52 protein-coding genes, 1 tRNA gene and 1 pseudogene (1 of these 54 running past the window's edge) are annotated in these 57,671 nt (G+C 63.9%); 29 read left to right on the top strand and 25 right to left on the bottom strand.

Annotated elements, in window-relative coordinates; translation table 11 throughout:
* Positions 1-173 precede the first annotated feature (173 nt).
* Positions 174-770: a histidine phosphatase family protein gene (locus tag JGU71_RS26680; protein ID WP_199708030.1), complete on the top strand. Its 597-nt coding sequence runs from the start codon at positions 174-176 to the stop codon at positions 768-770.
* Positions 771-790: 20 nt separating this feature from the next.
* On the opposite strand, the gene JGU71_RS26685 is transcribed toward JGU71_RS26680, so the two are convergent.
* Positions 791-2,128, bottom strand: coding sequence for a DUF2252 domain-containing protein (locus JGU71_RS26685; protein WP_199708032.1), 1,338 nt, complete (start codon positions 2,126-2,128; stop codon positions 791-793).
* Positions 2,129-2,216: 88 nt separating this feature from the next.
* Here JGU71_RS26685 and JGU71_RS26690 point away from each other — a divergent pair, with 88 nt between their 5' ends.
* Together JGU71_RS26690 and JGU71_RS26695 are read left to right on the top strand one after the other, a co-directional pair.
* On the top strand, positions 2,217-3,092 hold the full coding sequence (locus JGU71_RS26690) for an alpha/beta fold hydrolase (protein WP_199708034.1): 876 nt from the start codon (positions 2,217-2,219) through the stop codon (positions 3,090-3,092).
* 214 nt (positions 3,093-3,306) lie between these two features.
* A complete protein-coding gene (locus JGU71_RS26695) occupies positions 3,307-4,362 on the top strand; it encodes an Rv1355c family protein (protein WP_307829906.1) in 1,056 nt (351 codons plus the stop codon).
* Here the strand turns inward: JGU71_RS26695 and JGU71_RS26700 are convergent.
* On the bottom strand, positions 4,359-6,251 hold the full coding sequence (locus JGU71_RS26700; RefSeq protein ID WP_233530162.1) for a putative bifunctional diguanylate cyclase/phosphodiesterase: 1,893 nt from the start codon (positions 6,249-6,251) through the stop codon (positions 4,359-4,361). The genes JGU71_RS26695 and JGU71_RS26700 overlap by 4 nt on opposite strands.
* Before the next feature lie 62 nt (positions 6,252-6,313).
* Between JGU71_RS26700 and JGU71_RS26705 the strand changes: the two genes are divergently transcribed.
* Positions 6,314-7,006 (top strand): hypothetical protein, encoded by a 693-nt coding sequence (locus JGU71_RS26705; RefSeq protein WP_199708035.1) that lies wholly within the window; start codon positions 6,314-6,316, stop codon positions 7,004-7,006.
* A gap of 956 nt (positions 7,007-7,962) precedes the next feature.
* On the opposite strand, the gene JGU71_RS26710 is transcribed toward JGU71_RS26705, so the two are convergent.
* Positions 7,963-8,661, bottom strand: a complete 699-nt coding sequence (locus JGU71_RS26710; RefSeq protein WP_199708037.1) for a helix-turn-helix domain-containing protein — start codon at positions 8,659-8,661, stop codon at positions 7,963-7,965.
* Between the two features lie 329 nt (positions 8,662-8,990).
* Here JGU71_RS26710 and JGU71_RS26715 point away from each other — a divergent pair, with 329 nt between their 5' ends.
* A complete protein-coding gene (locus JGU71_RS26715; protein WP_199708039.1) occupies positions 8,991-9,218 on the top strand; it encodes a hypothetical protein in 228 nt (75 codons plus the stop codon).
* Positions 9,219-9,224: 6 nt separating this feature from the next.
* On the opposite strand, the gene JGU71_RS26720 is transcribed toward JGU71_RS26715, so the two are convergent.
* On the bottom strand, positions 9,225-10,061 hold the full coding sequence (locus tag JGU71_RS26720) for an alpha/beta fold hydrolase (RefSeq protein WP_199708042.1): 837 nt from the start codon (positions 10,059-10,061) through the stop codon (positions 9,225-9,227).
* Between the two features lie 77 nt (positions 10,062-10,138).
* On the opposite strand from JGU71_RS26720, the gene JGU71_RS26725 reads away from it, so the two are divergent.
* Both JGU71_RS26725 and JGU71_RS26730 read left to right on the top strand, forming a co-directional pair.
* On the top strand, positions 10,139-10,753 hold the full coding sequence (locus tag JGU71_RS26725; protein WP_199708045.1) for a TetR/AcrR family transcriptional regulator: 615 nt from the start codon (positions 10,139-10,141) through the stop codon (positions 10,751-10,753).
* A 68-nt stretch (positions 10,754-10,821) separates the two neighbouring features.
* Positions 10,822-11,922, top strand: a complete 1,101-nt coding sequence (locus tag JGU71_RS26730; RefSeq protein WP_199708047.1) for a magnesium and cobalt transport protein CorA — start codon at positions 10,822-10,824, stop codon at positions 11,920-11,922.
* On the opposite strand, the gene JGU71_RS26735 is transcribed toward JGU71_RS26730, so the two are convergent.
* The 9 genes from JGU71_RS26735 to JGU71_RS26775 form a co-directional block, all read right to left on the bottom strand.
* A complete protein-coding gene (locus JGU71_RS26735) occupies positions 11,821-12,186 on the bottom strand; it encodes a VOC family protein (RefSeq protein WP_199708050.1) in 366 nt (121 codons plus the stop codon). The two genes, JGU71_RS26730 and JGU71_RS26735, sit on opposite strands and share 102 nt — an antisense overlap.
* A 54-nt stretch (positions 12,187-12,240) precedes the next feature.
* A complete protein-coding gene (locus tag JGU71_RS26740; protein ID WP_199708053.1) occupies positions 12,241-12,456 on the bottom strand; it encodes a hypothetical protein in 216 nt (71 codons plus the stop codon).
* Between the two features lie 12 nt (positions 12,457-12,468).
* Positions 12,469-13,275, bottom strand: coding sequence for an OmpA family protein (locus JGU71_RS26745; protein ID WP_199708055.1), 807 nt, complete (start codon positions 13,273-13,275; stop codon positions 12,469-12,471).
* Positions 13,276-13,414: 139 nt separating this feature from the next.
* On the bottom strand, positions 13,415-14,308 hold the full coding sequence (locus JGU71_RS26750) for an SCO6745 family protein (RefSeq protein ID WP_199708058.1): 894 nt from the start codon (positions 14,306-14,308) through the stop codon (positions 13,415-13,417).
* A 26-nt stretch (positions 14,309-14,334) separates the two neighbouring features.
* A complete protein-coding gene (locus tag JGU71_RS26755) occupies positions 14,335-15,246 on the bottom strand; it encodes a cutinase family protein (RefSeq protein WP_199708062.1) in 912 nt (303 codons plus the stop codon).
* Positions 15,247-15,383: 137 nt separating this feature from the next.
* Positions 15,384-15,854, bottom strand: a complete 471-nt coding sequence (locus tag JGU71_RS26760) for a hypothetical protein (protein WP_199708065.1) — start codon at positions 15,852-15,854, stop codon at positions 15,384-15,386.
* Positions 15,855-15,958: 104 nt separating this feature from the next.
* Positions 15,959-17,425: a glutamate synthase subunit beta gene (locus JGU71_RS26765; RefSeq protein WP_199708068.1), complete on the bottom strand. Its 1,467-nt coding sequence runs from the start codon at positions 17,423-17,425 to the stop codon at positions 15,959-15,961.
* The gene (gene gltB / locus JGU71_RS26770) at positions 17,418-22,013 is read right to left on the bottom strand and encodes a glutamate synthase large subunit (protein WP_199708070.1); all 4,596 of its coding nucleotides are present in this window, start codon (positions 22,011-22,013) and stop codon (positions 17,418-17,420) included. Before gltB ends, JGU71_RS26765 begins: the two co-directional genes overlap by 8 nt.
* A 311-nt stretch (positions 22,014-22,324) precedes the next feature.
* On the bottom strand, positions 22,325-22,885 hold the full coding sequence (locus JGU71_RS26775) for a TetR/AcrR family transcriptional regulator (RefSeq protein ID WP_199708073.1): 561 nt from the start codon (positions 22,883-22,885) through the stop codon (positions 22,325-22,327).
* Between the two features lie 71 nt (positions 22,886-22,956).
* On the opposite strand from JGU71_RS26775, the gene JGU71_RS26780 reads away from it, so the two are divergent.
* The 3 genes from JGU71_RS26780 to JGU71_RS26790 all read left to right on the top strand — a co-directional run bounded on the left by JGU71_RS26780 (position 22,957) and on the right by JGU71_RS26790 (position 27,707).
* Positions 22,957-24,594 carry a CHASE domain-containing protein gene (locus tag JGU71_RS26780; RefSeq protein ID WP_199708085.1) on the top strand — a complete coding sequence of 546 codons (1,638 nt, stop codon included), beginning with the start codon at positions 22,957-22,959 and terminating at the stop codon, positions 24,592-24,594.
* Positions 24,595-24,660: 66 nt separating this feature from the next.
* Entirely contained in the window at positions 24,661-25,689 is a 1,029-nt protein-coding gene (locus JGU71_RS26785; protein WP_199708088.1) for an FAD-dependent oxidoreductase, read from the top strand.
* A gap of 164 nt (positions 25,690-25,853) precedes the next feature.
* Positions 25,854-27,707: a DUF4407 domain-containing protein gene (locus tag JGU71_RS26790; protein ID WP_199708091.1), complete on the top strand. Its 1,854-nt coding sequence runs from the start codon at positions 25,854-25,856 to the stop codon at positions 27,705-27,707.
* Positions 27,708-27,963: 256 nt separating this feature from the next.
* Here JGU71_RS26790 and JGU71_RS26795 read toward each other — a convergent pair whose 3' ends face one another.
* Positions 27,964-28,824: an exodeoxyribonuclease III gene (locus JGU71_RS26795; protein WP_199708094.1), complete on the bottom strand. Its 861-nt coding sequence runs from the start codon at positions 28,822-28,824 to the stop codon at positions 27,964-27,966.
* A 110-nt stretch (positions 28,825-28,934) separates the two neighbouring features.
* Here JGU71_RS26795 and JGU71_RS26800 point away from each other — a divergent pair, with 110 nt between their 5' ends.
* From JGU71_RS26800 to JGU71_RS26815, 4 genes are read left to right on the top strand one after another with little or no spacing between them, the layout of a single operon-like run.
* On the top strand, positions 28,935-29,762 hold the full coding sequence (locus JGU71_RS26800; RefSeq protein WP_199708096.1) for an SGNH/GDSL hydrolase family protein: 828 nt from the start codon (positions 28,935-28,937) through the stop codon (positions 29,760-29,762).
* A gap of 45 nt (positions 29,763-29,807) precedes the next feature.
* Complete coding sequence (locus tag JGU71_RS26805) at positions 29,808-30,488, top strand: TetR/AcrR family transcriptional regulator (protein ID WP_199708098.1); 681 nt, start codon at positions 29,808-29,810, stop codon at positions 30,486-30,488.
* The gene (locus JGU71_RS26810; protein WP_199708100.1) at positions 30,415-32,064 is read left to right on the top strand and encodes an acyl-CoA dehydrogenase family protein; all 1,650 of its coding nucleotides are present in this window, start codon (positions 30,415-30,417) and stop codon (positions 32,062-32,064) included. Before JGU71_RS26805 ends, JGU71_RS26810 begins: the two co-directional genes overlap by 74 nt.
* 41 nt (positions 32,065-32,105) lie before the next feature.
* Positions 32,106-33,476, top strand: coding sequence for a SagB family peptide dehydrogenase (locus JGU71_RS26815; protein ID WP_307829909.1), 1,371 nt, complete (start codon positions 32,106-32,108; stop codon positions 33,474-33,476).
* Here JGU71_RS26815 and JGU71_RS26820 read toward each other — a convergent pair.
* The gene (locus JGU71_RS26820; protein WP_233530163.1) at positions 33,473-34,237 is read right to left on the bottom strand and encodes an esterase/lipase family protein; all 765 of its coding nucleotides are present in this window, start codon (positions 34,235-34,237) and stop codon (positions 33,473-33,475) included. The two genes, JGU71_RS26815 and JGU71_RS26820, sit on opposite strands and share 4 nt — an antisense overlap.
* Positions 34,238-34,398: 161 nt before the next feature.
* Here JGU71_RS26820 and JGU71_RS26825 point away from each other — a divergent pair, with 161 nt between their 5' ends.
* Together JGU71_RS26825 and JGU71_RS26830 are read left to right on the top strand one after the other, a co-directional pair.
* A complete protein-coding gene (locus tag JGU71_RS26825; protein ID WP_199708102.1) occupies positions 34,399-34,797 on the top strand; it encodes a hypothetical protein in 399 nt (132 codons plus the stop codon).
* An 83-nt stretch (positions 34,798-34,880) separates the two neighbouring features.
* Entirely contained in the window at positions 34,881-35,498 is a 618-nt protein-coding gene (locus tag JGU71_RS26830) for a GNAT family N-acetyltransferase (RefSeq protein ID WP_199708103.1), read from the top strand.
* A 51-nt stretch (positions 35,499-35,549) separates the two neighbouring features.
* On the opposite strand, the gene JGU71_RS26835 is transcribed toward JGU71_RS26830, so the two are convergent.
* A complete protein-coding gene (locus JGU71_RS26835; RefSeq protein ID WP_199708105.1) occupies positions 35,550-37,133 on the bottom strand; it encodes a molybdopterin-dependent oxidoreductase in 1,584 nt (527 codons plus the stop codon).
* A 237-nt stretch (positions 37,134-37,370) separates the two neighbouring features.
* Between JGU71_RS26835 and JGU71_RS26840 the strand changes: the two genes are divergently transcribed.
* Positions 37,371-38,030 (top strand): fasciclin domain-containing protein, encoded by a 660-nt coding sequence (locus JGU71_RS26840; RefSeq protein ID WP_199708107.1) that lies wholly within the window; start codon positions 37,371-37,373, stop codon positions 38,028-38,030.
* A 118-nt stretch (positions 38,031-38,148) separates the two neighbouring features.
* On the opposite strand, the gene JGU71_RS26845 is transcribed toward JGU71_RS26840, so the two are convergent.
* From JGU71_RS26845 to JGU71_RS26855, 3 genes are all read right to left on the bottom strand, one after another.
* Positions 38,149-38,712, bottom strand: coding sequence for a hypothetical protein (locus JGU71_RS26845; protein ID WP_199708109.1), 564 nt, complete (start codon positions 38,710-38,712; stop codon positions 38,149-38,151).
* 127 nt (positions 38,713-38,839) lie between these two features.
* Entirely contained in the window at positions 38,840-39,124 is a 285-nt protein-coding gene (locus JGU71_RS26850; RefSeq protein ID WP_199708112.1) for a hypothetical protein, read from the bottom strand.
* A gap of 13 nt (positions 39,125-39,137) precedes the next feature.
* Complete coding sequence (locus JGU71_RS26855; RefSeq protein ID WP_199708115.1) at positions 39,138-39,845, bottom strand: cutinase family protein; 708 nt, start codon at positions 39,843-39,845, stop codon at positions 39,138-39,140.
* Positions 39,846-39,976: 131 nt separating this feature from the next.
* Here JGU71_RS26855 and JGU71_RS26860 point away from each other — a divergent pair.
* Positions 39,977-40,531 (top strand): annotated as a pseudogene (locus JGU71_RS26860) (DUF6226 family protein); the annotation flags it as partial.
* Between the two features lie 72 nt (positions 40,532-40,603).
* Here JGU71_RS26860 and JGU71_RS26865 read toward each other — a convergent pair.
* Positions 40,604-40,686, bottom strand: a tRNA-Leu gene (locus JGU71_RS26865).
* 176 nt (positions 40,687-40,862) lie between these two features.
* Here JGU71_RS26865 and JGU71_RS30275 point away from each other — a divergent pair.
* The 7 genes from JGU71_RS30275 to pknB all read left to right on the top strand — a co-directional run bounded on the left by JGU71_RS30275 (position 40,863) and on the right by pknB (position 50,618).
* Positions 40,863-42,155 carry an FHA domain-containing protein gene (locus JGU71_RS30275; RefSeq protein WP_199708118.1) on the top strand — a complete coding sequence of 431 codons (1,293 nt, stop codon included), beginning with the start codon at positions 40,863-40,865 and terminating at the stop codon, positions 42,153-42,155.
* A gap of 214 nt (positions 42,156-42,369) precedes the next feature.
* Positions 42,370-42,834, top strand: coding sequence for an FHA domain-containing protein FhaB/FipA (locus JGU71_RS26875; protein WP_199708120.1), 465 nt, complete (start codon positions 42,370-42,372; stop codon positions 42,832-42,834).
* Positions 42,831-44,276 (top strand): PP2C family protein-serine/threonine phosphatase, encoded by a 1,446-nt coding sequence (locus tag JGU71_RS26880; RefSeq protein WP_199708121.1) that lies wholly within the window; start codon positions 42,831-42,833, stop codon positions 44,274-44,276. Before JGU71_RS26875 ends, JGU71_RS26880 begins: the two co-directional genes overlap by 4 nt.
* Positions 44,277-44,279: 3 nt before the next feature.
* Complete coding sequence (locus JGU71_RS26885; protein ID WP_199708123.1) at positions 44,280-45,746, top strand: FtsW/RodA/SpoVE family cell cycle protein; 1,467 nt, start codon at positions 44,280-44,282, stop codon at positions 45,744-45,746.
* Positions 45,743-47,209 carry a peptidoglycan D,D-transpeptidase FtsI family protein gene (locus JGU71_RS26890; RefSeq protein ID WP_199708125.1) on the top strand — a complete coding sequence of 489 codons (1,467 nt, stop codon included), beginning with the start codon at positions 45,743-45,745 and terminating at the stop codon, positions 47,207-47,209. Before JGU71_RS26885 ends, JGU71_RS26890 begins: the two co-directional genes overlap by 4 nt.
* Complete coding sequence (locus JGU71_RS26895; protein WP_199708127.1) at positions 47,209-48,690, top strand: serine/threonine-protein kinase; 1,482 nt, start codon at positions 47,209-47,211, stop codon at positions 48,688-48,690. Before JGU71_RS26890 ends, JGU71_RS26895 begins: the two co-directional genes overlap by 1 nt.
* Positions 48,687-50,618, top strand: a complete 1,932-nt coding sequence (gene pknB, locus JGU71_RS26900) for a Stk1 family PASTA domain-containing Ser/Thr kinase (protein WP_199708130.1) — start codon at positions 48,687-48,689, stop codon at positions 50,616-50,618. Before JGU71_RS26895 ends, pknB begins: the two co-directional genes overlap by 4 nt.
* 49 nt (positions 50,619-50,667) lie before the next feature.
* Here the strand turns inward: pknB and JGU71_RS26905 are convergent, their stop codons facing one another.
* Complete coding sequence (locus JGU71_RS26905; protein WP_199708133.1) at positions 50,668-51,315, bottom strand: aminodeoxychorismate/anthranilate synthase component II; 648 nt, start codon at positions 51,313-51,315, stop codon at positions 50,668-50,670.
* A 68-nt stretch (positions 51,316-51,383) separates the two neighbouring features.
* Positions 51,384-52,118, bottom strand: a complete 735-nt coding sequence (locus JGU71_RS26910; RefSeq protein ID WP_307829911.1) for a DUF881 domain-containing protein — start codon at positions 52,116-52,118, stop codon at positions 51,384-51,386.
* Positions 52,119-52,191: 73 nt separating this feature from the next.
* On the opposite strand from JGU71_RS26910, the gene crgA reads away from it, so the two are divergent.
* Entirely contained in the window at positions 52,192-52,455 is a 264-nt protein-coding gene (crgA, locus tag JGU71_RS26915; RefSeq protein WP_199708139.1) for a cell division protein CrgA, read from the top strand.
* A gap of 69 nt (positions 52,456-52,524) precedes the next feature.
* Positions 52,525-52,965 carry a PH domain-containing protein gene (locus JGU71_RS26920; protein ID WP_307829912.1) on the top strand — a complete coding sequence of 147 codons (441 nt, stop codon included), beginning with the start codon at positions 52,525-52,527 and terminating at the stop codon, positions 52,963-52,965.
* On the opposite strand, the gene JGU71_RS26925 is transcribed toward JGU71_RS26920, so the two are convergent.
* Positions 52,962-53,915 carry a rhomboid family intramembrane serine protease gene (locus tag JGU71_RS26925; protein ID WP_199708142.1) on the bottom strand — a complete coding sequence of 318 codons (954 nt, stop codon included), beginning with the start codon at positions 53,913-53,915 and terminating at the stop codon, positions 52,962-52,964. The two genes, JGU71_RS26920 and JGU71_RS26925, sit on opposite strands and share 4 nt — an antisense overlap.
* Positions 53,916-53,928: 13 nt before the next feature.
* Complete coding sequence (locus JGU71_RS26930) at positions 53,929-54,456, bottom strand: peptidylprolyl isomerase (RefSeq protein ID WP_307829913.1); 528 nt, start codon at positions 54,454-54,456, stop codon at positions 53,929-53,931.
* A 15-nt stretch (positions 54,457-54,471) separates the two neighbouring features.
* Between JGU71_RS26930 and JGU71_RS30070 the strand changes: the two genes are divergently transcribed.
* Positions 54,472-55,026 (top strand): hypothetical protein, encoded by a 555-nt coding sequence (locus tag JGU71_RS30070; RefSeq protein ID WP_233530205.1) that lies wholly within the window; start codon positions 54,472-54,474, stop codon positions 55,024-55,026.
* Between the two features lie 35 nt (positions 55,027-55,061).
* On the opposite strand, the gene JGU71_RS26940 is transcribed toward JGU71_RS30070, so the two are convergent.
* Positions 55,062-57,302, bottom strand: a complete 2,241-nt coding sequence (locus JGU71_RS26940; protein ID WP_199708145.1) for an MMPL family transporter — start codon at positions 57,300-57,302, stop codon at positions 55,062-55,064.
* A 113-nt stretch (positions 57,303-57,415) separates the two neighbouring features.
* On the opposite strand from JGU71_RS26940, the gene JGU71_RS26945 reads away from it, so the two are divergent.
* Positions 57,416-57,671: the beginning of an arylamine N-acetyltransferase family protein gene (locus JGU71_RS26945; RefSeq protein ID WP_199708147.1), read on the top strand. Its footprint extends 581 nt past the window's final position; the window shows 256 of its 837 coding nt (coding positions 1-256); it begins with the start codon at positions 57,416-57,418; the stop codon falls past the right edge of the window.

Here is a 57,671-nt window from a genome sequence, read left to right on the forward strand (position 1 = left end):
CTCGGTCATCTGACGCTCGACCTCACCAAGCGATACCAAGGCAAACTGCACGACGCAGCCTAAAATGTGTCTCGCATGTATCTAGACACATCTGTGCCACATGTATCTAGACAGCACAGAGGTGCGGCCCTCCGAAAGGACTCACGAGCCGCTTGCGGCCTACTGTGACCCCCGTGCAACTGTTGATGATTCGCCACGGACTCCCGCTGCGGTCGGTCGAGAACGCGGACCCACCCCTCGCCGACCTCGGCGTCGAGCAAGCCCTGCGAGTTCCGGCTGCCATTGCCCGGCACAAGATCGTCCGTGTCGTCAGCAGCCCGCAGCAGCGGGCGCGACTCACGGCAGCGCCGACGGCCGAAAGGCTCGGCCTCGCGGTCGACATCGTCGACGAACTCGCCGAATACGACCACACAATCGGCGCCTACATCCCGATCGAGGACGCCAAGGTCGAGTTTCGTGAGGCCTACGAACGCATCAAAGCCGGCGAGCTGCCCGAGTTCGTCGACCCCGTAGCGTTCAAGAAGCGGGTGATCGATGCGGTGAACGGGATCGTCGCTGCAGCCGAGCACACCGATACCGTCGTCGCGTTCGCGCACGGCGGCGTCATCAATTCCTACCTGCAGAACGTGCTCGGCAACGCGAAGACGTTGGCCTTTCCGATCGAATACTGTTCGGTCACCCGCATCCTCTTCTCGCGCGACGGGAAGCGCACGGTCTCGGCCGTCAACGAGACCGAACATGTCTGGGATCTATTGCCGCGCAACCAGTAGCGCTGCGCGACGAGCACCTGCTACAAGCCGGGGATCCGCCCGTTCCTGAACAGGTCGACGAAGATCTGGTGATCCTCACGCGCGCGAGCACCGTAGGCATGGGCGAAATCGACGAGCATGTCGGGGAACGCATCCTCGTCGACCGCGATCACGTCGTCTATCGCCACCTCGGTGGAGAACGGCACCAGCGAATGCCCGCTCGACGACTCGTCGGCCGCGGCGTGCATGGTCGCCGTCGCGCGGCCGAGGCATTCGACGACCGCATGGAGGTCGGCGGACTCGTTGAGGTCGGTCCAGTCGAGATCGCTTGCGTAGGGGGACACTTCGGCGACGAGCTGACCATGCCCCCGCAACATGGCGTAGCCGAGCCAGGGATCGCTGTGTGCCTGCAGTGCACGTTGCGAGATGACCGTGCGCTGACCTTCGTGTTCGAAGTAGCCGCGGATGTCCGCGTCGGTGACATGCGCCGATACAGCGGGCGTCTGCCCCTGCTTCATGTAGATGACGACGTCGTTTTCGAGTGCGTCGGTCGGACCTTCCAGCAGCAGGTTGTACGACGGCAGTCCGGCGCTGCCGATCCCGATACCGCGCCGACCGACGACGTCCTTGACGCGCAGTGCGCCCGGCCGCGCGCTGTTCGACTCCGGGAGGGTCGGCAGGTACTCCTCGAAGGCTGTGAGCACGTCGCGTCGGGTGTCGTCGTCGAGGAGAAACGCACCGCCGCCGTCACGAAAACGCCGATCGAAATCGGCGATCACGGTTTGGCTGTCCAGCAACGCAACTCGGGTCTGCAGGCGTGCGCTGTGCAAGGTGTCCAAGATCGGGCCCGATGCCGTGTCGAGGGTGAACTCGGCTGCAGCGCCGTCGTGTGCGATTGCCGCGATCTGCTTGCGGTAGGCCTCACCGAGGGTCCGGACGAGCCCGGTGATGGTGCTGTCGGACAACGCTTTCGCGTATCCGATCAGCGCGACGCTCGCCGCCAGCCGCTGTACGTCCCAGGCGAACGCGCCGACATAGGCTTCGTCGAAGTCGTTGACGTTGAAGACGAGTCGGCCTTCGGCGTTGAGATAGGTGCCGAAATTCTCGGCGTGTAGGTCGCCGTGAATCCAGACCCGACTCGTTCGGTCGTTCAGGAACGGAGTGCCGTAGGAGTCGTAGGGCGCGGCTGTCAGGTCGGCATAGAACAGTCCTGCGGTCCCGCGATAGAACGCAAACGGCGTCGCCGCCATCTTTCGGAACTTGACGCGAAATGCTGCGGCATCCGCGGCTAGCAACTCGGCGAACGCGGCATCGAATACCCGCAGGATCTGCTCTGCCCGTTCGGGTTCGCGATCGGCGGCGACAAGCTTCTCGGCCATCTTTCGGACGTTACGCATTTCTGGACAAGAGCGAGGTCGTATGGCATTGTTCACAGTGTCCACAAGTTGATCGGGGAGCAGAGGCGACATGGCATCGAACGAGCAGATCATTCACATCAACGGCGTCGACCTCTGTGTCGAAACCTTCGGTCTTTCCACCGATCCCGCGATCGTTCTGCTCGGCGGCGCGGGTAGCTGCATGCTCTCCTGGCACGAAGATTTCTGCGCAATGCTGGCCGCAGGCGGACGTTTCGTCGTTCGCTACGACAATCGCGATCACGGACGCTCGACCCACTACGAGGTCGGCAACCCGACCTACGACATCGGCGACGTCGTCGACGACGTCATCGGCCTGCTCGATGCCCTGCACATCGAACGCGCGCATGTGGTCGGCGTCTCCGGCGGCGGTGCCGTCGCCCAATTGCTCGCCATCGAGCACGCTGACCGCCTCGCCACAGTCACGCTGTCCTCGACCACCCCTGGCGGCCCAGGTCACGAAACACCCGACCTGCCGCCGATGTCCGAGGCGCTGCGCGCATCCTTCGAAACCGAACAACCCGAACAGGACTGGTCGAACCGCGACGAGACCGTCGCGAGCCTCGTCGACTTCGAACGAATCTTCGGCGCTCAGTCCGTGCCGTTCGACAAGGCTGCGGCCCAACAGTTCTGGGAGCGTGTCTACGACCGATCCGACAGCATCGGCGCCCAGCTGACCAACCCGTTCATGGTCGGTGCAGGCGATCCGTGGCGTGACCGGCTCGCCGACATCACGACCCCGACCCTCGTGCTGCACGGCACGGAAGATCCGATGTTCCCACACGAACACGGGGAGGCTTTGGCGAAGGAAATCCCAGGGGCGCAGTTACTCTCGATGGAGACCGTTGGTCACGAAAACCCGCCGCGGCGGGTATGGGGCGTGGTCGTGCCTGCGATCCTCGAGCACACCGCACATACTCGGAGTTGATCCCGCACGCATACGACGTTCCCGACGCGCGTAGTCGCCGACGAGGGAGTCCTGTTCGGATCCACGATCCTGGCCAGCGGCACCGGCCGAGCAGGTCGAGATCTCGACGACCGGCGACGTTGCGCTGTTCACAGCTCGGATTCCCAGTCGGCAGCTACGATCACAGCATGGTCACACCAGCCTCCTTTAGATCCGCGCGGCCGAAAGGTCCACTGTGACAGTGCAATACCGAGCCCAGCTGCTCGACGAAGCGGTCGCCGAGGACATGGCCGAGTTGACGCGCCTACGCGCGAAGCCCGACATCACCTTCCTCGACACTTTGGATACGCAGCGTGCCGGTCTGGGAAAGCTGATCCCAGCAGCCAGCGCCGAGATTCTCGAGGAGAACCCCCGCTGGGCGTACTACCCCTGGCGCGCAACGGCTGTCGCGATTCTTGGGCCCAAAGGCTTCGAACGTTTGCGACTGGACCGCAACCGCAACAAGATCACGGTGGAAGAGCAGCAGCACTTCCGGACGCTGACGATCGGGGTGATCGGACTCAGCGTCGGTCACGCGATTGCACACACGTTGGCACTCGAGGGACTGTGCGGTGAATTGCGACTGACGGATTTCGACGAGATCGAACTGTCGAACCTCAACCGCATACCCGCGACGTTGCTCGACCTCGACCTCAACAAAGCCGTCGTCGTCGCCCGGCGGATCGCTGAACTCGATCCCTACCTTTCCCTCGTGGTCCACACGGCCGGCGCGACACCAGACAACATCGACGAGTTCAGCGACGGCCTCGACATCATGGTCGAGGAATGCGACTCGCTCGACATCAAAGTGCTTGCGCGACGTGCGGCGTCGAAACGCGGCATACCAATCCTGATGGAGACGTCCGACCGCGGAATACTCGACGTCGAACGCTACGATCTCGATCCCGATCTGCCCTTTTTCAACGGGCTGCTCGGCGACGATTTCGATTTCGGCGCGTTCGCTGACATGCCGACCGCTGAAAAAGTGCCGCACGTCTTACGGATCCTGCCACCATCGCAGTTGTCCTCACGCATGGTTGCGTCGATGCACGAGGTGGGTAAGACGATTTCGACCTGGCCTCAGCTCGGCAGTGACGTCCAACTCGGCGGTGCCACTGTCGCTGCCGCGGTGCGACGGATCGGCCGCGGTGAACCCCTGGAATCAGGGCGGACCAGCGTCGACCTGCACACCGCCCTCGATCGAATTGCCGACCCCCGTCTCGGCGAAGAACATACGCTCGAAGGTGCCTAACTCGGGCTCGGGCCGATCACGCGCTTTTCCAACACCCGCGTCACTTCCTCCGCGGGTGTCGGCGGCGCCAACAGGCGTCCTTGTGCGCGAGTGCAACCCACACTCAGCAGCGTTTCCAACCCGATCTGGGTCTCGACGCCCTCCGCGACAACCGACATGTCGAACGATTCGGCGAGGTCGACGATGGACGTCACGATCGCTAGATCGTCGGGACTGCGACCGAGCTTCTGAATGAAGCTCTTGTCGATTTTCAGCTGGTCGACTTCGAGTTGCTTCAGATGGGTGAACGAGCTGTAACCGGTGCCGAAGTCGTCGATCGCGGTCTGCAGGCCGAGGTGTTTGAGGGCTTCCAAAGTGACTCGAGCCCGGTCGAGGTCCTGCACCAACACATGTTCGGTGATCTCGATACAGAGCGCCTTCGGATCGATCCCGACGTCGTGCACGATCGTCGCCACATCGTCGACAAAATTTACGCTGACGAGCTGGACCGGGGAGACGTTGACCCGCATCCCGAAGTCGTCGTCGATGATGCCGGCGTCGCGCCAGAGCACCCACTGCTCCGCCGCACGGCGCACGACCCACCGGTTGAGGGCGCCCGCGAGATTCGCTGATTCGGCTGTTCCGACGAACGACTCGGGTAACAGCAATCCTCGCGATGGGTGCTGCCATCGAACGAGAGCTTCGACACCGAGAATCCGGCCGGACCTGAGGTCTACTTCCGGCTGGTAGTGCAGTGTGAGGGCGTCGTTCTGTATCGCGGACCCAAGATGGAACTCGACGTCGTCGCGCAATGCGTGCAGCTTGCGCATCTCGTCGGTGAACATGGCAACTTCGTTGCCGCCTGCCGCCTTTGCGGCGAGCATGGCCTGATCAGCGCGCCGCAAGATGTCGCTTGCGGTGTCTCCCGGTTCGGCCACGGTCACACCGATGCTGACGGTCCGGCTCACGGGTTCTGCTCCGATGGAAACGCGTGCACTGACGAGCCTACGCAAGCGTTCGGCTTGCTTAGACGCAATTTCGAATGACATCGCCTGTGCGGGAACAACAATGAACTCGTCGCCGCCGAGTCGCGCGATCATGTCTCGCGGCTCGCTGTGATCCTTGAGGCGTTTCGCGATGACGCGGATGAACCGATCTCCCGCGTCGTGACCGAGAAAGTCGTTGATTGTCTTGAGCCGGTCGACGTCGAGAAAAAATGCGACAGTGCCGGGCCCCGCCTGCAAACGCTCCTCTAGATGACCGATCAGGGCTCTCCGATTGGAGAGATTGGTCAGGTCGTCGTGCAACGTTGAATAGATCAACGATTCTTCGGCTTCTATGCGACTTTTCAGCTGGGTCAGCATCGAGGCAATTGCGTTCATGGCCTCCAGCTCGTCGGCCGTGAAGACCATATCTCCGAACTTGGTGAGCGAAACGAATCCCACAGGCCGGGGTCCAACAACCAACGGCGTGGCCAGGACGGAGGCTCCGGTAAGGGCCGCGACGGCTTCCTCACCCCAGGCAAGGCGCGCGACCTCACGGACCTGTTCCTGGTAGCGCTTCGCGGAGCCGTCGCCGGGGCGCACCGCGAACGGTACGACGGAGTGCTCGGTTTGCGCGAAGACTTCGTCCGCACCCTCGAAATAGACGCAAGCCATAGGGTCCGGGTCCGGGACGATATCGCGAACCGGGCTCTCGGCGACCATCAGCGACGCACGGATCGTGTGGTCGGTGTAGCGCAGACAGGTGTGGTCGACGCCGAAGAATTCACGCAGGTCGTGCAGGATTTCCAAGATTACCGAGATGGCCGTATTGGCCTGAGCGGCCAGCAGACGCTGGCCAATCGAAATTACCAGCTCGCTGAGCTCGGCCGCCGAGGATCGGTCGGCCTCCTGCGCGTGCATCTGCATGGTCGAACTCTTCCATCCGCCAGTGGCTGGGTCAGGCTGTACCTGGCCCTTACTATCATGCCGTGCCCGAAAGCCTAGCGTCGTACGACCTCACGCCACAGACTCGGTTTATCACCACAACTCCGACGGCGTCACCAGCACTCTGGAGTGAATACCTCGCTGGCGCGCTCGAGGGGTACAGACGATTCAACGTCGAATCTGCGCTGAATCTCGAGGAGATCCGTGACGGGACCACGACCGTCCGCTTCTGTGCCGTCGTCGACTTGTCCGGCGCAGTCGTCGGCGGCGCTCGCTACGTGTTGTACGAGACTGCCGAATCGGCTCCAGCGGTACAGATGTGGGAAGGATACGAGGGCTTCGACGATCTCAGAGGGCTTGTCGAGTCGCGGCTCAGCGAAGGAATCGTCGAGTCCAAAGGGGCCTTCGTGCATCCGGATGCGCCCGACAAACGGGATATCGCGAAGGCGATCTCGCGCGCAGTGGTTTTGGTACCGATGGTGACCACGCAGGCCCGTTGGGCTCTCGGTGTTGCCGGCGAGGATCATGCCATCGCCCATTGGCAGAGCACCGGCAGCATCAAGGAACCAACCGACCTTCCCGGCGCTCCTTATCCGGACGCCCGGTATCACGCGACCCCGCTCTGGTGGGACCGGCGAACCTATCTGTCCGTCGCCGATCCGACCCAACGACCACTACTCGAAAGCGAAGCGGCCAGGCTCGCCGCTGCCATCGCTGAGGCCGACTCGAACCGATAATTTGCGGGCATCTTGTTAGGCTGCCGAAAGTGGCCGACCACGAAGGAGGATGGGGACTATCGACGCTCGAAGCACGACCGCGGTGATCAAGGACCCTGCCGACTTCGCGTGGGCGCATTCCACCTTCACAAACAAGCCTGTGGGAGTGGTGCGGCTCGAAACGCGGGAACTAGCCGAGTGGGCTGTTCCGCTGAGCGCGGCAGAAGAACACTCGTCGGTCGACCTTCACCCAGCGGATAGCCACCTTTTCGAGGCGGCCTGCGACGAGGTTCGAGAGACTCGCTCGATCACGTCCGTGAAACTACGGATGCGGCCCTCGGGAATCGGCGCGACGTTTTGGTACGAGTGCGAGACTCGATTGATTCCCCTGAACGACGGTCGTCGGTGGGGCTTACTCGAGATAACGACACCCTGCACGTCGACAGCGGAACCGATCGCGAAGGCAGGGACAGAAGGCCCCCTGGCAAGCAACACACGATAGTCACGGTTGGCCGGTTCATAGGTAGGTAGCCGGGCAAGAAGGGGGACGAGGGGTATTTCCAGCGAACACGGCACGAACGTAACGATCGAGGACCCGGCGGATTTCGCGTGGGCCCACGCCGCCTTGACGAGTAAGCCCGTCGGAGTCGTCGATCTCGTATCGCGGACCATTACCAACTGGGCGATCGTCTTGGTCTCGGTCGAGCAACACTCGTCTGTAGACCTCCACCCGGCAGATCGACACATACTCGAATATGCGTGCAACGAAGTTCGTAGTACGGGCGCAATCGCGGCGTCTGCATTGCGTATGCGGCCCAGCGGGATCGGGGTGACATTTTGGTATGAGTGCGAGACTCGATTGATTCCCGTCAACGACGGCCTCCGTTGGGGGTTGCTCGAGCTGACGACCCCATGCACATCCTCGATCGAACCGGTCGCAAACCCGATGACGCCCTGGCGGTCGGGGATATCCGACGTCACTTCTCCCGTGTCTTGAGCGACTCCGCCTGACGGCTGGCGAATCGCGACGCCGTGTCATCGTCGACGGTGATACGGCCAGCTAGCCACAGGAGATAGGTCCGGTTGTCAGCCGTCCCGGCGTCACCCGTTGATGCCTGCTCGGCGACCTCGGTAAGGAACGATCCGAAGGCGATCTCACCCAGTTCGTGCGGCGTGCGTCCGGGGCCGCCGTTCAGCTCGAAGAATCCGGTTGCGTAGTCGGCAATCAACTTGTCTGCGAACCGAACGAACGCGGCGTACGACTGCTGCAGTTCTGGAAGCAACTCGCCGTGCACGCGAGCCTGCTCGGCGAGACTCTGGCCAAGGCGCCGCTTGAGCTCCCGAACTTCCGCGACATCTCGACCCGGCGTACTCCGGCTGTCCGAGGCGAACGGCGATTGGCCTGCCAACGGTCGGCCGGCCCCTTCCAGGGGGACCGGGTCACCACCCGACCAAGCATGCTCTGCGCTGCCCGGTGTCCACCGAAGTCCCTTGTCGAGCTTTTGGAATACGTGCGTGGATGGCGGCTCCAGGCAAGTGCCCGATTCGTATTTTCGAAGGGTCGGGCCGCTCGGCCCTCCGGCCTCGTGCACGTCGATCTGTCGACGTAATCCTCTGCGTGCCTTCAATATTCGGGCGAATCGCTGCGCCAGCGCGACGGCAGGATCCGTATCCATGCAGGCCAGCATACGCATCGGCGACCGTTCGACTGTCCACTCGACCTGCACGACTGCCATCTCCACCGAATTTTCGTTCATTTTCGTTCAGTTGCGTTGTATTTTCGTTTGAGATACCTTAGCTCGGCAGGCGCACCAGACGGTTTGCTCGCGACGGCGAACCGTCCACCCGGTGAAGGAGGGGGTCACCGGGCGGACTGTTCGCGATCCGGGCAGGCGTCGCAACGGAGTGCCCCAATTCGGGGCGGTGAGCATCCCACCTCGCGCATACCGACCCGAATGGATGCACCCAGATCGCTGCAGCAGGCAAGGGGAGGCCGGTTCGCCGAATGGAGAACATCGACCGTGCGGAATTCGCGCGGCTACGCGAAGAAAATGCGGCGCTCAAACACAAACTCGCCCGCAGCGAAGCCGTTCAGGCAATCCTGGCAGAAGCACTAGAACTCTTCGACGGACTCGCCGTTGGCTCGCCGCCCGAGGAGGAATCCGAGGTCCCGGTCATCCGGTTCGACGCGACCGACTACGCGACCTGGTTGAAACGCACCAAGCTGAACTGACCACGATCACTCCACCTTGCTGCGAGCGCGAATGAAGGACGCGATCTCGCGGGCGGTCACCTCCGGCTGATCCTCCGAAACGCAGGTGTAGGTGTCTTCGATTTCGACGAGGGTTGCGTCGGCGAAGATCTCGGTCCACCGCTGGGCGTGAGCGAACGGGAAGTACGGCGCCTTCCGTGGCCAGAGCAACAGCACCGGTTTCGGAAAGCCCTGCAACGTCTCCGCTGCGGCGATGGTGTCGCGATAGTCGATGGCGCGCAGGAACTTTCCGAGGTCACGACGCACACCCCGGTCGGATACCAGCGGACGGACCCACTCCCGCGTGATCTCGGCGGGTATCGGGTACTTCACCAGCCATCTGAGCGCGAGTCGCTGCACCGCACACAGACGCATCGGCTGCGACCCGACCGTCAGCAACCCGGGAACACGAGCAGCGTATTGCAGAACGCGAATCGACCGCGGCAGAAAGTTGTCGAACGAATCCGACGGGGTCAGCACAACTCGACTGACCCGGTCGCTGCCTCTGGCGATGGCCAACTGCACGACGGCGCCGCCGGTGTCGTTGCCGACCAGGGTCACGTCCCGCAGGTCGAGTGCATCGATGAATTCGAGGACGAGTCGCGCGACGCCGTGCGGACTGATGTCCGCGTCGGGATTCATGGCGACCGTGTGCCCGCCGAGGGGCCAGTCGGGAGTGATGCAGCGATAGTCGGCGCTCAGCGGTCCGACGACCTTTCGCCATAGGCTGCCCGCGACGAAAACTCCGTGAACAAAAACGATCGGCGGACCCTCCCCGGCGTCGCTGTAGCGGATCCGCCCGGCTGACAGTTCGATCTCCGGCATGTGACGCCTCCCTGTCGATGGCTTCGCCGACTCTGAGTCGGTGAACGCTCACTGGTCTCCGAGTATGGTGTCGACCTATGAGCGACGTCAAGCCCAATCGGCGCGAAATGTACGCAGCGCTGACGAAAGCTGCCGTCCTCGACGCGGCGAAGTCGCTCTTCGTCGACAAGGGTTTCACCGCGACCTCGGTGGAAGACATCGCCAGACTTGCTCACGCCAGCAAAGGCGCGGTCTATCACCACTTCAGCGACAAGCAGGCAATCTTCGCCGAGGTATTCCGAACCGCACAGAACGCCGTCCTGCTGCAGGCCCTTCGCTCGATGACCGCCGCCTCGACGCCATGGGAACAGATCGAGACCGGGACACGCGGATTTCTGCGCGAGTGCCTCGCCGACCACGAGGCAATGGCCCTGTTACGTCAGGTGATGGAAGTGCTCGGCTGGGATCGGGTCCGCGCGATCGACGAAGAAGCCGCGATGCCGTTCCTGCGCGCAACGCTTGCCGAACTCGTCAAGACCGGGGAGATTCGAGACGTCCCACTCGAAGCGGCCGCCGAGCTGATCTACAGCGTTTACTGCAACGCCATTCTCTATGTGGCCGCCGCTGCCGATCCGGAGCGTGCGACAGCCGAGATGGAGAAAGTCATCTTCGTGATGCTGGACGGTTTCAGGAACGCACCCTCGCGCGATTGATCCACACAATCCGGACCGGGTAGCGCTGATGACGCACGAGAGTGAGTTATTCGCGCAAGGATTGTCGGGTGATCATCGACTGCGCGTTGTACCGCGACGGCCGACGCCAGCATCGGGACAAAATGGCTCTCAGCGACGCCGCTCGTCGATGTACCGAGGGCGGCTTCGTCTGGCTCGGTCTGTTCGAGCCCGACCAGAGCGAACTAGCCGAAGTGGCAGCGGCGTTCGGACTCCACGAGCTCGCTGTCGAGGATGCCCAGACCTTCCACCTGCGACCCAAGGTCGAAGAGTACGAGGAAGGCTTTCATCTCGTCATCCTCCGGACGGCACGCTACGACCCCGCGAAATCTGAAGTCGAGTTCGGTGAGATCAGCGTGTTCATCGGCCACAACTTCGTCATCACAGTTCGTCAAGGTGCGGCGAGCGAATTGCACGGTGCCCGCGAGCGTCTCGAATCGCGGCCGAAACTGCTCGGCCTCGGCACGCAATCGGTGTTGTGGGCGATCCTCGATCAGGTCATCGACAGCTACACCCCCGTGGTCGCCGAACTGGAGAAGGACATCGACGAGGTCGAAGCACTCGTCTTCTCCGGTGCCGTCGCACCGACCGAGCGGATCTACTTTCTTCGCCGCGAAGTCAGCGATTTCTGGCGGGCAGTGCACCCGTTGCTCTCCGCGACGACGATCCTCGAACGCGGCCGATGGGCCGAAGAACTGACACCGTACTTTCGCGACGTGCGGGATCACCTGCACCTCGTCAACGAGGAGGTCACAGCGCAACGTGAACTCCTCGCGACGATCCTCGAGGCGAACATGGCTGTGATCTCCGTCGAGCAGACCAAGGTCAGCGTGCGGCAAAGCGCGTTTATGGAGCAGTTGACGATCATGTCGACCGTCTTTCTGCCGCTGACGTTCGTGACCGGCTTCTTCGGCCAAAATTTCGAATGGCTCGTCGGAAACGTAGCCAGCGCAACAGCATTCGTCGTCTTCGGCCTCGGTGGTCTCGCGATCCCGTGCGTCGGGCTCTACACGTGGTTCCGAATGCGAATGGCCAGACGACGTGCGACGCTACCGGTGGCTCAGCACGTTCACGACCCTGCCGTCCGGATCGCGAACGAAGAACCTGCGGACGCCCCACGGTTCGTCGGTCAACGGGTGCACGATCGGTAGACCGGACGCGACGGCAGCATCGTAGGCGAGGTCCACATCGTCGACCTCGACGGAGATCTCCGGCGATACCGCTGCGGAGGCATCCTCGGTGATCAGGTTCAGCTGGGCGGTCGGGTGGGTCGGACTTGCCAGCGTCGCAACCCATTCGAGGTCCATGACTACCTCGAGTCCGAGGACCGAGACGTAGAACTCCTTGGCTGCGCCGGCGTCCCGGGTCGGCAGGTTCGGAAGTATTCGACGGACGTTGCACTGTGCTGAAGTCATGCCCCGAGTCTGCCGGTCCGCGCGGCCGCCTGGCTTGGACGAATGAGCGTTCGCCTATTCCGGCGCCTGATGCCTGCCGCCGCTGCCGGAAGCCGGGACCGGCGGACCGCCGAACTGGTCGACCGTGAACGGCGTCGAATCGGGTGCCGACGAAGGTGCCGCCGGAGCGGCACCCCGACCGAGCACTCGCACGATCAGAGCGCCGAGCACCAGACCGAGAACGAACGCGACGACGATCCAGACCCACATCTGCCCGAACAGATACATCATGACGCTGCCCTCCTAGAGAACTATGACTTCGACGCGACGGTTTGCCGACTGGCCCGCGGACGTATCGTTCGGCGCAACAGGCCTACTCGTTCCGTAGCCGACCGCATCGATCCGCTCGGGTGCAATCCCGAGTCGGATCAGCTCGTTTCGCACCGCTCCGGCCCGCTGATCACTGAGTGCCTGAGCATTCGGATCCGGACCCGGGGTATCTGCAATATGGCCTGCGACCTGCACACGAACCTCCGACACCGATCGCAACACGTCGGCCACCTGCGCAATCGTCGCTGTGCCTACCGCGGTCAATCGATTGGAGTCGGGCGCGAACGTGATCGGCGCCGCGGCAAGCGCACCGTTGATCTGCTGCTGCACTGCAACCTTGTCGGGCCCCGGCGGTGCGGGCGGCGGCGCCAACGGCGTGGCCGGTTCGGTGGTGGAAGTACTCGGGACATCGGTGGTCGAACCGCTGGTTGTGGGTGTGGCGGTCGCAGCTGCGTCATCGGCGTTCACCGCAACCGTTCTGACGCCGTCGACACCTCCCACGACCGTTTCCGCGGTCTGCACCTGGTCGGCTGCCACTCCCCTGACCGTCGCGTCGCGGCCGTCGAACGACACGACGGCATCGGCGAGACCGGCCTCCGCGAGTGCCGCTTCGCTTCGCGATCCGAGGTCGTCCTGCACCGACTCGCGGCCGACGAAAACCGCAAGGGCGGCAAGTAGCAACGGCACGACGACCGCTGTGGCAAGCAGCGCCAGCCACGGGAATCGGTGTCGAACCGTCCTTGCACCGGGTTCGGTCCTATCGAACGAGGTGCCGGACATATCGCTCCAAAGCTCTATCGGGACAGCCGTCCTATAGGGCGACTCGGTGTCGATGCTTGCACTCCGCAACGCCGGACGGCCATTCGAACCGCAATACCTACTACAACCGTTATCTGCCCGATTCCGGACGGTGTCACACCTATTCCTTCTCCGACAGCGGTCGCAGGCCCATCGGATTGCCGGTCATGAACCCGCCGCCTGCCGCGATGGCCTGCACAAACGGTGCTATGAGGTCGACGAGCCGTTCCGTGTCGACCGGACCGAGCTCGTCCCACGGCGCCAGCGATCCGCGATCGGTGCGCTCCTCCACCCAGCGACGAAGCTCACTACCCGACGGGGTCAGGGTGGCGTCGTCGGCAAGCAAGCCGCGCCCGTGCAGACGCGCCGCCGCAGCCGCCCATTCCTCCTCGGACCAGGCACGCGAGGTACGCAACCGATCGGGTTCGACGTTGCCTTCCGCAGCAAACATGACGAGTGTTTCGCACGGATCCAGCTCCGCGGTGACGAGCGCGGCGATATGCGCGTCGCCGCGGGATTCGCGCAGCAGCGTCTGGGCCTGCCACAGCGCAAGGTGTGGTTCCGCGGGGGTGGGAAGCGCGGCGTTGGCAGCAGCCAACGGTCGGCCTGCGGTCTGAGCCCCAGCGCTGGCCCGGCCCGCCAGTTCGGCAGCCTCGGCAAGCTCCGCCGATTCGATCACCTCGTCACCGAGAAACCGACGCAATGCGCCGTCCACACCGCGCAGACGCGCCTCGACGAACTGCTCCGGCGTCGCGATCTGCCACACGTCGGGAACCGCCCGCGCGGCGCGCGACGGGTGGAAGTTGTAGAAGGTTGCCGTGACGACCTCGGACGTCACGGGTCCGAGCGGCGCAGCCCGAAAGCCGAAGTAGCCCATCCACCAGCCCTTGCAGCCGAGCGCATCGGAGGCGGCTTTCGATTCGGGCGCAAAGTAGGTCACGGCATGAAACGGCTCCAGCGCCCGCCACATCTTTCTGGCGAGCGCTGGACCTGGCAAATCGTTGCGCGGAGACATGGTCCCCACGGTATAACTCGCGGAAACTACGCCGCGTCGCGCAACCAGTTGCGCATCCACCTCGTCGCCGACGTACCCGAACCGTCGACGCTGTAATTGCGGTAGTCGGTGTGGACCTGCGAGCGGTAGAACTGCTCGAGCTGCTCGGCGCGCTTCTCGTTGGCCGGATCGCTCAGCTGGCTCTGCAGCAGCGGAATGCCGCCCGACAACATCAGATCGTTGAAGATCGCGAGCGCTTCCTGCGTGTAGCGCGAGAACTGCGCTGGGCTCGGGTCCGACGACTGCGCGAGGAAACCGGCGAAGCGGGTGACGAAATCGTCCTTGGGGGTCGAGCAGTACAGATCGCCGATCGCGCAGATCGTGCGAGTCTGCGAGCTTGACAGACCGAAGCCGCCGATGCGGGGTCCGCCTGCGCCGTTACCCGGAACGAACGGACCGACCAGTGCGTCGGACTCGGACCGACGAGGGTCGGAGATCAAGCCGACGGCAGCGAGTTTCGTCGGCGGAATCACGCCTAGACCGGTACCGATCTCGGCTGCGAGGTCACCCGCGGCGTCGGCACCCTGGCTGTAGCCGAGGAGGGCAATTCGGGTGTTGCCACACCGCTGAGCCATCGCTTGAATGAGGCCACGGCCGTTGTCGGTCGCCTGCTTCTTGGAGCGTCCGTACACCTCGGACTCCCACGGGAAGGCCGTCGCCGCGTAGCTGACGTAGTCGACCTGGACGTTCGACGGCAATCCGTCGGTTGCGTCGGAGAGCATTCCCGGACCGGGCGCCCTACCGGTCGTGGTCTCCCACGTTCCCGGAATGGCGACGACGTACAGGCTCGGGCAGGCCGGATCGGCTTGTGCGACAGCACCTCCCACAACACCACCTGCGACGACGCCGGAGGCGGCGACAACCGCACCCAACAGTGCTGCAATGATTTTCGAACGCATCTTTCCTAGCTCCCCGGAGTCCAGTACCTATTTCGTGATGACGGCGCCGATGCTGTCATGTTCGGATGTCGAATCGATGCACGATCGGTAAACGAAAGTTACCCGGTCTCACGAGATCGCGCCAAGCCCACCAGGTTCTAGGTGATCGAGGCCACCAAAGTCTGCAGGTGAACGGCGATCTGCTCGGCGGTCCAGCCGTGTGCCTCCGCGATGCCACGAGCAATCGTGTCGAGGTAGGCGGGCGCTGGCTCGGTGCAGACAACCGCCGACCTGCCGACCGAACTCGTGAACGTAAGCAGTGGGACTCCGTCGTGGGTGCCGAGGTCGAGCAGCTTGTCGTACACGGGAGGTTCCTGGGCGTGGACATCGTCGAACTGTTGGCTCGTCAGTAAGTACGCGCGCGCAGGCGTCCGACCGTCGAGCGTCGGGTCGTAGTACGCCCGACCCCCACCCCAGGTCTGGGATTCCCCAGCGAAGAAGACGGTGCCTGGCAACGTCAGCGGCATGCTCGCTTGCGGCGCACTGCGGTCGCGAGCTCCGGGGTGCGACAGCAAACCGCCTGGCGGGCAACCTCCTTCGAGGTAACACGCCAGGCGATCGGCACACATATTCGAACCGTAGGACACGTACCAGACGCAGTGCCGCGCCGCGGCTCGTGCGTCCTTTACGAGGGCCCTACCTCCGAAAAGACTCACGAGCGGCGGAGCCGCCTCTACCGCTGTGGAGCTGCGGTCGGGAGGATCGGCGACGGCAGAGCCGTCTCGCCGCACAGGAACTTGTCGACCGCTGCCGCGCACGCGCGACCTTCGGCGATAGCCCAGACGATCAACGACTGGCCACGTCCCATGTCGCCGGCAACGAAGACGCCGTCGACGGTGGTCGCCCACTCCTTGGTTCGCGCCACGTTGCCACGGTCGGTGTACTCGACACCGAGGCCGTCGAGCAGCCCCGGCTTCTCGGGACCGACGAAGCCCATCGCAAGCAGGACCAGATCGGCTTCGAGTGTGAAATCGGAGCCTTCGACCTTCTCGAAACGACCCGAGACCATCTTGACCTCGTGCGCCTGCAGGCCCGTGACCTTGCCGTTCTCGCCGACGAACTGCTCGGTGTTGACGGAGAACACCCGCTCGCCGCCCTCTTCGTGTGCCGAGGACACCCGGTACATGAGGGGGTAGGTCGGCCACGGCGTCTGGTCGGCACGCTCTTCCGGCGGGCGCGGCATGATCTCGAACTGATGCACGCTCGCAGCACCCTGACGGTGCGACGTTCCGAGGCAGTCGGCACCGGTGTCGCCGCCGCCGATGATGACGACCTTCTTGCCGCGCGCATGCAGTGGCGGCAGACCGTCTTCGTCGGTGACGTCGTCGCCGAGCTGAACACGATTGGCCCACGGCAGGAATTCCATCGCCTGATGGATGCCGTCGAGATCACGGCCGGGGATCGGCAGATCACGTGCGGCGGTCGCGCCACCAGCGAGGACAACCGCGTCGAACTGCGTCTGCAGGTCGGCTGCGGTGATGTCGACACCAACGTCGACGCCTGCCTTGAAGATGGTGCCCTCGGCTTCCATCTGGGCTAGGCGGCGATCGATGTGGCGCTTCTCCATCTTGAACTCGGGGATGCCGTAGCGCAGCAGACCACCGATGCGGTCGGCCCGCTCGAACACCGTCACCGTGTGTCCGGCACGCGTAAGCTGCTGTGCCGCAGCAAGTCCCGCAGGACCGGACCCGACGACCGCGATCTTCTTACCGGTCAGTCGTGTCGGGTAGACGGGCTGGACCCAACCCTCGTCGAAGGCGCGATCGATGATCTCGACCTCGACCTGCTTGATGGTGACCGGATCCTGGTTGATACCGAGAACGCAGGACGACTCGCACGGCGCCGGACACAACCGACCCGTGAACTCCGGGAAGTTGTTGGTTGCGTGCAAGCGGTCGATCGATTCGCGCCACCGGTCCTTGAAGACAAGGTCGTTCCACTCGGGAATGAGGTTTCCGAGCGGGCAACCGTTGTGGCAGAACGGAATACCGCAGTCCATGCAGCGGCTCGCCTGCGTGCGCAGGGTGTCGGTGGAGAAGTCTTCGTAGACTTCCTTCCAGTCCAAGAGCCGCAGTTCGACAGGCCGACGAACGGGTGTCTCACGGACGGTGTGCTTCAAAAATCCGCTGGGATCACCCACGAGCTGCCTCCATTATCGCTTCGTCTACGTCCTTGCCGTTCTTCTTGGCTTCGGAGATAGCGAGCAGTACCTTCTTGTAGTCGCGCGGCATCACCTTGACGAAGTGGTTCACCTGCTGCGACCAATCGGCCAGAATGCGTTCCGCCACAGCCGAACCCGTCTCGTCACGATGACGGACGACGATGTCGTGCAGCCAGGTGAAGTCGTCACCTGACAGTTCGTCGAGGTCGACCAGCTCCGAGTTCAGGTTCGCCTCGAAAGTCGACTTCGGGTCGTAGATGTAGGCGACGCCACCGGACATGCCGGCACCGAAGTTACGTCCGGTCTCGCCGAGGATGACGACCTTGCCGCCGGTCATGTACTCGCACGCGTGGTCACCGACACCTTCGACGACCGCAGTCGCTCCCGAGTTGCGAACGGCGAACCGCTCGCCTGCGACACCGCGGATGAGGGCTTCACCGTTGGTTGCGCCGAACAGGATGACGTTGCCCGCGATGATGTTGTCCTCGGCGACGAACTCCGGCGGCGCGAACTTCGATGGCCGCACCACCAGGTGGCCGCCCGAAAGTCCCTTGCCGACATAGTCGTTCGCATCGCCGTACACCCGCAGGGTCATGCCGTTCGGCACGAATGCGCCGAAGCTGTTGCCTGCGGACCCGGTGAACGTGATGTCGATCGTGTCGTCGGGGAGTCCGGCGCCACCGTATGCCTTGGTCACCTCGTGGCCGAGCATGGTGCCGACGGTCCGGTTGACGTTGGTGATCTTCGACTCGAAGACCACCTTCTCACCACGATCGAGGGCAACCCTGCTCTGGACGATGAGCTGCTGATCGAGTGCCTTGTCGAGACCGTGATCCTGCGTACCCGTGTTGTACAGGTTCTGGTTCATAAACGCGGTTTCGACGTTTTCGAGGATCGGCGACAAATCGAGCTTCGACGCCTTCCAGTGCTCCTTGGCCTTGGTGAGGTCGAGCAACTCGACCTGACCGACGGCTTCGTTGAGCGTCCGGAAGCCGAACTCCGCGAGGAATTCGCGCACCTCTTCGGCGATGAACATGAAGAAGTTCTCGACGAATTCGGGCTTGCCCGCGAAACGCTTGCGCAACACCGGGTTCTGCGTCGCAACACCGACCGGGCACGTGTCGAGATGACACACACGCATCATGATGCAGCCACTGACGACGAGCGGAGCGGTCGCGAAACCGAACTCCTCGCCACCGAGCAGTGCGGCGACCATGACGTCGCGACCGGTCTTGAGCTGACCGTCGACCTGCACGACGATCCGGTCACGAAGACCGTTGAGCAGCAGCGTCTGCTGGGTCTCGGCGAGGCCGAGCTCCCACGGTGCGCCGGCGTGCTTCATCGAGGTCAACGGCGTTGCACCGGTACCGCCGTCGTGGCCGGAGATCAGGACGACGTCCGCGTGTGCCTTGGAGACACCCGCGGCGACAGTGCCGACCCCGACCTCGGACACGAGTTTCACGTGAATCCGTGCACCGGGGTTGGCGTTCTTCAGATCGTGGATCAGCTGAGCGAGATCCTCGATGGAGTAGATGTCGTGGTGCGGCGGCGGCGAGATCAGACCGACGCCGGGTGTGGAGTGCCTGACCTCGGCGACCCACGGGTACACCTTGTGCGCTGGCAGCTGGCCACCCTCGCCGGGCTTGGCACCCTGGGCCATCTTGATCTGGATGTCCGTGCAGTTGGTCAGGTAGTGCGACGTGACACCGAAGCGTCCCGACGCGACCTGCTTGATCGCACTGCGTCGCCAATCGCCGTTCTCGTCGGGTTCGAAGCGCGACACACTTTCGCCGCCCTCACCGGAGTTCGAACGACCGCCGAGGCGGTTCATCGCGATGGCGAGCGTCTCGTGCGCTTCGGCCGAGATCGAGCCGTAGCTCATCGCACCCGTCGAGAAGCGTTTGACGATATCCGACGCAGGCTCGACTTCCTCGATCGGAATCGACTCGCGGGTCTCGGTCTTGAACCGGAACAACCCACGCAGAGACGCCAACTGCTCCGACTGATCGTCGACGAGCTGGGTGTACTCCTTGAAGATCTGGTACTGCCCGGTGCGGGTCGCGTGCTGCAGCTTGAACACCGTGTCCGGGTTGAACAGGTGGTATTCGCCCTCACGACGCCACTGGTAGTCGCCACCGGTCTCGAGCTCGCGATGCGCGCGTTCCTGCCGGTTCTCCAGGAACGCCGTCGCATGCCTTGCCGCAATATCGGTGGCGATCTCGTCGAGACCGATGCCGCCGAGATGGCTGCGGAGTCCGACGAAGTACTCGTCCACAAGTTCCTGCGACAGGCCGATGACCTGGAACAGCTGTGCACCCGTGTACGACGCGACGGTGGAGATGCCCATCTTGGACATCACCTTCAGCACACCCTTGCCTGCGGCCTTGATGTAGTTGTTCACAGCGGTCTGGAAGTCGATGCCGGTGAGAGCACCACGCTCCACCATGTCTTCGACCGATTCGAACGCCATGTACGGGTTGATCGCCGCAGCACCGAAACCGACCAGCGTCGCCATATGGTGCACCTCGCGGGCGTCACCGGCCTCGATGATCAGACCGACCTTGGTGCGGGTCCGCTCACGAACGAGATGGTGATGGACAGCAGAGGTAAGCAGCAGCGACGGGATCGGCGCCAACTTCTCGTTCGACTCACGGTCCGAGAGCACGATGATGCGCGCGCCACCGTCGATCGCTGCAGAAACCTGAGCACGAATCGCCTCGAGGGAAGCGCGGAGCCCGTCGCCACCTTCGGCGACCGGGTACAGCCCGCGGACGACAACCGAGCGCAGACCTTCCTGAGTTCCGTCGTCGTTGATGTGGACCAGCTTCGACAGGTCGTCGTTGTGCAGGATCGGCTGCGGAAGCACGATCTGCTGACACGCCTCGGGTCCCGGGTTGAGCAGGTCGCCCTCGGGTCCGATCGTGCCGCCGAGGCTGGTGACGACCTCTTCGCGGATCGCATCGAGCGGCGGGTTGGTGACCTGGGCGAACAACTGCTGGAAGTAGTCGAACAGCAGCCTCGGCCGCGTCGACAGAACTGCAACGGGAGTGTCGGTGCCCATCGAGCCGATTGCTTCGGCACCGGTCTTGGCCATCGGCGAGACCAGCAGGTTCAGTTCTTCGTTGGTGTAGCCGAAGATCTGCTGGCGGATCAGCACGCGGTCGTGCGACATGTGCACGTGCGGACGATCGGGCAGGTCGGCGAGTTCGGTCAGACCCTCGTCGAGCCACTGCTGATACGGCTGCTCCGATGCAAGCTGGGCTTTGATCTCGTCGTCGCTGACGATCCGGCCCTGCTCGGTGTCCACGAGGAACATACGACCGGGCTGCAGCCGGACCTTCTTGATCACCTTCGCGGGATCGATGTCGAGAACGCCGACCTCGGACGCCATGACGACGAGTCCGTCGTCGGTGACCCAGATGCGGCTCGGGCGCAGACCGTTGCGGTCGAGCACAGCGCCGACGAGGGTGCCGTCGGTGAAGCAGACCGATGCTGGTCCGTCCCACGGCTCCATCAGCGAGGAGTGGTACTTGTAGAACGCGCGACGAGCCGGGTCCATGCTTTCGTGACGTTCCCACGCTTCGGGGATCATCATCAGGACCGCGTGCGGCAAGCTGCGCCCGCCGAGGTGCAGCAGTTCGAGCACCTCGTCGAAGCGGGCGGTATCACTGGCGCCCGGAGTGCAGACGGGAAAGATCTTCTCGAGCGAGTCCTCGCCGAACACACTGGTCTCGATGAGCGCCTCGCGGGCACGCATCCAGTTCTCGTTGCCGGTGACGGTGTTGATTTCGCCGTTGTGGGCGACACGGCGGAACGGGTGCGCCAGCGGCCACGACGGGAACGTGTTGGTGGAGAAGCGCGAGTGGACCAGGCCCAATGCACTTTCGAGCCGGTCGTCCTGCAGATCCAGGTAGAACGCCTTCAGCTGCGGCGTGGTCAACATGCCCTTGTAGACGAAGGTGCGTCCGGACAGGCTCGGGAAGTAGACGGTCTCGCTGCCGGTGGCACCACGGCCTGCACCGTCGGTACCGAGTTCGTGTTCGGCACGCTTACGGATGACGTAGGCACGACGTTCGAGTTCCATGCCGGTGACAGGGGTGCGCGAACCTGGCTTGGGGCCGATGAAGACCTGCCGGAACGTCGGCATCGCATCGCGGGCAAGGGCGCCGAGTGAGGATTCGTCGGTCGGCACTTCGCGCCAGCCGAGGACAGCCAGGCCTTCTTCGACGACGATCTGCTCGACACCGATAGCGGCCTTGGCCGCTTCTGCACGGGCCTGCGGCAAGAACGCGATACCCGTTGCGTAGGAACCTTCCGGCGGCAGCTCGAAGTCGAGGATCGCTCGGAAGAACGTATCGGGGACCTGCAGCAGAATTCCTGCACCGTCACCGGTATTGGGCTCTGCGCCAGCTGCGCCACGGTGCTCGAGGTTGACCAGGGCCGTGATGGCCTTGTCGACGATGTCTCGGCTGCGCCGTCCGTGCATATCGACGACAAACGCGACACCACACGAATCGTGCTCGTTCGCCGGGTCGTAGAGGCCTTGACGGCCTGGAGGTTGCTTCATACCTAGCCTTCGTATGGCATCGACGACCAGCGGCTCTGATGGTCATCCCAGTGCAGTTATGGCCCTGAGTTCTTCACGCAGGGGCAATGCGGGGTGTCGACACGCGTCACGCGTTCGACACCTCCGATCAGCTTTCGGCCGCTCGGATGCCGGACTACCTGATTCCGGCGTAAGAGGAAACGATAAGTCAGAACAGGGGCCCAGTACCAACTTAGGGCCGCCTTATTACCCGCGCGAGCTGGGGCTACTCGACGCGAGATCGCATTTTGTGCGACCCACGGGCAAGTGTAATGCGCTGTTGTCCCCGCTTCTTACCGTGACTTCGTTAACAAGGACGTCGCGAGGTCGGAGATCAACGGTCGTGGGTCGAAATCCGGCGCAGGCATCGTCAATTGATGGAGGATCGCACCTTCCAGGTAATCCATCAAGATCAGAGCGTGCGCCGCCGGGTCGTCGGACAACTCGACGAGCAGTCCTTCCACCCACTCGACCAGGGTTCGGCGGGCCGTGCGGAACGGCGCTTGCATCGATTCGGTCGTCGCGGATTCGAGCATCAGGGTGTACCGCGCTGTCGTCCGGATTCTGTCCGCACCGACGGAATGCAGTGCCCACGCCGTCGTGGCGTCGATCAACTCGTCGATCGATTGTGGCGTCGGTAACCGACTCAGGCGTTCCCAATCGAGTTTGTCCCGCACGACGAGGCGATCGACCACCCCGACGAGGAGCGCCTCGCGCGTGCGGAAGTAATTGGAAGAGGTTCCAGTCGGGACGCCGGCAACGTCGTCGACACCACGATGGGTCAGTCCTTTACTTCCTCGTGTGCCGAGGACTTCGATCGCTGCGTCGAGGACGATCTCGCGCTTTGTTGCCATATCCGAATACTACATAAGTAGTAGGAACGTAACGACGACGGTGACCACCGACGACGCCTAAGGTGAGCACGGTGAACGATCGCCCCCACACGGCCGGTCGGCCCGCGACCTGGCGCGGAGTCGCGTTGGCGATCGTGATTTTGTTGATTGCCGCGACTGTCGCGGCGACCTGGCAGGCACGGCAGCAGATCCGTGCAGCCCAGGATTCCCGTCTCGCCTACGAGGCGACCCGAATCGACGACGCCCTGGAACAGCGGATGCGTGCGTACTCGCAGATCCTGTTGGGTGGACGCGCACTGTTCCTCGGTTCGCAATCGGTCGAACTCGGCGAGTGGGTGTCCAACGTCGCAGCGCTCAACCTGTCCGAGCGCTATCCGGGCGTCAAATCGCTGTCGTTCGCCCCTGCTGTGCCAGCAGACCGACTCGACGCTTTCGTCGCCGACGTTCGACGCAAGCCTGTGCCGCCCGAGTTTCCCGAGCCGAAGGTGTTCACCGAGTTCACGCCGCGCTCGCCGACCGGCATTCCGTCGTCGCCGCCGGTGCACTCGCCAATTCTGTATGTGGCACCGATGACACCGGAAAACGTTCGGGTTGTCGGCGTCGACATGATGCAAGACCCGACGCGCCGCGCTGCGATGGAAAAGGCCGCCTCCACCAACAGGACGACGCTCACCCCCAAGTTGCGGCTGGCCGGAGAGGTGGACGAGTCCGCCGGTTTCATCGTCTATCTCGCGGTCAAGCGGAAGGGCGAGCTGCTCGGCTGGCTCACCGCCGCCTTCCGGGCCGAGGAATTTATGGGCGGACTTCTCGGCGACGCGCGGCCGCCCATCGATTTCGACATCAGGGACGACTCGGGCGAATTGCTCTATTCCACCGCAGGTATCTACGCCGACGGCGCACCCCGCCCGTTGCCCGACTCCGACGGTCGGCCGTCCCTCACAAGGGCGCCGAACCTGTCCGGGTATCCATGGACGGTTCGGTACGTAGCCTCTCCCACGTTTGCGACGACCGCGGACAAAGTGACGCCATGGGCGACGGCAATCGCGGGTGGCCTCGTCACTCTGCTTGTCCTCGCGGTCACACTCACCGGCGCTGGTTGGCGCCGCGAAGCTCTTCGTCTCGCGTCGCAGACCGAGGCTCTGCAGAAGTCGGAAGCTGCCGTTCGGCACCTTGCCACACACGATCCGCTGACCGGGCTGCCGAACAGAATGCTGTTTCTCGAACGCCTCGAGTCCGCGCTGCAATCGATAGAGCCCACTGCCGGATTCACGCTTGCATACGTTGATATCGACGGGTTCAAGGCTGTCAACGACACGTACGGCCACCGCGCGGGCGACGAGTTGCTGCAGGCGATCGCCGGACGTCTGCTTTCGCGGGTCCGTGACACCGATACCGTCGCGCGGATCGGCGGCGACGAGTTCGCGATTCTCATCGTCGACGACAAGTCTGGCGGCGATGCTGCGGACATTGCCGGCGATATAGGCAACGACGTCGTGGCTCGGCTCGGCGAGCCGTACGCCCTGGAAGCGATCGAGGATGGCACGACCGTGTCGATAGGTGCGAGCGTCGGTATGGCGTTGTATCCGTGCGACGGAAGCGTCGGCGACGACCTCGTCCATGCGGCCGATTCTGCGATGCTGCGAGCCAAACGGTCCGGCCGAGGACGCGCAGCCCTGGCAGGTTCGGAGCAGTTGCCGAGCTCACTCTGACACCGCACTACAGACGATGCACTACATCGGTAGTGTTTTCACTACAAAAGTAGTAGCTTGGTCTGCATGACCAGATCAGCAGCAATCATCGGCGGCGGCATCGGCGGACTCGCCACCGCCAACTACCTCCACCAGCACGGCTGGACCGTCGACGTCTTCGAACGCGCCGACGCACTACCGACGACGGGAACCGCTCTCGGCATGTGGCCGGGCGCACTGACCGCACTCGATGCCATCGGGCACGGAGACGCCGTCCGCTCGATCGGAAGCCGGCAACAGCACGGCGAGTTCCAGCGCCCGGACGGTTCCGTCATCGCCAACATCACCACCAGCGAAGGCACGTCGGTACTGATATCCCGACCACCGCTGCTCGCCACCCTGGCGAGCGGCCTCCCTGATGGGGTCGTGAAGTTCTCCACCACGATCGAGTCCGTCGCCGACCTCGGTGGGTACGACGTGATCGTCGGAGCGGACGGAGTGAACAGCCGCGTCCGGACCGCGGTCGTCGGGAGCCGCGTAGATCCGATCTACGTCGGCGTCAGCGCACTGGTCGGTCGGGCCCCGGGCACGACGGATACGGTCGCCGAAACCTGGGGTGAAGGCAAGATCTTCGGCGTCACGCCACGCGACGGCGACCTGACGAACTGGTTCGCCGCATACAGAGAGGATCCCGACGTTGAACCGCCGGCGGAACCTCTCGAATTTCTCCGGGAGTATTTCGGCCATTGGCACGCCGAGGTCACGGACACCCTCGACCGTATCGACGCGACGTCGATCATTCACTACCGGATCAAGCGGATGCCGAAACTGCGGTCCTACTTCAGCGGGAACACAGTGCTCGTCGGCGATGCAGCCCACGCGATGCCGCCCAACCTCGGCCGCGGTGCCTGCGAAACGCTGATCGACTCCATCGCACTCGGGCGCGCACTCGACGAGCATGGCGTCGAGAAGGGTCTGCGGCGGTACGACTCGGAGCGACGTAAAGCGACCCAGAAACTGGTGACGGGCGCGACGTTGATGAATCACGTCGCCATGAGCACCCGCTTCACCGGGGCACGCGACGTAGCGCTGCGGATAGCGACGCGGTTTGCATGAGGCGCCGAAATTCAGCACGCAGACAACCTCCAGCATGCGCCAAGTAGGTGTTTACGCGCACTAACAGGCACTGTGAAGCTGCCCACAAGACAGTTCGATGACTTCTGCCTCGGGATTGCACCTGTCACCCTGATGAGACAGCAGACGATGATTCGGAGTCACGAATGAGCAGACACAAGGCAACGCCCGAGCCTGGCTCGACAGTGCTCGGCAACTCGCTGACCTGGCTCGGAGGCGGACACGTCGACAGCTCTAGCAGCGCACACGAGCGGTCGTCGTACGAGGTCGCAGGCTTGGTCGTCGTACTCAACGCGCTTCTCGCCTGGCTCGTGTCCACAGTCGCGGTCGCCGCATCGACAACCGTTTCCGTCTTCGCGATCATCCCTTTCACCCTCGTTGTCGGACTGCTGGTCGGCGCACTGGCACGATCGCTCGCCAGCGGTCGCCAGACTCGGATGGTCGGCCTGATCGGCCGCGGCGTCGTCGCGCTTTTTATCGGCGTGATCCTCGGCGAACTCGCAGCTATCGCGATTTTCGGCGGTGCGGTCGACCGTGAACTCGACCAGCAAGCCGTCGAACGAACCGCAACTGCTCCTGCGGTCGTGCAGTCCGCTGCCGCGCTCGACCAACTTCGCGACGAACGTCGCAACTTGGACAGCAACGTCGATGCCGCCCGCAGCTACATGAACGAGGCGTACGTCCGAGCGCAGTGTGAATTCAATCCCGCGCCGACCTGCCCACCCGGCATCACCGGAGTCCCCGGCGTAGGCCCTGAGACGCGCACCGCCAACGAAATCTTCGTCGATGCCCGCGATGCGCTCGCGCTGGCCGAATCCAATCGCGATCGTCAGGCCTCGTCGCTCGACACCGAAATCGCACAGAACGAGACAGCACTCTCTGCCGCCAAGGCTGCTGCGCCGTCCGACGTCGATCGCGGACTCAGCGGCCGGTGGACGGCGATGCACGACTACACCGCCGCCAACGTGGGCGCATTGCTTCTTCGCCTGCTGACCATCGCGTTCTTCGCGATCATGACGCTGCTCCCCCTGATCCTGAAGCTGTGGCGCGGTGAGACGACGCTCGACCGTCATTCCGCGGCCGACGAGGTTCGCCATCGCGCTGAACTCGAAGCCGACACCGAGATCGCCCTCAAACGTGCGGCGGTCCGCGCCGAGGCCGAAAAGCTCTGGGCAGAACAGAAATTGACGTCGGCACGGTTCGCGGCCGAGGCCGAGACCGCCATCGAGCGCGAACAACAGCGCCGCCGCGTCGCCGCCGTGTACGACGATCAGCTCGACGCGCCGTACTCACGCAACGCACCACTGCCCTCGGCGTTCGATCGTCCGCTCGCGGCACTGCCCGTCGGCACGCCGATCGCGGACAGCATCGAGGCCGAGCTTGCCGAAGAGTCCGCGGCCGCCGCGCCTCTCGACTACGTACCCGGACGCGAACCTGTCCGAAATCTGCCTGCGGTGCTACCCCCAGCAAAGCTGGAGCCGAAGCGCGCCGAACCCGCGAAGCCGCCGTCGGTCGGCCTGCCGAGCTTCAACCCGATTCCCGACATCACGCGTGCCGTCACCGGCATCGTCAAACCGTTCGTTCCGCCGGTGCTCTCACGGACGTTGTCGACCGCGAACCGCATCCGCACGTCGCGATCGGTATTCGAGGAGTTCGAAGAGATCAAGTTCTCGTTCTCCCGCAAGCGCACTGTCACGATGGACGAGCAACAGCCCGAGCCGGAGCCCCAGCAGCTCTACTCGGAGGCGTCCGAACAGGTCGCCGCCCAGACGAGCACGGCGCTTCCTCGCATCGTGACCCATCGAGTCGAGCAGCCTCGTCAGGACGCGCGCTACGGGATCGGACAGCGTTCCTGGGATGCCGACCCGCTCGACGCCGGCTACCCGGAGGACTTCTCCCGATCCCTGAGCGGGCGGGACGGCGGTCGCCACCGCGAGCTCGTCGAGCGTGAAGGTCCGGCGGCACTCGACGAACGTGAGGGTCCGCGCGAGTTGCATTGATCGACAGACATTTCGAGCCCGGTGGAGAAGTTTCCACCGGGCTCGATTTGTTTGGCCAGTCGGATTTACACGTGATGAACCGCAACTATCGCAGTTCAAGTGACCGAGTAGGCAAGTTTGGTGCGCCGGCGAGGTCTGGACCGAGGAGAGTAACGGCGAAGCCGGAGCGACGAGGGAAGACGTCGCCGAGAGGCGCACCAAGCCCCGACCGAGCGAAGGCGAGGTCCAATGTCTTTGCCGCGAAGGCGAGGTCAATTCAACTCTGCGGCAGCTTCGCACTCCCCTTCTTGGCGGGCTTGGCCGAAGGCGGCGGAACCATCGGGCCGATGTCGCCGTCGGGTGCGTCGTCGAGATCGACCATGACGGGTGCGTGGTCGCTCGGGCCGGTTCCCTTGCGTGCCAGCCGGTCCACCCAGGCAGCTTTGACCCGGTCTGCCACGGCGCCGGAGGCCAACTGCAGGTCGATCCGCATACCCAGGTCTTTGTGGAACATGCCTGCGCGGTAGTCCCAGTAGGTGAAGACGCGTTCGTTCGGCCAGCGTTCCCTGACGACGTCGCGTAGGCCGAGGGCGTGCAGGTCGGCGAGAGCTTGCCGCTCGGGTGCGGTGACATGGGTTTGGCCGACGTAGGCCTCGGGATCGAAGAGGTCGGCGTCGGCAGGCGCGATGTTGATGTCACCACACACCATGACGTCCGTCGGTCCCTTTTCGACGACGTCACGCAGGGTCGCGAGCCAGGCGAGTTTGTATTTGTAGTGGTCCGAATCGGGGGTCCGGCCGTTGGGAACGTAGAGAGAGTGCACTCGGACGCCGCCGCACGTTGCGGAGACGGCGCGCGCCTCGGGGTGCGGAAAGCCGGGCGCTCCCGGCAGCCCGACCACTACGTCGTCGAGTCCGACCTTCGACAGGATCGCAACACCGTTCCACTGCAGTTCGCCGTTGAGCGCGAATTCGTAGCCTCGACCTGCGAGTTCGTCGCCGAGCAGCGCCGTGAACGCGTCGTCGGCAAGTTTCGTTTCCTGCAGACACACGACGTCGGGTTTGCGTTGATCGAGCCACGGGAGCAGGCGGGGGACGCGCTGTTTGACCGAGTTCACATTCCAGGTAGCAATTCGCACAGCCTCAACGGTAGTGGGAAGTTTTCGGCCGGCAAGATCGTTAGCACTGCATACAACAGGCGGACCCGCTTGGTTTCTGGGATCATCACGTCGGAAGAAAGGGGGTCGGGATGTCGAACACGATGTTCACGAAGTTTGTCGCGCTCGGCGATTCGTTCACCGAGGGCGTCGGCGATCTGTCGCCGGACAGTCCGAACGGGGTGCTCGGCTGGGCCGACCGGACTGCCTACGAACTAGCGCGCACGATGCCGGACCTCGGCTACGCGAACCTCGCTATTCGTGGGCACGTCTTGGCCCAGGTCATCGACGCGCAGTTGGAACCGGCGTTGGCCATGCAGCCCGACCTGGTCGCCATTTCTGCCGGCGGCAACGACATCCTGCGCCCTAGCGTCGACCTCGATTCGTTGATGGAGCGTTACGACTCGACGATCGCGCAGCTTGCCGGCACGGGCGCTCGGGTCATCGTCTTCACGACCTTCGACGGTTCTTTCGATGCGCTGTACAAGCGGCTGCGGGGTCGCGCGGCGACGTACAACGAATACCTGCGTGGAATCGCGGACGACCACGGTGCCGAGATCGTCGATTTCTGGCGGATGAAGGATTTTTCGGATCGTCGAATGTGGTCCGCGGATCGGTTGCACCTCAACGAGATCGGTCATACCCGGATGGCGGCCGAGGTGCTCGACGTGATCGGTGTTCCGCACGCGCTGCGTCCGCCACCTTTTCCACCTCCCTCCGAACGGACTCGCGGCGAGATCCGCCGCGAGGATCTGGAGTGGACTCGCGACACGCTCATTCCTTGGATCGGGCGTCGGATCCGGGGGATCTCGACGGGCGACGGCTTGCCTGCGAAGTACGCGGACCTGTTCCCGGCGGCGCAGTTGCCGGTCGGACAACGCGAACTCCGAACCGAGCAGGCCACTGCGGCAGCTGGCTGAATCACGGTGTTGACGTAAGATCGGAATCGGTGTTCACTTCTTGGTGTGGCGTATAGACGTACCCCGGAAGTCCAGCGAAACCTGGATGCCAAACGTGATCGGCTGATCGAGTCCGCGATTGCGCTCGTTGCCGAACACGGCTACGGCGAATGCTCGATTGCGGCCGTCGCGCAACGGTCCGAGGTCGGCACGGGAACCGTCTACCGCCATTTCGCGAACAAGGGCGAACTTTTCGCCGAGGTGTTCCGCATCGTATGTAGCCGGGAAGTCGCGGCAGCAATCGCGGCCGGCACCGCGGCGCACGAAGTGCACGGAACCTACGTCTCGTCCGTCACCGCGTCGGTCGCCACCTTCGCCGAACGCGCGCTGCGGGCGCCGACCCTCGCCTATGCATTGCTGGCCGAACCGGTCGATCCACAGGTGGACGCAGAGCGGTTGCTGTTTCGCGAGTCGTACCGGAACGCGTTGGCAGTCGCCATCGACGCGGCCGTCGGCGCAGGCGAAATACCGCCGCAACCAGCGCAGATCACAGCAGCGTGCATCGTCGGCGCGATCGGTGAAGCGTTGATCCTTCCGCTCGCGATCGGCAATGCCGAACCAACGACTGTCGAGTCCTTTCTTACCTTCACCCTTCGTTCACTTGGGAGCCCACATGAAAGCAGCATCGAAAGCAACCCACGAGGTCTTCAATCAGGTTCCGCAGCTGATCGACTTCGACGCGGCTGACTACCCACCGCTCCTCGAGGCGTTCGCGCGGGAAGGCGCGCAGAACGCAGTCGAGGAGTTGCACAAGGTCGGCCGCCTGGCGGGTAGTGCTGAGGCGATCGAGTGGGGCGATCTCGCAGAGGCGCACCCGCCGATTCTGCGGACGCACGATCGCTACGGTCACCGCATCGACGAGGTCGCCTACGACCCGGCGTATCACCGCCTGATGACGACCGCGGTCGAACTCGGCTTGCACGGCGCCCCGTGGGCGGACCCGGATCCGAACGCGCACCTCATCCGCGCAGGCAAGATGGCCGTCTGGGGGCAGACCGATGCGGGGCACGGCTGTCCGATCTCGATGACCTACGCCGTCGTCCCAGCGCTACGGCACAACGCCGACCTCGCGTCGCAGTACGAGCCGCTGCTCACCAGTCGCGCCTATGATCCGAAACTTCGCGCGCCGCTGAGCAAGTCCGGCCTCATCGCCGGCATGTCGATGACGGAGAAGCAGGGCGGCTCGGACGTTCGCGCCGGGACGACTCGAGCGGTCCCGCAGTCCGACGGTAGTTACCTGATCACCGGACACAAGTGGTTCACATCCGCTCCGATGTCCGACGTCTTCCTCGTGCTCGCCCAAGCGCCCGGCGGCCTGTCGTGCTTCTTCCTCCCCCGGATCCTGCCCGACGGCACCCGCAACGCGATGTACCTGCAACGGCTCAAGGACAAGCTCGGCAATCACTCGAACGCGAGCAGCGAAGTCGAATACGACGAGGCTGTCGCATGGCTCGTCGGCGAGGAAGGCCGCGGAGTTCCGACGATCGTCGAGATGGTCAACATGACGCGGCTCGACTGCACGATCGCGTCCGCGACGTCGATGCGCGTCGGCACCGCGCAGGCCGCGCATCACGCGACGCATCGCAGCGCGTTCGGTGCAAACCTCGTCGACCAGCCACTTATGCGCAACGTGCTGGCCGATCTGGCGGTCGAAGCGGAGGCGTCGACGACGGTCGCGATGTGGCTCGCCGCGTTGACCGACCGCGCCGAATCGGGCGACAAGGACGCCGCGGCACTGCGCCGGATCTCGCTCGCCGTGAGCAAGTACTACGTCTGCAAACGCGGACCGATTCACGCGGCCGAGGCGCTCGAATGCCTCGGCGGCAACGGCTACGTCGAAGAATCGCGGATGCCGCGGCTCTACCGCGAGGCACCGCTGATGTCGGTCTGGGAGGGTTCGGGCAACGTCGCAGCGCTCGACACCCTGCGTGCGATGGCGAAGCAGCCGGAATCGTTGCAGGTTTTCCTCGACGAACTCGACAGCACGGCAGGTGTCGATGCCCGACTCGATGCCGCGGTCGCCGGCCTGAAGCAGTCGTTCTCCGACTTCGACACGATTCAATACCGTGCGCGACGCGTTGTCGGTGAGATGGCTCTTGCGCTGCAAGGGTCTCTGCTCGTTCGCTTCGGACATCCCGCTGTCGCGGATGCCTTCTGCGCGACGCGGCTCGGTGCCGATTGGGGCAGTGTGTTCGGCACCTTGCCGACCGGCATCGATGTCGCATCCATCATCGAGCGGGCGACCCCGAAGGTCGGGTCCTAGCCGGGACGTGCTTAGGCAAGCCTAAGGTAAACTTCACTCTCGTGAACCGATCAGTTGCGACGCGCCATCAGGACGTCTATTCGTTTCGACCAGGCGCGACGTGCGTGACGACTCCGCGAGCGGCAATCCTGCTCGCGCCGCCGCACAAGGAGAAGTTGCCGGGAGTGACGCCGGCCCAGCTGCAAGCCCTCAAGACGCTCAACCTCGGCCCAGCCACACTCGACGACCTCTCCCCGACCGGTGCCGATGCAGATGTCGACACCCTCGTCGGATCGCTCGCCGAGCGTGGTTGGCTCGCGATCACGGTCCGCTTCGACGGCACCGACCTCTATACGATCCGCCCTTTCGCAACACCGCCCGCTCGACCGGAGTTCGTCGAGGAAGAACGCACGCTGTCCAAATTCACGATCATGCGACGTGACAAGAACAACATCGTGGCCGAGAATCCACTGTCGTGGTGTGACATCGATATTCACGATCCGCGTGTGCTCGAAGTGGTATCGGGTCTCGCGTCGCCTGCGGAACCTGCTCTGCCCGACGATGTTTCGGCGCGCCTCGCGGCGGATCTGAAATGGGCACGGCATACCGTCGTCGACGCCGAGTCCGAGGACGACGAATTCGCCACCCGCAGTTGGAATGCCCACGAACTGTGGTTTCACCGTCGCAGCAATCTCAGCGAACGCATCCTTACGTGGGAGACATTCGGCCCGACCCGCTGGGCCGACGGTGAATTCCCACCACTGCCCGCTCGTAAGGACAACTACCCGGGTGACGCGATCGCGCTCGCTACTCCCGACATCGAGGACCTCCGCGCCGTCGACCCGAGCCTCACCGACGTCCTCGAGGACCGAGTTTCGTGCCGAGACTTCGACGATGCCGCACCGATCACGCTCGACCGACTCGGCGAACTACTGTTCAGGACGGTCCGCACCAAGAGCCTACGGACGGCTAAGGGAGTCGAATACCTTTCTCGCCCTTACCCTTCCGGCGGTGCCGTGCACGAACTCGAGTTCTACCCCGTTGTACGAAACGTCGCCGGTCTGGCGTCGGGGATGTATCACTACGATTCGTTCGATCACGTCCTTCGGCCCGTCGCCGACGACCAGGTGGTAGAACGGTTGCTCCGGACGTCGTCGCTGACGCTCTCGCAGGGTCAGTTGCCGCAGGTACTGATCGTTATCGCCGCCCGGTCGGGTCGCTTGATGTGGACCTACGAACAGGTTCCCTACGCGATCATCCTCAAGCACGTCGGCGTCGTGTTGCAGACGATCTACCTGGTCGCGACTGCGATGGGTCTCGGCGCGGTTGCACAGGGCTACGGCGACACAACAGCTTTCAACGATGCTGCCGGCGTTGACGAATTGGAAGAATGCAACGTCGGCAGCATCGTGATCGGCGCGCCGAAGCGCTAGATTCCGCGGCCCCCGTTGGCTGGAAAGACCGTCTTGTCCCACGTGATCGAGCCGTCCGCATCGGTGACGAACTGCCCGTCGCACGATCCGTCGAGCGCGGCGACGACTGCGTTCTGCACACGCTCGTCCGACGGTTCGACGATGTGCGCCAAGTTGGGGATCGGGGTGACGCGGCACTGTCCGCCGTCGAGCCGACCGTCCGCCATCTCCTCCGCACTGCGAATGGAGTAGTACTTCGCCGCGCCGGAAGTGTCGTCACCCTTGTTGAGGTCGGCCATGAACTGCGTGAACGGGCAACCGTCGAATCCGAAGCCGGGCAACTGCAGGCATCCGCCCGGCGTGCCGTATTGCGGTGACCCGATGGCGATGTAGTTGTCGACGATATCGGCGCCACCCAGGTTCTTGAGGTAGTTCCGCGAGTTGAGGCCGCCATAGCTGTGCGCGACGATCGACAGCGATTCGACCTCGACGCCTGCGGTCGCGCGGTCGGCCGCGGCCTTGATCTGCTGGCTTTCCTTCACGAGATCGAGCCCGCCCGTCGGCACCGGATACACGGTGTAGCCGAGCGCGGTGAGTTTGACGTCGAGGCCTTTGTACTGGTCGAGCGATGTCGTGCCGGGCACTGGCTCCTGGCCGGGGACGAGCAGCACAATTCGTTGACCCTCGGGCGCGGCGGTAGCGACGGGCGCAGCAAGTGCCGTTGCGCAACCGACGAAGGCGACCGTCAGGCAAGAAGTTAGTGCAGCCTTAGTAAACGTCATGGCGCGAACGATAGCGACTGCGGGCGCGACTTTCAATATGGACGAAACCGGCACCTGAACTGGTGTTTCAGCGGACGATAAGACGTCGGACAGGACGGAAACGGAAGCTTGATCGCACAACCCCCGACCTGACCGAAGCCTTCGACCCAAGAGGAACTCCCATGTCCACAATCCGAATCAGACTGCGTCCCGTCATCTTCGCTCTCGTCGCGCTCGCCGCCGCGCTGGCGTTGATCGGAACTGGAACCGCCGCCGCGCAGCCGACGCTCGACCGTATTCAGTTCGCTCCGGGCGCGAGCGGCGCGTCCGTCGCCGGCTCCATCGTGCGCGGCGACACCAACGCGTTCCTCGTCGAGGCATCCGTAGGTCAGACGATGACGATCGATATCGCCTCCGTCGAAGCCAACGCCGTGTTCGCGGTCTACAGCCCGAACGGCGACGAGTTGCGCTTCGAGCAGGTCAGCGCCACGATCGTGTTGCCTGCGTCCGGCGACTACCTGATCGATGTCGGATCGGTGCGCGGGAATACGACATACGAGCTGTACGTGACGATCACCTGATTTGCCCACGCGGTTCATCGCGGGCGCACCGATCGATTAAGATAGGCTGTCCTTAGTCCAGATCGAATCGGAGCTTCCCCGCGATGAACTTGGGTACAACACACGTCCTCAAACGTGAACTGGTCGATGTGCCCGCCGCTGTACGTGCTGCACCGGCACCGTGCGTGCCCACCTTCGCGGACCCATTCGCCCTTCGACTCGTCGACCCCGATACCGACGATCCCGAGCTGATCGCGTCCTGGATGTCGCGCCCGCATCTGGCGGAAACTTGGGAACAGCCCTGGTCGGCAGCGCAGTATCGCGTCGACAGCCAGGCGCGGTTGGCCGGAACCTACTCTCGCCCATGCATTCTCAGCTACGACGGCAACGAGATCGCGTACGTGGAGTTGTACCGCGCGGCAAAGGACGAATGCGGTGCCATCTACGACTCCGACCCGTGGGACATGGGTTTCCACATCGCGACCGCAGACACGACGTTACTCGGCAAAGGCATCGTGAGCGAGTGGATGGCCGTTCTCGCAGAACGGATCTGGGAGCTGGAACCCCTGTGCACCCGCATCGTCGTCGACCCCGACTACCGCAATACGCCCATGCGCAAGGCACTGGCCAAGCGTGGCTACGAGGATCTGGGCGAGTTCGATGTCCGCCCCGACCGCCGAATTGCGCTCTTCGCAAAATCGAGGCCGCTCCGCGGCTCGTGAGTCTTTTCGGTGGTTCCGCCCTCCGAAAGGACTCACGAGCGGCGTAGCCGCCTAGGCCCTGACGATGATCGTCCGGTTGTGCCAGCCGGTCGACCCACCGGGAATCGGCGGCGTCCGCTCTTCGGTCTGCGTATTGCCGTCGAGGTCGGTCGCACGAACCTCGATCACGTGGTTGCCGGCGGTCGCATCCCATTCATAGGTCCATTGGCGCCACGTGTCGATCGAGTACTCCGGCGCGAGAACTGCCTGCTGCCACTCCTGCTTGTCCACCCGGATCTCGACCTTCTCGATACCGCGGCGCTGGGCCCATGCCGTTCCCGCGACAACCACCCGACCGGCAGGGACGGGCGCGAGCGCGGCAGGGACGTCGATCCGAGACGCCGTCTTGATCGGCGCCTGCGCACCCCAACCTCGTTTCGTCCAGTACGCCTCGGCCTTGTCGAAGCGAGTCAACTCCCAGTCGACAACCCATTTCGTCGCCGACACGAAGCCGTACAGCCCGGGAACGACCTGGCGGACGGGGTAACCGTGCTCGAGGGGCAGCGGTTCTCCGTTCATCGAGACGGCAAGAATCGCGTCGCGGCCGTCGCGCAGTGCTGCAACGGGAGTTCCACTGGTCCACCCGTCGACACTGGTGGAGAGCAGCATGTCGGCCTCGGGGTCGACACCTGCCTCGTCCAGCAGATCCTTGATCGCATAACCGATCCAGGTCGCGTTGCCCGCGAGCGGACCGCCGACCTCGTTGGACACGCAGGTCAACGTGATCGTGCGCTCCATCGCGGTGCGAGCGACAAGATCGTCCCAGTTCAACGTGATCTCGCGGTCGACCATGCCGTGAATGCGCAGCTGCCAGTCGTCGCGGACCAGCTTGGGGACCTGCAATGCCGTGTCGATTCGATAAAACGTCTCGTTCGGGGTGAGGAAGGTCGTCGACCCGGGAACGTTGATATCGGTGCCCGCAGCGATCGGCTTTGCCTTGTCTTTCACCGACGGCAGCCGGAAATTGGCGCGGTCCGCGACGACGTCGGTCAGTCGTGCGCCGATGTAGCGCCCAGCGACACCGATTGCGACAGCAGCCGCCGCGATGCCGGTGCCGAGGACCAGGAACTTCCGGCGCGGCAGGCGGGACTCCGAAACCGGTTTCGAATCCGGGTCTTTCGGCGCAACCTGGGCAAGGGCGCCGATGAGGAGTCGGAGCACGAGTATTCCGAATACGACGCCGACGATGCTCGGGATCGCGAACGTCCAGTCCGACGTGATGCGTTGTTGCGACGCGTAGACGGCGACGAGTCCGAGCACGATCAACGCGACGCTGCCCAGCGGACGACGAGGTCGTTCGATCAGTCCGATCAACGCACCGATCAGCACCATCGCAATCGACATCCCGATGAACAGCGCGGGCTTGTCGTTGGTTCCGAAGGTCTCGATCGCGAATTCGCGCGCGAACTCCGGCGCCCGATCGACCGTCACGTTGCCGACTGCGAAGAACGGTGAACTGTTCGGATCGATGGGGACCGCCGCTAGTTCGCCGACCCCGAGCACGACGCCGGCTGCGATGATTCCCGAGAGCCCCCGGGCAACGATTCGTCGCCGTGGGCGGGTCTCTTCGACCTCTGGTGGCGCTTGCGTCGTCATCGGTCCCTCGGCGGTAGTTGTGGTGAAACTGGTGTCTGTCCTTCGTTACACATAGACCGTCGGGATTGCTTTCAGGCGCAAAGCATTTGGATACGCCTGCTTTCTCAGCAGATCCTCAGGGAGTTTTTCGAAATCGGACATACCGATACCCATCCCTTTTGCCGACTGAGACGAATGCTTCACGAACAGCGGCGGCGATCAAGCGCCCGCCGTAGCCAATGAAAGAGGACATACAAGATGCGAATCCAACGCAAGATCGCTATTGCAAGCATCGCGGCGCTCGGGGTTGTCGGACTTTCGGCATGCTCGGACGACAGCAGCAGCGACAGCGCCGATGCGACCACCACGGCCGCTGCGGCAACCAGCGAATCCATGTCGACGTCTTCGGCAGCAGATCCGGCCGCAGGACTCGTCGGCCCCGGCTGTGCCGGTTACGCCGCACAGGTTCCGAGCGGTGCAGGCTCCGTTTCGGGCATGGCAGCTGACCCGGTCGCCACTGCGGCCTCCAACAACCCGCTCCTGACGACCCTCGTTGCAGCGGTCTCCGGCCAGCTCAACCCGGGCGTCAACCTCGTCGACACGCTCAACGGCGGCGAGTTCACCGTCTTCGCACCCGTCGACGACGCATTCAAGGCTGTCGACCCGGCCACGATCGAGACGCTGAAGACCGATTCCGCGCTGCTCACCAAGATCCTGACCTACCACGTCGTCCCCGGCCAGATCGCGCCTGACGCAATCGCCGGATCGCAGACCACCGTCGAAGGCCAGCCCGTCGAGGTCTCCGGCTCGGGCGACGCACTGAAGGTCAACGGAGCTTCGGTCATCTGTGGTGGCGTCAAGACCGCCAATGCGACCGTTTACCTGATCGACCAGGTCCTCACTCCGCCGGCTGCCTGATCAGCTGACGTTTCGACCTAGCAAAGGCCGCGAACTCCGAAAGGGGTTCGCGGCCTTTGTCGTTGGTATTTGGCGGCGGGCGGCAACGGGCCGTCCTCCAGACGACATCGGCCCAGCCTCATTTGCGCGATGGACCTAGCGCCGACCTCCACAATCCGGGCGCTTCGGTTGGATATCCGTGTAGTTGGCGTGCGCGAAGATCGTGCGCTGCCTGGACGAGTTGCGTAACAGTGTCAGGCTGATTTCCTGCATCGACCGCCCTGTTCCACAGTGCGCGCGCACTCATCCCGTCGTCTCCTGGCGCAGCGAAGACAGACTCTGCGAGCTGCAAAAACGACGTATGCAACGCTTTGACAGTCGGGTCGACTACGAGTGTCCCAAGAAACTGGAGTCTGCTTATCGACGTGCGGAGAGGGACTACGTAGTCCTTCGCCCCATGCCACGCCTCCTCAGTAACGGTCCTTTTGCTTATAATTTCGTCACTCGCGTACCAAACGTAGGCCTCGATCGCGCCCGCTGTCGTAATGACAAGATCCGCATATTCTTTGGACGCCAACAACTCAGCGTCCCGCCTCTTCTGAGCCGCGTTCAGCTCTGCAATCGACTGAGCGGTCAGGCGGGCAATCGTCGCAGCAATGGTCACGCCGCCCAAGCCGATCAGTGCCGCGATTATTGTCGACATGTGCGGATCGTAGACGAGTTACCCGACCTGCCGTTGGACTCCACGTAGCGTCGAGAAGTGTGAGTTACAGCGAGGGATTGCTGACGACCAATGCGCGATCGCGGGCCGAAAGCGTTGTCATCGCTCGCTATTCGCGCCGTGCGGTCAGTTGCTGGAAGCTGGTCACGAAGTCCCGCAACGCCCGCTCGTCTTCGTCCACCGGTGGACATCGACCCGCCTCGGCGGTAACCGCAATCAAGCTACCGGCTTGCACCCGCAACACGTCCCAGCAGACCGGCAGGACCGGCGCATGCACACTTCTGCCGTCGCTCGTAATCGTGAGGCGTGAGCTGTAGCGCCCCGCGACGACGGCGAGTTCTTCAGCCGTCTCGGTTGTCAGGCTGCCCGCCGACACGAACTCTTCGAAATACACGCGATGTCGGCCTCTAGATGCGCCCCATCGCGAAGTCCGCTCCCGCGATTGCCATCCCGTTGAACCCGTAGAGGACGTGCAGCGGGTTGGGCTGGCCGACGCCCGAGCCGTCACAGATCGTGTCGCCGGGGATGCAGTAGTCGATGGTCTTCGCGGCGTACGCCGGGCCGACGACTACTGGCGGTGCACCGATGTCGCGCATCCATCGATCAGACGGCTTGGCATACAGCACAACTGCGGCGACATTGTCGGCTACATCCGCCGAGATGGGCGGTGGGACAGCGGCTGCGTACTCGGGCTTGACGCCGGCAGGCAGACCGTCCATGACGGCGAATCCGGCAACGACCGCGCCCTGGGAGTATCCGCCGAGCACAATTCGTGTTCCGGGGCAGCTGGCTGCCATGAACTCGAGGTGCCCCTGCGCGTCCCTGATTCCGTCAAGGACGGTGCGAGCGAAGGGAAGCGGGTTGTTGAAGTCGGCGCTCGCCTGGTAGTTCACGGCATAGGTGCCGACCGACTTACCTGGCGATCGCAGCCGCACCGACTCGGCGAAGGCAGTGCCGGTGATACCGAGGCCCGCAGGCTCGGCGGTACCTCGCGCAAACACCACCTCGACGTCTGGGCACGGTGCTGCCATCGCCGACTGGGCGGGCAGACTGAGCGGCATCGCCAAGGCCGCGAAGGCGGCACACACGATCGGCGCAAAAGAGCGGGCGGTCATCTTGCGTAGGTTACCGGTCATACCCGGCTTACTACCCCCACTTGCCGTAACTCAATCACTCGACGGCCCAAGAAACACAACAAAACTCGCGAGACTTCTGCGGTCAGCCATGTTGGGATCGGCACAGACGAAGGGAGGTCGCGATGGATCCGCCGGAAGAGGCCTACGGGCGAGTGACGAATCCGCAGCGATTCGCTCCGCTGGTTCCGGCTGCGACGACATTGGCCGCCGACCTGGAACGTCGCTACGACGTGACGGTCAGTCGCGGACCCGCGAAGCAGTGGAGCTCGTCGACCGTCATACCGCTGGAGACGATCCGGATACGTCCGGTCCGCCCCGATCAAGCGCCGCTAACCATTACCGTGACGTCATTTCCGGGGCTCTATCTCACCGTCGGCGCGTGGCAACACATTGCGCTGCCGAGTTGCGGCTGTGATGCCTGCGACGAAGATGCCGACGATGGTCTGCGGGAGCTGGAGCGCTACGTCGAGGCGCTGACCTCAGGGCAACTGTCCGAGCGCATCACCGGCACAGTCCAACTGAGGCTGGAGCACTCCTGGAAAGCGGAAGCTTGGAGCCGCAGCGGACGCGGGGTCCTATCCCGCTCCCGCGCCATGGAACTGCGCGCCAAGCCGGTCCAACCGCCGCCCGACGGACAGTGGCGACCGTGGACTCCCCGAATATGACAAGTGACGACATCGGCGGAGAAAAACAAAAGGTCACGAACTCATCGGAGTTCGTGACCTTTTGTGTTGTTGTGGGCGAAGGGGGACTTGAACCCCCACGTCCCGAAGGACACTGGCACCTGAAGCCAGCGCGTCTGCCATTCCGCCACTCGCCCGAGCGACCGCCGAACATTATCACGACTGCGGGGCAGCTACCGAAACGCCTGTTGGAGGGACTTCGGCGTCGAGGTGTTACGGGTGTGGACAATGATAGATATCATGGCCGTAACTGCTCGTACCCCGCGACACGCTCGCGGGGAACTCCGATGAACCCGCGCGAAGGGAGGCCGCCGTGAAAATCGTTCAGCGTTTCGAGCGAAAACTACAGGGCGCCGTTGGCGATGCTTTCGCCCGAGTGTTCGGTGGCAGTGTCGTACCTGCAGAAGTCGAGGTCGCACTGCAACACGAGGCGACCGATCACGTGCAGGAACTGGAGGGCGGCCACCTACTGGCTCCCAACAGCTACGTCATCACCATCAATACGTCGGACCACGAGAAGTTGGCAGCCGATCACGACCTCAGTGTGCGAGCCTTCTCGCGCCACCTCGAGGATTTCATCCGGGAACAGGGCTGGCAGACCTACGGCGACATCCACGTCGCATTCGAGGCGTCGCCGTCGCTGCACACCGGGCAGTTTCGTACGTCCGGCCGTGTGGACCCTGATGCCGGACAATCCCCCGCGACCAACCGACCACCCGCGACACCCCAACCAGGAGCTGGCCCAATGACGCAGAACTCAGGCTACGACGGAAGCCGTGAGCCCGCGGACCCCTCCGACGCGGACCGGCAGCGCGGGCGAGCCGATTACCCACAGCAGCAGGGTGGGTACGCCCAGCCGGGATATCAGAACGGCGCATACCAGCAGCCGTACCAGAACGGCTACGACCAGCAGCAGCAATACGGTGCGGGTTACCAGAACGGTTACGACCAGCAGGGCGGCTACGCCGACCAGGGTCAGCAGTACAGCGATCAGGCTTACGGCCAGCAGGGTTACGCCGACCAGGGTTACGGTCAGCCGGGTCAGCCCGGTTACGCAGACCAGGCCTACGGCCAGCAGGGCTACGCGGATCAGGGCCACGGCCAGCAGGGCTACGCAGACCCCGGCTACGGCCAGCAGGCGTACAGCCAGCAGGGGTATGCCGATCCCGGCTACGGCCAGGCGCAGCCAGGCCAGCAGGGTTACGCCGATCAGGGGTACCAGGATCCCGGGTACGGGCAGCAGGGTGGCTACCAGGATCAGAACTATGGCCAGCAACCGGGCTACGCCGAACCCGCGTACGGTCACGCGGGTGCCTCCTACACCGCGACCCTCGCGCTCGATGACGGCAGCGGCCGGACCTACCAGCTTCGCGATGGCAACAACGTTGTCGGTCGTGGTCAGGACGCACAGTTCCGGCTGCCCGACACCGGTGTCTCGCGTCGCCATTTCGAGATCCGCTGGGACGGCCAGATCGCGATGCTGTTCGACCTGGGTTCGACCAACGGCACGATGGTCAACGGCTCTCAGGTCGGGCAGGAATGGCAGCTTGCCGACGGCGATCAGATCCGAGCGGGCCACTCCGAAATCCTCATTCGGATCGTCTGAACTTCGACTCCGCCCACTGCGGCGATCCGCAATCGAATATGCCCGAAATCGCCCTCCGATTCCGTATCGTGACTCCGCATACCTATCGTGATGGCGTAGCTTGCGCCGCACCATATGATGCTGCCAACGAATCAGCACACTGCGAGCGTGTGCCGGGGGATGGCATAGCAGTCGTCCGAGCAATCGTCCGAGCCGAACGAGGAGGTGGACCGCCGTGCAAGGCCTGATCCTGCAACTGACTCGAGCGGGTTTCCTTCTCGTCCTATGGCTGTTCGTGTGGGCGATACTGCGGACGCTGCGCAGCGACATCTACGCGGCTTCGGGAATCCGGATTCAACCGCGCGCCTCGCGCAGTTCGAACGTGCTGCCCTCGTTCAATCGGCACAAAGGTGCTAAACATCTTGTCGTGACGCAGGGTTCGCTTGCGGGAACGCGCATTTCGCTTGGCACGCAGCCGGTTCTGATCGGGCGTGCGGACGACTCGACGCTCGTTCTCACCGATGACTACGCATCGACTCGCCATGCCCGGATCTCGCCGCGCGGCACTGATTGGTATGTCGAAGACCTCGGCTCGACGAACGGCACTTATTTGGACCGCGCAAAAGTCACCACCGCCGTCCGCGTTCCTCTCGGAACGCCGGTTCGGGTCGGCAAGACTGTGATCGAGCTGCGATCGTGACCCTTGTTCTGCGGTACGCCGCCCGCAGTGACCGCGGCCTCGTGCGCTCGAACAACGAAGACTCCGTCTACGCCGGAGCTCGTCTGCTTGCCCTTGCCGACGGTATGGGTGGGCATGCGGCCGGCGAGGTCGCCTCGCAGTTGATGATCGCGGCTCTCGCGCATCTCGACGACGACGAGCCTGGCAACGACCTGCTCGGCAAGCTCGACTCGGCGACCCGTGAGGGCAATGCCTCCATCGCCGATCAGGTCGACGCCGAACCCGAACTCGACGGAATGGGCACGACCCTCACGGCGATCCTCTTTGCGGGGAAGAAGCTCGGGCTCGTACACATCGGCGACTCGCGCGCCTACCTGCTGCGCGACGACGAACTGTCTCAGATCACGCGCGACGACACCTTCGTTCAGTCATTGGTCGACGAAGGTCGGATCACCGCCGAACAAGCCCACACGCATCCGCAGCGGTCGCTGATCATGCGCGCGCTGACCGGCAACGAGATCGACCCGACGCTGACCGTCCGCGAGGCGCGTGCGGGCGATCGTTATCTGCTGTGCTCGGACGGACTCTCCGACGTCGTCAGCGACGAGACCATCCAGGACACGATGCGCGTCGGCTCCCAGGACGAGTGCGCGGACCGCTTGATCGAACTGGCATTGCGCAGCGGCGGACCCGACAACGTGACGGTCGTCGTCGCCGACGTCATCGATCTCGACTACGGCCAGAGTCATCCGATCGTCGGTGGCGCGGCGTCGAGTGAAGAAGAAGAACACACGCCGAACCCGAATACCGCGGCCGGCCGCGCAGCAGCACTTCGACCGCCGCGCGCGACGCCGAAGCGGTTGCCACTCGCGCCGGAACCGCCGCCGAAGAAGAGCCACAAGCTGCGCTGGACGTTGGTCGCACTTGGCGTTTTGATCGCGCTCGTCATCGCAGTCGTGATCGCAGGCAACATCATCCGCGGCAACTACTACGTCGGGGAGAAGGACGGCGAGGTCGTCATTCTCAACGGCATTCCGTTGTCGGTGCCTGGCTACTCGTTCGAGAAGGTTGCTCGCGTCGGCTGCCTCGACCGGAACGACAACGTGTCCGACGTCGATCCCGACGAGTCGCACGCGTCCTGCGACGTCCTCGAAATGTCGGATCTCACCGATTCCGCGCAGAGCTCGGTGCGGATGGGTCTGCAGTCTGGCTCCTTGGACGAGGCGCGGACTCAGCTGCAGTCGTTGATCAAGTCCGGCCTCAAGCCGAAGTGCCGCGCGGAGACACGCGAACCCGAGCGCGAGCCTGCGACGACGCCACCGCCGACCGAAGTGCTGCCGCCGCCGACGGCTGAGGTTCCGCCGCCCGGTGATCCCGCGGCCCCGCCGACCACGACGGCCGCACCGACAACTACGACCACACCGTCGGCTCTGCCAGGGCAGACGGACTGCAGGCCCGGCTAACCGATGTCGTCTCCTGAGCCTTCGGCAAGATCATCTCCGGCGCCGTCTTTTCCGAGCCCGCCCGGTGGCTTCGCCCCGGCGCCGCTGGTGTCGAATCGTCGCAACGTCGAGTTGCTGCTGCTCGGCTTCGGCGTCGTCATCACAACGCTGTCCCTCGTGCTCGTCGAGGCGAGCCAGGAACAGTCGATCACCTGGGACCTCGCCAAGTACGCGTTCGCATACATGGGCTTGTTCGCGATCGCGCACCTCGGTGTGCGGCGGTTCGCGCCCTACGCCGACCCGCTGCTTCTGCCTATCGTCGCGCTGCTCAACGGGCTCGGCTTGGTTCTGATCCATCGCCTGGACCTCGCGGACGCGCAGGAAGCGCAGTACAACGGCGATCCGATCCCGTCGCCCGACGCCAATCAGCAGGTGCTGTGGGTCGGTCTGGCCCTGATCGGCTTTCTCGCGGTGCTCATCGTGCTGCGTGACTACCGCACCCTCGCCCGCTACGGCTACACCCTCGGCCTCGGCGGACTCGTCCTGCTGTCCATCCCCGCGGTGTTGCCGTCCAAGTTCTCCGAGATCAACGGTTCCAAGATCTGGATCCTGCTCCCCGGCTTCAGTTTCCAGCCGGGTGAATTCGCCAAGATCTTGCTGATCATCTTCTTCGCTGCTGTGCTGGTGGCGAAACGTGAGTTGTTCACCTCCGCCGGCAAGCATTTTCTCGGCATGGACTTCCCGCGTGCCCGCGATCTGGGACCCATTCTGGTCGCGTGGGGCGTCTCGCTTGCGGTGTTGGTGTTCGAGAAGGACCTGGGTACGTCACTGCTGCTGTTCGGCACCGTGCTCACGATGTTGTACATCGCCACTGCGCGAGTCGGCTGGGTTCTCATCGGCGGTGCACTGCTGATAGTCGGATTCGTTTTCGCCTACAAGGCCTTCAGTCACGTCCGCGTGCGCACCGACACCTGGCTCGATCCGTTCGAGGACTACTACAACACCGGTTTGCAAATCTCCCAGTCGCTCTTCGGTCTGGCGACGGGCGGAATCGCGGGCACCGGTCTCGGCAGCGGTCGGCCATCCGAGGTGCCGCTCGCGAAGACCGACTTCATCATCGCCACCATCGGTGAAGAGCTCGGCCTCGTCGGGTTGACGGCCGTGCTGGTGCTGTACTTGGTCTTCATCATGCGCGGACTCCGGACGGCACTGGCCGTTCGTGACAGCTTCGGCAAACTGCTAGCAGCGGGTTTGTCGTTTACGGTCGCGATCCAGCTGTTCGTCGTAGTCGGCGGCGTGACCAAGCTCATTCCACTGACCGGCCTCACGACCCCGTACATCTCGTACGGCGGCTCATCGGTGCTGGCAAACTATCTGCTACTGGCTCTGCTGATCAAGATTTCCGACGCAGCACGCGCCCCGGCACCCCCGAAGAAGAAGGAGCAGGCACCCATCGCGGACGCCCCGACCGAAATGCTGAAGAGGACATGAACGTCGCACTGCGCAGAGTCGCCGTTGCCGTGATGGTGATGGTGGTCGCTCTGCTTGCCAACGCGACCTACGTTCAGGTCATCAAGGCCGACAGCCTGCGCGCCGACCCCCGCAACTCTCGGGTGCTACTCGACGAGTATTCGCGCCAGCGTGGCCAGATCTCGGCAGGCGGACAGGTTCTCGCTGTTTCCGAGGCGACGGACGACCGCTACAAGTACGTGCGTCGCTACCCGTCGACGCCGGAGGCCTACTCCCCCGTCACCGGCTTCTACTCGATGCAATACGGCAGCACCGGGCTCGAACGTGCGGAAGATCCCGTCCTCAACGGCTCCGACAACAGACTGTTCGGCCGCCGGTTCTTCGACATGGTCTCCGGTCGCGACCCGCGCGGCGGCAACGTCGTCACAACCCTCAATCCCGTGATGCAGCAGGTTGCCTTCGACGAGTTGACGTCGAAGGGCTTCACCGGTTCCGTCGTCGCGATCGAACCGAGCAGCGGCAAGATTCTGACGATGGTGTCGACGCCGAGCTACGACCCCAACCAACTCTCCGGCCACGACGGCAAGGAAGTGCGGGCCGAGTGGGAGCGACTCAGTTCCGACCCCAATCAGCCGATGCTCAACAGGGCGGTCAGCCAGACCTACCACCCGGGTTCCACATTCAAGGTTGTCGTCACCGCTGCCGCCCTCGGTCGTGGCGTGACGCCGGACAAGCAGGTGACGGCGGCGCCGAACATCACGCTTCCCGGCACCGAGACAACGCTGGAGAACTACGGCGGCGAAGCGTGTGCTTCGACCCCGACCGTGACGCTGCAGGAAGCCTTCGCGAAATCGTGCAATACGGCTTTCGCGGAACTCGGCATCGAGACGACGGATACAGCCGTCAAGGACCAGTCCGAAGAGTTCGGCATCGGTTCCGATGCGCCGGCAATTCCCATCTCGGTTGCCGACAGCACCGTCGGTCCCATCCCTGACGACGCCGCACTGGCTCAGACGAGTATCGGGCAGCGTGACGTTGCGTTGACACCACTGCAGAACGCCGTCATCGCGGCGACCGTCGCCAACGGCGGCACCCGCATGCAGCCGCAGCTCGTCGCGCAGCTGGTCGGACCCGACCTCACCAACCTCGCTGGTTTCAACGCCGTGTCCGCAGGTCAGGCCATTTCGCCGGAGGTCGCGGCGACCCTGACGGACATGATGATCGACGCCGAGAAGAACGCGGGTGGGCAAGGCATCCCCGGCGTGCAGATCGCGTCGAAGACCGGAACGGCCGAACACGGCAACGACCCGCGCAACACTCCGCCGAACTGCTGGTACATCGCCTTTGCCCCCGCGACCAATCCGAAGATCGCGATCGCGGTGATCGTCGAGGACGGCGGCGACAAGGGGCTGTCGGCTACAGGCGCAACCGTGGCAGCTCCCATCGCCCGCGCGGTTCTTGCCGCTGGATTGCAGGGGCGCTGATGTTGAACAACGGTGCCCTCATCGCCAATCGTTATCGCCTGCAACGGCTGATCGCGACCGGCGGCATGGGCCAGGTATGGGAAGCGATCGACACCCGCCTGGATCGTCGGGTCGCGGTGAAGGTCCTCAAGGCCGAATTCTCGGCTGATCCGACGTTCCGGGAGCGGTTCCGCACCGAGGCGCGCACGACCGCGATGCTCAACCATCACGGGATCGCCGGCGTGTACGACTACGGCGAGACGCACGATCCGTCAGGTGCGGCGACGTCGTATCTGGTGATGGAACTGGTCGCGGGCGAGCCGCTCAACGCCGTGCTTGGTCGCGTCGGCCGGTTGTCGATGCCACATGCGCTGGACATGCTCGAGCAGACCGGGCGAGCGCTCGAGGTCGCTCACGAAGCTGGTGTCGTGCACCGCGACGTCAAACCGGGCAACATCCTGGTGACGCCGACCGGCCAGATCAAGATCACCGACTTCGGCATCGCGAAGGCCGTCGACGCCTCGCCGGTCACCAAGACCGGAATGGTCATGGGCACCGCTCAGTACATCGCGCCGGAACAGGCACTCGGTCAGGACGCGACGTCGGCGAGTGACGTCTACGCGCTCGGAGTCGTCGGCTACGAAGCTCTCGCGGGCAAACGACCGTTCATCGGCGAAGGTGCCATCACCGTCGCGATGAAGCACGTCCGCGAAGCACCCGAACCACTGCCGACCGATTTGCCGCCGAACGTCCGCGAGCTCATCGAGATCACGATGACCAAGGATCCGGCAGGCCGCTACTCGCGCGGTGGCGAGTTCGCGGACGCCGTCGCAGCAGTGCGCGCGGGCCGTCGTCCGCCGCCGCCTGGGACGGTGACGGGCGGTCCACCAGCGGCTGTCCACGGACCGCTCAATACGCTCGGCACCGCTCCTTTCCCTGCGCCGACCGGTGCCGCGCGAGTGCTGCCACCGCCACCACCACCGGTGCCGAGCACAAGCGTGATGCCGTCGGCGCAGCGTGAATATGCCGCGCCCGCAGCGGGATACACTGCTGCAGGGAGGAATTCGGAGAGTTCTCGCTCGTCGAGTTCACGCAGCGGGATGTCGATGCCGCAGAAGTTGCTCGCCGGGGTCGGTGCCGGAGCCCTTCTCGTTGCACTTGTCCTCGCGGGTTGGTTGATCGCGAAGACATCGGACGACGGCACCTCACCCGTTGTAAGTACGTCGAACGTGACGACAACGACGGAGGTTGTCGTTCCGCCGGTGACACCGGAGCGCACGACGACGACGGAGTCCACGACAACAACCACAACAACGACGACAACGACGACGACGCCTGAACCGACCACAACGACGACCACTCCCGAGCCGACCACGACGACAACACCTCCCCCGCCCGTGACTACGACCGCCGCAGAACCACCCCCGACGACGACCGGCCCGAAACCCTTGACGCTTCCATCTCCGTTCACATTGCCGCGGCCAACGCTAGGACAGCCATGACCACGACACCGCGCAAGCTCTCGTCGCGCTACGAGCTTGGCGAGATCCTCGGTTTCGGTGGCATGTCCGAAGTCCACATGGCGCGTGATCTGCGGCTGAGTCGGGACGTTGCGATCAAGGTGCTGCGCGCCGATCTGGCCCGCGACCCGACGTTCTACCTCCGCTTCCGGCGCGAGGCCCAGAATGCGGCGGCACTGAACCACCCCGCGATCGTCGCGGTCTACGACACCGGCGAAGCGGAGACCGACGCCGGACCGCTGCCGTTCATCGTGATGGAGTACGTCGAGGGCGACACGCTGCGCGACATCGTCCGCAACGAAGGGCCCATGGCGCCGCGCCGCGCGATGGAAATCATCGCCGACGTCTGCGCTGCGCTGGATTTCAGCCACCGCAACGGCATCGTGCACCGCGACATGAAGCCCGCCAACATCATGCTCAACCGCGCCGGAGCGGTGAAGGTGATGGACTTCGGCATCGCTCGTGCGATCGCCGACAGCTCCAGCCCGATGACGCAGACCGCTGCAGTCATCGGAACAGCGCAGTATCTTTCGCCGGAACAAGCTCGCGGCGAACAGGTCGACGCCCGGTCCGACGTCTACTCTGTTGGTTGCGTGCTGTTCGAAATCCTGACTGCCGAACCACCTTTCAAAGGTGATTCACCGGTCGCCGTCGCGTATCAGCACGTGCGCGAGGAGCCTCCGCTGCCGTCGTCTGTGCACAAGGGCGTTCCGCGCGAGCTCGATTCGGTGATTCTGAAGGCGATGAGCAAGAACCCCGCGAATCGCTATCAGTCCGCGGCCGAGATGCGTAGCGACCTGATTCGTGTACTCGGGGGGCAACGCCCGAGTGCTCCGACCGTGATGACAGAGGAAGACCGCACGACGATCCTCGGTGCCGTCGATTCCACTGCCCGCCGGTATCGCACCGAGCCTCCGGTGAAGGCAACTGCCGCAGTCGAGCTCGACGACGACGAAGAGCCGCGGAAGCGTCCGCTGCTCAAGATCGGCGCTCTGATTGCGGCCGCGATGATCGTCGTCGCAATGTTCACGTGGGTCGGTTTCAAGGGCTTCGACGTTTTCGGGACCGGCAACGACCAGATCGAAGTACCCGACGTCACGAACTTGGTGGCGCAGGAAGCCGAGAAGCAGTTGGACGACCTCGGCTTCGAAGTCGACCGGGTCGACGAGTTCAACGACGACGGCGTCGCTGCCGGCAAGGTGATTGCGACAAGTCCACTCGCTGGTTCGCCGAAGGAAACGGGCTCACTGATCACACTGAAAGTCTCGCGTGGACCCGAGTTGATCGCTGTGCCGCGGTTGTCGGGTCTCTCGCAGGACCAGGCGACACAGGCCCTCAACGCAGCGCGGCTCCGACTGGACCCAACGGTCGAGCGAGGTCCCTCCAGCGTGGCCGAAAAGGGCAAGGTCATCGAGCAGAAGCCGTCCGAGGGTTCCAGCATCAAGATCGATTCGCTGGTCAAGATCACCATCGGTGACGGTCCGGAGTCGGTCCGCATACCGACCGTCGTCGGCACGAACATCGACGCAGCGCGACCCAACCTCGAAGGCGCGGGGTTCGTCGTCGAGGTCGAGGAGGTCGCGTCCGCCGAGCCGAAGGGTGAGGTCATCTCGACGAACCCGACGGGCGGTGGCACTGCGGAGAAGGGTTCGACGGTCCGGGTCCAGGTGTCCCAAGGTGACGAGATTCCGATGCCGAATCTCACCAACCAGACGGTGCCCGAGGCGATCAGCACGCTGCGCACGGCTGGCTGGATCGGTGCTGCCGAACAGCTCATCCAGACCGCTGAGCCGGTGCTCGATCAGCCGCGACTCGGTCGCGTCGTGACCCAATCGCCTGCACCGGGTGCGCCGATAGCCAAGAACGGCACCGTGACCATAGGCGTTGGGACAGTAGGAATTCCGAGGTAGGGCCTCCGGCCTCGTGAGTCCTTTTGGAGGGCGGGACCACCGAAAGGACTCACGAGGCGCGAAGCGCCCTCTCGACTTCGTCTTCGAGTTGGCTGACCAGTGACTCCGCTGGTCGGTCGCCGCACACCTCGAGCCAGTTCGCCAACATCCGGTGCCCACCCTGCGTCAGGACCGACTCGGGATGGAACTGAACACCGTGGATCGGTAGCTCCCGATGCCGCATCGCCATGACCACGCCGCTGTCGGTTCGTGCTGTCACCTCGAGCACCTCGGGAATCGTCTCTTCGAGGACGGTCAGCGAGTGATAGCGAGTCGCGGTGAACGGATCCGGCAGACCGGCCAGGACGCCGACACCGGAGTGATGGACGACGCTTGTCTTACCGTGCAGCAACTCGGGTGCGCGGTCGACGGTTCCACCGAACGCCGCACCGATCGCCTGGTGTCCGAGACATACACCGAGCAACGGCGTCGCCGTCTTCGCACTCGCCGTCACCAATCCCATCGTCGCACCCGCCCGCTGCGGTGTGCCCGGACCGGGGCTCAGCAGGATCCCGTCGAAAGCGGCCGCAACGGCGTCGAGGTCGGCGAGGTTCGGATCGTCGTTTCGCCACACAACAGCATCGGTGCCGAGCTGGCCCAGGTACTGCACCAGGTTGAACACGAAGCTGTCGTAGTTGTCGACGACCAAGATGCGCATACCGAGAGACTACGTGCCCAGGTCGGGGGCGGTTCAAGCGAATATGAGGTGCTCGCCGAGCAGCGACATCAACCGATCGGACGGGCATAGCGAGTACTGGTGGCACCGTCGAAGCCGGGAACGGTCAGCTGCTCGTCGATCCTGACGCTGTACCCGAGTCCGTAGCGTTGCGCGTACTCGCGAAACAGCCGGACCCCCGGCTCGGAGTCGAGGGTCGCCTCGAGTCGGGCGGGATCACCGATCGCCGTCAGGCGGTAGGGCGGACTGTAGGTCCGGCCGTGCAGCAGCAGCGTGCTTCCGATGCAGCGCGGCGCCGACGACGACACGATCCGCTGATCCTGCATCCCAACCGCCGACGCGCCCGCGGACCACAATGCATTGAGAACGCTCTCGATGTCTTGCTGATGAACGACAAGATCGTCGGGTCGTGCGCCGAGGGGATAGTTCCCGTCTGGTCCACGCGGTGCGTCCGTCAACGTCACCGTGACCCCTGTGCCACTGACGGGCGTGAGCGCGGCCGCGGCCGCGAGTTGCTCGGCCTCGGCGAGGGCGTCGGCGACGGCCCCATCGGATCCGGCCGCTGTGCTCTGCAGCGCGGCCACCTGCGCTGCCAGCGCATCGCGTTCGCTTTCCGCGGCGTCTGCGCCGGTCTGCGCGGCTCTGACCAGGTCCGATATTCGGCCGGAGTCGGTACTTCTCAACTCGGTTCCGTCCGAGGCAAGTCGCGTCGTGGCGAGCAGCAGTCCGGCTGCCAGGCACACAACCAGGACCAGCGGCTTCCAGATCGCATTTCCGCCGGTCACGACCGCTAGGTTAGCGTGTAGTTCACACCGCCTGGTGTCACCGCGCCTGTACTGAAGATCCAAAGAGGAAGTCATGCCGAAGTCGAAGGTCCGGAAGAAGACCGATTACACGATCAACCCCGCGAGTCGGACTCCTGTGAAAGTCAAAGCAGGTCCGTCGCCGGTTTGGTACGTCGCCATCATGCTCGGGTTCATGCTCGCAGGGCTGCTGTGGCTGATCGTCTACTACCTCGCAGCCGAGAAGATCTCGTGGATGAACAGCCTCAACGCCTGGAACTTCCTCATCGGGTTCGGCTTGATGGTCGTCGGTCTAGTTATGACGATGCGTTGGCGTTAGCGCCTGACGCGCCGCCGAAACGGGCAGCAATTACACGCATGTTATTTATCCCCATTGTGGATAACTCCTGTGGATAACTCTGTTGTCGAGTGGTCGACGCCCACTTCTGCGATCGCCTTGCTTGGAATTTCCGGCGTTGCGCTCGCAGTGTGCGCCGTAGCGATACCGACGGATCCGCCTGGTCGAGCTCTCGTTGGACTCGCCGCGATCGGTCTGCTGGTGATGACTGTGATTCGCGCACGGCAACGACCACGGCTGGCGTTGTTGCCTGGTCGGCGGTTGGCGGTCCGCGGTGTGTATCGAAACACGGTCTACACGCAGGACGACGTCAGGCAGGCACGCATCGTGCGTTATCCGCGACTGGGACGTCGAATACCGATGCTGGAGGTCGACGTCGCACATGGCGACTCCGACCGGTTGCTGATCTTCAGCAAATGGGACCTCGGAACGCATCCAGACGACGTACTCGACGCGTTGGTTGCGAACGGAATGGCCCGCCGCCCGACCTAGCTGTAACCGAACTCCGACCTCAGTTGGAGCGTGCGGAGAGCGATGACGGCGAGGGCGAGCACGGCAACCGCTGCGATCGAACCCCAGCCGATGAGTCGTGCCGACGAACTCGTGGGTCCACCTGTGTTGCCGAGCCAACCGGGCACGAAGAGCAATCCGGCGGTCGCGGCGGTGCCGGCAGCGAGCCCGCCCATGTGACCCCACAGCGAAATTCCGGGGATCGAGACGCTGATGATCACGTTGATCGCGATCAATACGAATATCGGGCCTGGACTCTGCCGCAGTCGAATCAGAACGATCGCCTGCGCGCCGAACAGACCGTAGATCGCGCCGGATGCGCCAGCAGTCACAGACAGCGAATCCTGTAGCGCAAGTGCACCCGCCGCACCGCCGAGCAGCGCAGTCACATACACCGCCACGTACCGGCTCCGACCAAGGATATGTTCGACATCGCGACCGATGATGTACAGCGCGAGCATGTTCACGGCAAGGTGAATGGGCCCGAAGTGCAAGAAGCCGCTGCCGATGATCCGGAAGAACTCGCCCTGGGCAATCCCGCGAGGCCACAACGCCCAATCGGCGAACAAACGTGACGGGCTCTGGTTGTTCATGACATCGCTCGACTGCGCTGCCGTGATCGCGAAGACGATGACGCTGGCGGCAATCAGCAGATAGGTCGCGTACGGAACGAAGGCGCCGCGAGTAGTGGCACCGGCGATGGTCCGGACCGGACGGACATCTCGCTGTCCGGCTCGGACGCAGTCGACACAATGCTGGCCGACAGCGGCCGGACGAAGACATTCCGGGCACGCCGGACGATCGCAACGCGTGCAAGCAAGGGCGGTCGGGCGATTAGGGTGCCGCACGCAGACCTGTGACGGCAGGTGTGGTGGCACCCCGGGGCCGGGGCCGCCCGGTGGTGGTGGGCCCCAGCCTCCGGGGGTGTTCATCGAAAGCGTCCGCTCAGGCGATGGTGATGCTGTTGATCACGACAGGCTCGACGGGACGGTCACGACGATCGACCTTCGTCGTCGCGATGTCGTCGATGACCTTCTTGGATTCGGCGTCGACTACCTCACCGAAGATCGTGTGCTTGCGGTTGAGGTGCGGCGTCGGACCGACGGTGACGAAGAACTGCGAGCCGTTGGTGCCCGGTCCGGCGTTGGCCATGGCAAGCAGGTACGGCTTGTCGAACCGCAGTTCCGGGTGGAACTCATCCTTGAACTCGTAGCCGGGGCCGCCTGCGCCGGTGCCCGTCGGGTCGCCGCCCTGGATCATGAATCCGGAGATGACGCGGTGGAAGACGGCTCCGTCGTAGAACGGTCCGCTGTTTCCGCCGGACGCGTTCTGGGTTGTATAAGCCTTCGAACCGTCGGCGAGGCCGACGAAGTTCTTGACCGTCTCGGGTGCGTGGTTGCCGAAGAGTGCGATCGTGATGTCGCCTCGATTCGTGTGCAGCGTTGCCGTGGACGTCTGATTCGGTGTGGTCACACCCAACATCGTGCCATGCGCACCCCGCCACGCCGTGGCCCGATGCGGAAGTTCCTGCACGCGGCCGAACTGTTGTGCCAAGGTGGAGTGATGATTTTCTCCAAGTCGAGTGCCGTGTCCGCTGATTCGGCGCAAGCTGACGCCGACTCCGAACTGCTCGCCGATCCCGCACAGGGACGTTCGTACTCGAGCTCGCTGCGGTTGCTCGGGTCCGGTGCTACAACTCTGGCCCGCGGAACCGGTGGTCTGGGCTTTCTCCTCGCACAAACCGTCGGCCAGACGGGCTACACCCTCGCGAAGAAGGGCCTGGCGAAGGCCCGTGAGTCGAAGGCCGACCTGAGCACCTTCGCCGAGGAGGTCCCGGCGCCGAAATCGTCGAAGTTGCGGTCACGACTGGTTGCCGGCGGACTCGTCGGTGCCGCCCTCGCCGCGGGTGCGGGCTTCTTCGCCTGGAGCAAGCGACGCAATTCACCACCGCCCGTCGCAGACGCACCGCCGACACTCGGACCTTCGTCGAACGGCTCGGCGCCGGCACACTCGACTCAGGCCGAGGTTTCGCACCCTTCGTAGCGTCCGCTGCGCCGTTCGCAGCGGACGCCCGCCGCTCAGTCCTTCGCCGACGCCAGCTTCGACGGCCACCAGATGAACTTGCCGATGTCGTGCGCAAGAGCGGGCACGAGGATGCTGCGGACGATGATCGTGTCCAGCAGCACGCCGAATGCGACGGCGAAGCCGAGTTCGGCGAGGAACACCAGCGGCATGACTCCCAGAACCGCGAAGGTGGCGGCAAGGACGATGCCCGCAGAGGTGATGACACCGCCGGTGACCGACAGACCTCGCCTTATCCCTTCGCGTGTGCCGTGTACCGCGGTTTCTTCGCGCACTCGCGTCATCAGGAAGATGTTGTAGTCGATACCGAGCGCGACGAGGAACACGAACGCGAACAGTGGGAACGATTGATCCGCGCCAGCGAAGTCGAAGATGTGGCTGAATGCAAAACCGCTGACGCCGAGCGCCGCGGCGAACGAGATCACGACCGAGAGAATCAACAGGATCGGCGCGACCAGTGCTCGCAACAACACTGCGAGGACGATGAAGATCACAACGAGCACGATCGGGATGATCAGATTCCGGTCATGGATCGCTGCGTCCTGAACGTCGAGAGATGCGGCCGACGAACCGCCGACCAGCGCATCCGCGTCCGGAACTTCATGCAGTGCCGATCGCAGTCTTTCGATCGTCTGCAGCGCTTCCGGTGAATCGTAGGAGTCGGTCAGCGTCGCGTTGATGACCGTACGGCCGTTTATCGGCTGTACCTGCAGGTTCGCGGGTGGGCACTGCGGTTCCCCTGAGGCGGCAGGCGGACCGCCTGCGGGCAGTTGCTTCGCCAGTTCTGCGAGTTTGACGACATCGACTTGGTAGCAGATAGCGCCCGGCTTGGTGGAGACGCCTTCGACGGTGCCTGCTGTACGGATCACCTGGTCGGCAGCCGCAGCGTTGGCAACGATCACCGCTGGTGCGCCGACCCCCTTGTCGAACTTGGCGTCGTAGATCTGTTGTCCGACAACCGCAGCGGGTTCGTTGGTGAAGGATTCCTCGACCGTGAGGCCGCTGGTATCGAGCATCCCGATGCCGAAGATTCCGATGATCAGTACGACGGTCGCACCGATCCACGCTGGGCGACGGCGGGTGACAACGGCTTCCGAGACGCGGCCCCACATGCCGTGGGTCGAGATGTCGACCTGGTGGTCGGTCTTCGGCTTGCGGGGCCAGAACACCCACCGACCGGCAGCAGCCAACGAGACCGGCAGAAACGTCATCATTACGACGACCGTGCAAACGATGCCGATCGCGGCGACGGGTCCGAGCCCCTTGTTCGAATTCAGCTCGGAGAACAGCAGGCACAGAAGTCCTGCGGTAACAGTCGCAGCCGAGGCAAAGATCGCCCCGGCGGACTCCTTCCAGGCGACGATCATCGCGTCGAACCGATTCTCGTATTCGTGCAACTCTTCGCGATATCGAGAGATCAGTAGCAGCGCGTAATCGGTCCCTGCTCCGAGCACAAGGACCGACAGAATGCCCTGACTCTGCCCGTTGAGCGTGAGGACCTCGTGTTTGGCGAGGTAGTAGATGACAAGCGACGCCAGGCCGAGCGCGAGGATGGCCCCGAGGATCGGAAAGATCCACAGCACCGGCGATCTGTAGACGAACAACAGGATCAGAATCACCACGAGCAGGGCGGCACCGAGCAACGCGCCGTCAAGCCCCTCGAACGAGTCGATGAACGCAACGAGCAGGCCGCCCGGACCAGCGGGGTGAACAGTCAATCCTTCGCGATCTGCTACTGCCTGTTCGGCCGCAGCCACCACGGCCTTCTCGGCAACGGACAGCTCGGCACCGTTGATGACGACGCCGTTTTCTTTGGCGACCAGCGGAACAAAGAGATTCGCCGTGGTCTGCGGACTATCGTCGGAGTACTGCGGCGCCGCCAAGGCGGGCTTGTCGACACCGGGGACCTCGGCAACGGCGCGCTGCGCGGCACCGATCGCCGCTCGGTCTTCGTCTGTAAGTCCCGAAGTACGTTGAAAGACAACGAAACCCGGAATGCTCTCGACGTTCAGGAACGTCGCGGCCTCGTCACCGGCTTTAGTGGACTCGGCCGACCCAGGCAGGAAGGATGCGTTGTCGTTCTTCTGTACCTCGGCGAGCTTGCCCTGGTACGAGCCGCCGAAACCACCGGCTAGAAACGATGCGATAGCTACGGCGATGATCGCGAACACAGGCCATCGGCGCGGGATGCGGTGCTTGCCCGACGCGGCCTGGTCGGTCTCGATCTGCTCCGACATCGGGGCTCCGTTCGCTCACATAACTGCCGGTTACCAATTGCTGCTGGACGCACTTTCGACGCAAACACTAACCGGACATACCGACAGTCGGTGCAGCGACGACACTTGCCTACATGGACGCCACGGCTAACCCAGTTTTCGGAGCTGATCTCGATCTCGATGCCTATTTCGCACGGATCGGCTACTCGGGATCTCGAACCCCGACCGTAGCGACACTCGGCGCCATCGCATACGCGCACGCAACGACGATCGCGTTCGAAAACCTCGATCCGTTTCTCGGCACACCCGCCCGCCTGGATCTCGCCTCGCTGCAACGCAAAATTGTCGGCAACCGACGTGGCGGGTACTGCTTCGAGCAGAACGGGCTAC

Origin of the sequence: Antrihabitans stalagmiti (genome assembly GCF_016482825.1) — a bacterium.
Lineage (GTDB): Bacteria > Actinomycetota > Actinomycetes > Mycobacteriales > Mycobacteriaceae > Antrihabitans > Antrihabitans stalagmiti.

Coding starts and splice junctions, on each gene's coding strand:
- JGU71_RS26925 (WP_199708142.1), bottom strand. CDS start 53,915: ATGAACACCCCCGGAGGCTGGGGCCCACCACCACCGGGCGGCCCCGGC.
- JGU71_RS26845 (WP_199708109.1), bottom strand. CDS start 38,712: ATGTCGACAATAATCGCGGCACTGATCGGCTTGGGCGGCGTGACCATT.
- JGU71_RS26820 (WP_233530163.1), bottom strand. CDS start 34,237: ATGACGTTTACTAAGGCTGCACTAACTTCTTGCCTGACGGTCGCCTTC.
- JGU71_RS26710 (WP_199708037.1), bottom strand. CDS start 8,661: ATGGATACGGATCCTGCCGTCGCGCTGGCGCAGCGATTCGCCCGAATA.
- JGU71_RS26735 (WP_199708050.1), bottom strand. CDS start 12,186: ATGACTTCAGCACAGTGCAACGTCCGTCGAATACTTCCGAACCTGCCG.
- JGU71_RS26720 (WP_199708042.1), bottom strand. CDS start 10,061: ATGCCGGAGATCGAACTGTCAGCCGGGCGGATCCGCTACAGCGACGCC.
- JGU71_RS26785 (WP_199708088.1), top strand. CDS start 24,661: ATGACCAGATCAGCAGCAATCATCGGCGGCGGCATCGGCGGACTCGCC.
- JGU71_RS26775 (WP_199708073.1), bottom strand. CDS start 22,885: ATGGCAACAAAGCGCGAGATCGTCCTCGACGCAGCGATCGAAGTCCTC.
- gltB (WP_199708070.1), bottom strand. CDS start 22,013: ATGAAGCAACCTCCAGGCCGTCAAGGCCTCTACGACCCGGCGAACGAG.
- JGU71_RS26940 (WP_199708145.1), bottom strand. CDS start 57,302: ATGTCGGAGCAGATCGAGACCGACCAGGCCGCGTCGGGCAAGCACCGC.
- JGU71_RS26890 (WP_199708125.1), top strand. CDS start 45,743: ATGAACGTCGCACTGCGCAGAGTCGCCGTTGCCGTGATGGTGATGGTG.
- JGU71_RS26685 (WP_199708032.1), bottom strand. CDS start 2,128: ATGGCCGAGAAGCTTGTCGCCGCCGATCGCGAACCCGAACGGGCAGAG.
- JGU71_RS26830 (WP_199708103.1), top strand. CDS start 34,881: ATGAACTTGGGTACAACACACGTCCTCAAACGTGAACTGGTCGATGTG.
- JGU71_RS26715 (WP_199708039.1), top strand. CDS start 8,991: ATGGAGAACATCGACCGTGCGGAATTCGCGCGGCTACGCGAAGAAAAT.
- JGU71_RS30070 (WP_233530205.1), top strand. CDS start 54,472: ATGCGCACCCCGCCACGCCGTGGCCCGATGCGGAAGTTCCTGCACGCG.
- JGU71_RS26840 (WP_199708107.1), top strand. CDS start 37,371: ATGCGAATCCAACGCAAGATCGCTATTGCAAGCATCGCGGCGCTCGGG.
- JGU71_RS26700 (WP_233530162.1), bottom strand. CDS start 6,251: ATGCAGATGCACGCGCAGGAGGCCGACCGATCCTCGGCGGCCGAGCTC.
- JGU71_RS26750 (WP_199708058.1), bottom strand. CDS start 14,308: ATGTCTCCGCGCAACGATTTGCCAGGTCCAGCGCTCGCCAGAAAGATG.
- JGU71_RS26885 (WP_199708123.1), top strand. CDS start 44,280: ATGTCGTCTCCTGAGCCTTCGGCAAGATCATCTCCGGCGCCGTCTTTT.
- JGU71_RS26790 (WP_199708091.1), top strand. CDS start 25,854: ATGAGCAGACACAAGGCAACGCCCGAGCCTGGCTCGACAGTGCTCGGC.
- JGU71_RS26740 (WP_199708053.1), bottom strand. CDS start 12,456: ATGATGTATCTGTTCGGGCAGATGTGGGTCTGGATCGTCGTCGCGTTC.
- JGU71_RS26835 (WP_199708105.1), bottom strand. CDS start 37,133: ATGACGACGCAAGCGCCACCAGAGGTCGAAGAGACCCGCCCACGGCGA.
- pknB (WP_199708130.1), top strand. CDS start 48,687: ATGACCACGACACCGCGCAAGCTCTCGTCGCGCTACGAGCTTGGCGAG.
- JGU71_RS26800 (WP_199708096.1), top strand. CDS start 28,935: ATGTCGAACACGATGTTCACGAAGTTTGTCGCGCTCGGCGATTCGTTC.
- JGU71_RS26895 (WP_199708127.1), top strand. CDS start 47,209: ATGTTGAACAACGGTGCCCTCATCGCCAATCGTTATCGCCTGCAACGG.
- JGU71_RS26905 (WP_199708133.1), bottom strand. CDS start 51,315: ATGCGCATCTTGGTCGTCGACAACTACGACAGCTTCGTGTTCAACCTG.
- JGU71_RS26745 (WP_199708055.1), bottom strand. CDS start 13,275: ATGTCCGGCACCTCGTTCGATAGGACCGAACCCGGTGCAAGGACGGTT.
- JGU71_RS26755 (WP_199708062.1), bottom strand. CDS start 15,246: ATGCGTTCGAAAATCATTGCAGCACTGTTGGGTGCGGTTGTCGCCGCC.
- JGU71_RS26760 (WP_199708065.1), bottom strand. CDS start 15,854: ATGTGTGCCGATCGCCTGGCGTGTTACCTCGAAGGAGGTTGCCCGCCA.
- JGU71_RS26690 (WP_199708034.1), top strand. CDS start 2,217: ATGGCATCGAACGAGCAGATCATTCACATCAACGGCGTCGACCTCTGT.
- JGU71_RS26810 (WP_199708100.1), top strand. CDS start 30,415: ATGAAAGCAGCATCGAAAGCAACCCACGAGGTCTTCAATCAGGTTCCG.
- crgA (WP_199708139.1), top strand. CDS start 52,192: ATGCCGAAGTCGAAGGTCCGGAAGAAGACCGATTACACGATCAACCCC.
- JGU71_RS26855 (WP_199708115.1), bottom strand. CDS start 39,845: ATGACCGCCCGCTCTTTTGCGCCGATCGTGTGTGCCGCCTTCGCGGCC.
- JGU71_RS26825 (WP_199708102.1), top strand. CDS start 34,399: ATGTCCACAATCCGAATCAGACTGCGTCCCGTCATCTTCGCTCTCGTC.
- JGU71_RS26725 (WP_199708045.1), top strand. CDS start 10,139: ATGAGCGACGTCAAGCCCAATCGGCGCGAAATGTACGCAGCGCTGACG.